This is a genomic window from Mesorhizobium sp. LSHC412B00, from assembly GCF_000503035.1.
Classification (GTDB): domain Bacteria; phylum Pseudomonadota; class Alphaproteobacteria; order Rhizobiales; family Rhizobiaceae; genus Mesorhizobium.
In genome coordinates this window covers 1-56,273 of record NZ_AYWB01000008.1, presented here as the reverse complement: position 1 = coordinate 56,273, position 56,273 = coordinate 1, and the positions used below count along the sequence as shown (strand labels likewise).

Annotated in this window: 52 protein-coding genes, 2 tRNA genes and 1 pseudogene (1 of these 55 running past the window's edge); 31 read left to right on the top strand and 24 right to left on the bottom strand. The window is 60.9% G+C overall.

Features of this window, described 5'->3' with window-relative positions; translation table 11 throughout:
- Positions 1–682: the 5' portion of a Crp/Fnr family transcriptional regulator gene (locus X757_RS148560; protein WP_023726584.1), read on the bottom strand. 5 nt of this gene lie to the left of the window's left edge; 682 of the gene's 687 nt are visible here — the first part of the coding sequence; the start codon lies at positions 680–682; its stop codon lies beyond the left edge, outside the window.
- 508 nt (positions 683–1,190) lie between these two features.
- Between X757_RS148560 and X757_RS1000000165765 the strand changes: the two genes are divergently transcribed.
- The 5 genes from X757_RS1000000165765 (at position 1,191) to X757_RS0134130 (ending at position 8,922) form a co-directional block, all read left to right on the top strand.
- Complete coding sequence (locus tag X757_RS1000000165765; protein ID WP_050593944.1) at positions 1,191–3,455, top strand: DNA/RNA non-specific endonuclease; 2,265 nt, start codon at positions 1,191–1,193, stop codon at positions 3,453–3,455.
- Between the two features lie 16 nt (positions 3,456–3,471).
- Positions 3,472–4,455 (top strand): trypsin-like peptidase domain-containing protein, encoded by a 984-nt coding sequence (locus X757_RS148565; RefSeq protein ID WP_023726582.1) that lies wholly within the window; start codon positions 3,472–3,474, stop codon positions 4,453–4,455.
- 304 nt (positions 4,456–4,759) lie between these two features.
- Positions 4,760–5,890 carry a hypothetical protein gene (locus X757_RS148570; RefSeq protein ID WP_155921533.1) on the top strand — a complete coding sequence of 377 codons (1,131 nt, stop codon included), beginning with the start codon at positions 4,760–4,762 and terminating at the stop codon, positions 5,888–5,890.
- Positions 5,887–8,538, top strand: coding sequence for a DNA/RNA non-specific endonuclease (locus X757_RS148575; protein ID WP_023726581.1), 2,652 nt, complete (start codon positions 5,887–5,889; stop codon positions 8,536–8,538). The genes X757_RS148570 and X757_RS148575 overlap by 4 nt, the downstream gene beginning before the upstream one ends.
- 111 nt (positions 8,539–8,649) lie before the next feature.
- Positions 8,650–8,922: a hypothetical protein gene (locus X757_RS0134130; RefSeq protein ID WP_023668982.1), complete on the top strand. Its 273-nt coding sequence runs from the start codon at positions 8,650–8,652 to the stop codon at positions 8,920–8,922.
- A 38-nt stretch (positions 8,923–8,960) separates the two neighbouring features.
- Here the strand turns inward: X757_RS0134130 and X757_RS148580 are convergent.
- Positions 8,961–9,035 (bottom strand) — tRNA-Val (locus X757_RS148580).
- Positions 9,036–9,162: 127 nt separating this feature from the next.
- On the bottom strand, positions 9,163–9,849 hold the full coding sequence (locus X757_RS148585; protein ID WP_023726580.1) for a phosphoglycolate phosphatase: 687 nt from the start codon (positions 9,847–9,849) through the stop codon (positions 9,163–9,165).
- A gap of 155 nt (positions 9,850–10,004) precedes the next feature.
- Here X757_RS148585 and rpiA point away from each other — a divergent pair, with 155 nt between their 5' ends.
- The 3 genes and pseudogenes from rpiA to gor all read left to right on the top strand — a co-directional run bounded on the left by rpiA (position 10,005) and on the right by gor (position 12,795).
- Positions 10,005–10,736 (top strand): ribose-5-phosphate isomerase RpiA, encoded by a 732-nt coding sequence (rpiA, locus tag X757_RS148590; protein WP_023726579.1) that lies wholly within the window; start codon positions 10,005–10,007, stop codon positions 10,734–10,736.
- Positions 10,723–11,340, top strand: a complete 618-nt coding sequence (locus tag X757_RS148595; RefSeq protein ID WP_023668979.1) for a DUF2059 domain-containing protein — start codon at positions 10,723–10,725, stop codon at positions 11,338–11,340. Before rpiA ends, X757_RS148595 begins: the two co-directional genes overlap by 14 nt.
- A 124-nt stretch (positions 11,341–11,464) precedes the next feature.
- A pseudogene (gor, locus tag X757_RS01000000164900) lies at positions 11,465–12,795 on the top strand (glutathione-disulfide reductase).
- Positions 12,796–12,869: 74 nt separating this feature from the next.
- Here the strand turns inward: gor and mgtE are convergent.
- Positions 12,870–14,213: a magnesium transporter gene (gene mgtE, locus X757_RS148600; protein ID WP_023726578.1), complete on the bottom strand. Its 1,344-nt coding sequence runs from the start codon at positions 14,211–14,213 to the stop codon at positions 12,870–12,872.
- A gap of 289 nt (positions 14,214–14,502) precedes the next feature.
- A complete protein-coding gene (locus X757_RS148605) occupies positions 14,503–16,389 on the bottom strand; it encodes an ABC transporter ATP-binding protein/permease (protein ID WP_023726577.1) in 1,887 nt (628 codons plus the stop codon).
- A 632-nt stretch (positions 16,390–17,021) separates the two neighbouring features.
- Between X757_RS148605 and X757_RS148610 the strand changes: the two genes are divergently transcribed.
- The gene (locus X757_RS148610; RefSeq protein WP_196813629.1) at positions 17,022–17,429 is read left to right on the top strand and encodes a hypothetical protein; all 408 of its coding nucleotides are present in this window, start codon (positions 17,022–17,024) and stop codon (positions 17,427–17,429) included.
- Between the two features lie 101 nt (positions 17,430–17,530).
- On the opposite strand, the gene X757_RS148615 is transcribed toward X757_RS148610, so the two are convergent.
- Entirely contained in the window at positions 17,531–18,211 is a 681-nt protein-coding gene (locus tag X757_RS148615) for a DsbA family oxidoreductase (RefSeq protein WP_023726576.1), read from the bottom strand.
- Positions 18,212–18,260: 49 nt separating this feature from the next.
- Entirely contained in the window at positions 18,261–20,081 is a 1,821-nt protein-coding gene (locus X757_RS148620; protein WP_023726575.1) for an extracellular solute-binding protein, read from the bottom strand.
- Between the two features lie 260 nt (positions 20,082–20,341).
- Here X757_RS148620 and X757_RS148625 point away from each other — a divergent pair, with 260 nt between their 5' ends.
- A complete protein-coding gene (locus X757_RS148625; RefSeq protein ID WP_023668972.1) occupies positions 20,342–20,965 on the top strand; it encodes an invasion associated locus B family protein in 624 nt (207 codons plus the stop codon).
- A gap of 217 nt (positions 20,966–21,182) precedes the next feature.
- Here the strand turns inward: X757_RS148625 and X757_RS1000000165760 are convergent, their stop codons facing one another.
- Positions 21,183–22,679, bottom strand: a complete 1,497-nt coding sequence (locus X757_RS1000000165760; RefSeq protein ID WP_023702254.1) for a glycosyltransferase — start codon at positions 22,677–22,679, stop codon at positions 21,183–21,185.
- 207 nt (positions 22,680–22,886) lie between these two features.
- On the opposite strand from X757_RS1000000165760, the gene X757_RS148630 reads away from it, so the two are divergent.
- Entirely contained in the window at positions 22,887–23,873 is a 987-nt protein-coding gene (locus X757_RS148630) for a glycosyltransferase family 2 protein (RefSeq protein ID WP_023702253.1), read from the top strand.
- A gap of 126 nt (positions 23,874–23,999) precedes the next feature.
- On the opposite strand, the gene hspQ is transcribed toward X757_RS148630, so the two are convergent.
- On the bottom strand, positions 24,000–24,323 hold the full coding sequence (gene hspQ, locus X757_RS148635; protein WP_023668971.1) for a heat shock protein HspQ: 324 nt from the start codon (positions 24,321–24,323) through the stop codon (positions 24,000–24,002).
- A 224-nt stretch (positions 24,324–24,547) separates the two neighbouring features.
- Between hspQ and X757_RS148640 the strand changes: the two genes are divergently transcribed.
- Positions 24,548–25,510 carry an AEC family transporter gene (locus X757_RS148640; protein WP_023726574.1) on the top strand — a complete coding sequence of 321 codons (963 nt, stop codon included), beginning with the start codon at positions 24,548–24,550 and terminating at the stop codon, positions 25,508–25,510.
- Here X757_RS148640 and X757_RS148645 read toward each other — a convergent pair.
- A complete protein-coding gene (locus tag X757_RS148645; RefSeq protein ID WP_023726573.1) occupies positions 25,487–26,698 on the bottom strand; it encodes a UbiH/UbiF family hydroxylase in 1,212 nt (403 codons plus the stop codon). The two genes, X757_RS148640 and X757_RS148645, sit on opposite strands and share 24 nt — an antisense overlap.
- Before the next feature lie 95 nt (positions 26,699–26,793).
- On the opposite strand from X757_RS148645, the gene X757_RS148650 reads away from it, so the two are divergent.
- The 8 genes from X757_RS148650 to X757_RS148685 all read left to right on the top strand — a co-directional run bounded on the left by X757_RS148650 (position 26,794) and on the right by X757_RS148685 (position 35,079).
- Positions 26,794–27,681: a DUF2182 domain-containing protein gene (locus X757_RS148650; protein WP_023726572.1), complete on the top strand. Its 888-nt coding sequence runs from the start codon at positions 26,794–26,796 to the stop codon at positions 27,679–27,681.
- A gap of 14 nt (positions 27,682–27,695) precedes the next feature.
- Positions 27,696–28,310 carry a DUF1326 domain-containing protein gene (locus X757_RS148655; RefSeq protein ID WP_023688484.1) on the top strand — a complete coding sequence of 205 codons (615 nt, stop codon included), beginning with the start codon at positions 27,696–27,698 and terminating at the stop codon, positions 28,308–28,310.
- Positions 28,307–29,137 (top strand): phosphatidylcholine synthase, encoded by an 831-nt coding sequence (pcsA, locus tag X757_RS148660; protein WP_023688483.1) that lies wholly within the window; start codon positions 28,307–28,309, stop codon positions 29,135–29,137. The genes X757_RS148655 and pcsA overlap by 4 nt, the downstream gene beginning before the upstream one ends.
- Before the next feature lie 17 nt (positions 29,138–29,154).
- Positions 29,155–30,132 (top strand): quinone oxidoreductase, encoded by a 978-nt coding sequence (locus X757_RS148665; protein ID WP_023726571.1) that lies wholly within the window; start codon positions 29,155–29,157, stop codon positions 30,130–30,132.
- Positions 30,133–30,342: 210 nt separating this feature from the next.
- Positions 30,343–31,920 carry an ABC transporter ATP-binding protein gene (locus X757_RS148670; RefSeq protein WP_023726570.1) on the top strand — a complete coding sequence of 526 codons (1,578 nt, stop codon included), beginning with the start codon at positions 30,343–30,345 and terminating at the stop codon, positions 31,918–31,920.
- Positions 31,917–33,041: an ABC transporter permease gene (locus X757_RS148675; RefSeq protein WP_031251352.1), complete on the top strand. Its 1,125-nt coding sequence runs from the start codon at positions 31,917–31,919 to the stop codon at positions 33,039–33,041. The genes X757_RS148670 and X757_RS148675 overlap by 4 nt, the downstream gene beginning before the upstream one ends.
- On the top strand, positions 33,041–33,961 hold the full coding sequence (locus tag X757_RS148680; RefSeq protein ID WP_023682526.1) for an ABC transporter permease: 921 nt from the start codon (positions 33,041–33,043) through the stop codon (positions 33,959–33,961). Before X757_RS148675 ends, X757_RS148680 begins: the two co-directional genes overlap by 1 nt.
- 50 nt (positions 33,962–34,011) lie before the next feature.
- Positions 34,012–35,079 (top strand): BMP family ABC transporter substrate-binding protein, encoded by a 1,068-nt coding sequence (locus tag X757_RS148685; RefSeq protein WP_023682527.1) that lies wholly within the window; start codon positions 34,012–34,014, stop codon positions 35,077–35,079.
- Between the two features lie 138 nt (positions 35,080–35,217).
- Here X757_RS148685 and rimO read toward each other — a convergent pair whose 3' ends face one another.
- From rimO to X757_RS148715, 6 genes are all read right to left on the bottom strand, one after another.
- The gene (gene rimO / locus X757_RS148690; RefSeq protein ID WP_023691314.1) at positions 35,218–36,531 is read right to left on the bottom strand and encodes a 30S ribosomal protein S12 methylthiotransferase RimO; all 1,314 of its coding nucleotides are present in this window, start codon (positions 36,529–36,531) and stop codon (positions 35,218–35,220) included.
- Between the two features lie 139 nt (positions 36,532–36,670).
- Positions 36,671–37,330, bottom strand: a complete 660-nt coding sequence (locus X757_RS148695; protein WP_023668959.1) for a TerC family protein — start codon at positions 37,328–37,330, stop codon at positions 36,671–36,673.
- Between the two features lie 262 nt (positions 37,331–37,592).
- A complete protein-coding gene (locus tag X757_RS148700; RefSeq protein ID WP_032894508.1) occupies positions 37,593–38,000 on the bottom strand; it encodes a DUF930 domain-containing protein in 408 nt (135 codons plus the stop codon).
- Between the two features lie 110 nt (positions 38,001–38,110).
- Positions 38,111–39,037, bottom strand: coding sequence for a glycosyltransferase family 2 protein (locus X757_RS148705; RefSeq protein WP_023726568.1), 927 nt, complete (start codon positions 39,035–39,037; stop codon positions 38,111–38,113).
- Positions 39,038–40,258: an FAD-dependent oxidoreductase gene (locus X757_RS148710; RefSeq protein WP_198024409.1), complete on the bottom strand. Its 1,221-nt coding sequence runs from the start codon at positions 40,256–40,258 to the stop codon at positions 39,038–39,040.
- Between the two features lie 43 nt (positions 40,259–40,301).
- On the bottom strand, positions 40,302–40,619 hold the full coding sequence (locus X757_RS148715; RefSeq protein WP_023726566.1) for an FdtA/QdtA family cupin domain-containing protein: 318 nt from the start codon (positions 40,617–40,619) through the stop codon (positions 40,302–40,304).
- Positions 40,620–41,122: 503 nt separating this feature from the next.
- Here X757_RS148715 and X757_RS148720 point away from each other — a divergent pair.
- On the top strand, positions 41,123–41,845 hold the full coding sequence (locus tag X757_RS148720; RefSeq protein ID WP_023726565.1) for a hypothetical protein: 723 nt from the start codon (positions 41,123–41,125) through the stop codon (positions 41,843–41,845).
- A gap of 347 nt (positions 41,846–42,192) precedes the next feature.
- On the opposite strand, the gene X757_RS148725 is transcribed toward X757_RS148720, so the two are convergent.
- Entirely contained in the window at positions 42,193–42,384 is a 192-nt protein-coding gene (locus X757_RS148725) for a DUF3606 domain-containing protein (protein ID WP_023668952.1), read from the bottom strand.
- A 186-nt stretch (positions 42,385–42,570) separates the two neighbouring features.
- Between X757_RS148725 and X757_RS1000000168540 the strand changes: the two genes are divergently transcribed.
- Entirely contained in the window at positions 42,571–42,732 is a 162-nt protein-coding gene (locus X757_RS1000000168540) for a hypothetical protein (protein WP_023691300.1), read from the top strand.
- A 147-nt stretch (positions 42,733–42,879) separates the two neighbouring features.
- On the opposite strand, the gene X757_RS148730 is transcribed toward X757_RS1000000168540, so the two are convergent.
- From X757_RS148730 to X757_RS148740, 3 genes are all read right to left on the bottom strand, one after another.
- Positions 42,880–42,969, bottom strand: a tRNA-Ser gene (locus tag X757_RS148730).
- Between the two features lie 73 nt (positions 42,970–43,042).
- Entirely contained in the window at positions 43,043–44,248 is a 1,206-nt protein-coding gene (locus X757_RS148735; protein ID WP_023726564.1) for a site-specific integrase, read from the bottom strand.
- Positions 44,245–44,790 (bottom strand): hypothetical protein, encoded by a 546-nt coding sequence (locus tag X757_RS148740; protein WP_023726563.1) that lies wholly within the window; start codon positions 44,788–44,790, stop codon positions 44,245–44,247. Before X757_RS148740 ends, X757_RS148735 begins: the two co-directional genes overlap by 4 nt.
- A gap of 105 nt (positions 44,791–44,895) precedes the next feature.
- Here X757_RS148740 and X757_RS01000000164895 point away from each other — a divergent pair, with 105 nt between their 5' ends.
- From X757_RS01000000164895 to X757_RS148755, 7 genes are all read left to right on the top strand, one after another.
- A complete protein-coding gene (locus X757_RS01000000164895; protein WP_032996233.1) occupies positions 44,896–45,105 on the top strand; it encodes a hypothetical protein in 210 nt (69 codons plus the stop codon).
- A 334-nt stretch (positions 45,106–45,439) separates the two neighbouring features.
- Positions 45,440–46,522 carry an AAA family ATPase gene (locus X757_RS0134105; RefSeq protein ID WP_023726562.1) on the top strand — a complete coding sequence of 361 codons (1,083 nt, stop codon included), beginning with the start codon at positions 45,440–45,442 and terminating at the stop codon, positions 46,520–46,522.
- A gap of 591 nt (positions 46,523–47,113) precedes the next feature.
- Positions 47,114–47,323, top strand: coding sequence for a hypothetical protein (locus X757_RS148745; RefSeq protein WP_023726561.1), 210 nt, complete (start codon positions 47,114–47,116; stop codon positions 47,321–47,323).
- Complete coding sequence (locus X757_RS1000000169415; protein WP_084629570.1) at positions 47,320–47,808, top strand: terminase small subunit; 489 nt, start codon at positions 47,320–47,322, stop codon at positions 47,806–47,808. The genes X757_RS148745 and X757_RS1000000169415 overlap by 4 nt, the downstream gene beginning before the upstream one ends.
- 437 nt (positions 47,809–48,245) lie before the next feature.
- Positions 48,246–49,376, top strand: a complete 1,131-nt coding sequence (locus X757_RS148750) for an AAA family ATPase (protein ID WP_023726559.1) — start codon at positions 48,246–48,248, stop codon at positions 49,374–49,376.
- A gap of 64 nt (positions 49,377–49,440) precedes the next feature.
- A complete protein-coding gene (locus X757_RS0134095) occupies positions 49,441–51,636 on the top strand; it encodes a S8 family peptidase (RefSeq protein WP_023726558.1) in 2,196 nt (731 codons plus the stop codon).
- Positions 51,637–52,038: 402 nt separating this feature from the next.
- Entirely contained in the window at positions 52,039–52,605 is a 567-nt protein-coding gene (locus X757_RS148755) for a recombinase family protein (protein ID WP_023726557.1), read from the top strand.
- Between the two features lie 51 nt (positions 52,606–52,656).
- On the opposite strand, the gene X757_RS1000000167995 is transcribed toward X757_RS148755, so the two are convergent.
- Positions 52,657–52,884, bottom strand: a complete 228-nt coding sequence (locus tag X757_RS1000000167995) for a helix-turn-helix transcriptional regulator (protein WP_156933440.1) — start codon at positions 52,882–52,884, stop codon at positions 52,657–52,659.
- A gap of 500 nt (positions 52,885–53,384) precedes the next feature.
- Between X757_RS1000000167995 and X757_RS1000000169715 the strand changes: the two genes are divergently transcribed.
- Complete coding sequence (locus tag X757_RS1000000169715; protein WP_373432839.1) at positions 53,385–53,981, top strand: cyclic nucleotide-binding domain-containing protein; 597 nt, start codon at positions 53,385–53,387, stop codon at positions 53,979–53,981.
- The gene (locus tag X757_RS1000000169710; RefSeq protein WP_245275077.1) at positions 53,926–54,207 is read left to right on the top strand and encodes a helix-turn-helix domain-containing protein; all 282 of its coding nucleotides are present in this window, start codon (positions 53,926–53,928) and stop codon (positions 54,205–54,207) included. The genes X757_RS1000000169715 and X757_RS1000000169710 overlap by 56 nt, the downstream gene beginning before the upstream one ends.
- Before the next feature lie 399 nt (positions 54,208–54,606).
- On the opposite strand, the gene X757_RS1000000168975 is transcribed toward X757_RS1000000169710, so the two are convergent.
- From X757_RS1000000168975 to X757_RS148780, 3 genes are all read right to left on the bottom strand, one after another.
- Positions 54,607–54,891 carry a PilZ domain-containing protein gene (locus X757_RS1000000168975; protein ID WP_023716427.1) on the bottom strand — a complete coding sequence of 95 codons (285 nt, stop codon included), beginning with the start codon at positions 54,889–54,891 and terminating at the stop codon, positions 54,607–54,609.
- A 361-nt stretch (positions 54,892–55,252) separates the two neighbouring features.
- Complete coding sequence (locus X757_RS148775; RefSeq protein ID WP_023709645.1) at positions 55,253–55,483, bottom strand: hypothetical protein; 231 nt, start codon at positions 55,481–55,483, stop codon at positions 55,253–55,255.
- Positions 55,484–55,853: 370 nt separating this feature from the next.
- On the bottom strand, positions 55,854–56,273 hold a 420-nt coding region (locus X757_RS148780; RefSeq protein ID WP_023726552.1), incomplete at its 5' end, for a zinc-binding dehydrogenase.

Sequence of the window (56,273 nt, the reverse complement as noted above, 5' to 3'; positions counted from 1 at the left end):
CGTCGTCCTGCGATTCGGCGATATGGCGCAGCGCCCCGGTGTCGGTGATGCGCAGGCCGCCGCGTTTGATGGCAATGAACGAGCGGTTGCGCCAGTCGTTGAGCGTCTTGTTGACGGACTCGCGCGTGGCGCCGAGGAACTCTCCGAGTTCCGATTGCGAGATCGGAATCCAGCCGGCGCTGTCGGCCATCACCTTGGCCAGGAAGACCAGGCGTTTGGCGAGCCTCGCCTCGATGCCGAAGAAGGCCTGGTCGCCGAGTTCGCCGCTGACCCAGCGCAGCCGGGCGCACAGAAGTTCGATCATCGCGCGTGCCAGCAGTGGATTTTTCTCAATGCGATCAAATAGTTGTGTCCTGCTGAGCGAAACCAGCTCGCAAGCGGTCAGGCAGATGGCGGTGGCGGTGCGTGGCCGCCCGTCAAGCGCGCCGATCTCGCCGACGAGGCTGCGCGACAGCTCGATATTGGCCACCAGCTTCTGCCCGCCAGGCGAATAGATCGAGATTTCCACCGTGCCGCTCATCACCCCGTAGATCCGGTCGGCGGCATCTTCCTGGACGAACAGATGCTGGCCGGCGGCGTAGCGCTCGACCTTGCAGCCGCTGAACAGGATATCGAACAGCTTTGGATCGATGCGTGCCAGGCGCGGCAGATCGTTTCTGTCGTTTGGGCCGCCAAAAGCCATGTTCCAAATTCCCAATTGCCGCAATCGGCGAAGTTTAAGGGCCGAAGTCTAAGGCAAGAGTGCACCGCGTCAAAGGCCGGCGTTCATCCCTTGCGATTACGCCTTGTAAAGGCTTGGCGCAGTGGTCGCGCCCAGTGCCTGGCTCGTGCCGGGCGGAAAGCCGCCTGCACGCGCGGCGAGAGGAGCCGCGCGTGCAGGCGCCAACTGATAAAAATGGATAGGTGATAAAATTTCTGTAAAACCGAGCGGCCGCAATGGCCCTTCCACCCGTTGCGATAGGTGGGCGCAAACAGCGTGAGCGTCTGTGACGGAGATCACATACAGCATCGCTGAAATAATGCGAGCGTCATACATCGCGCGAGCGACTGCGGCAAAGAGACATGCCGACGTTGCACTCCGGTCATCTTCGACGCGAGTTGATTTGTTTCCTTGCCTGCCAGTCAGAATTGCACCAGTCCAAAATGGGGCAATACATTTCTTTTCTTCGACAGAACCTTTGAGGGCGACTATGCCGGTCAGCAGAGAGCAGCGAATCCGTCAATATCTCGATCTCGTCACCGGGGGCGAGGGGACTGAATCAGTCCTCGGCAACGTGGAGACGATGGCAGGCGGCGCTCTGGAATCCCTTGCGCCTGCGGAAGCCGGCAAGACGGAGGCGGCGTTTGAATCGGCGCGCGCTGGCATGGAGAGCCTCGCGCGGGGCGCCGAAGTCGCGCCCGAGCAGCTTTCCGATCTGGAAGCCATAATCATCCCGGAGTTGCGGCCGGTCTATGACATCAAGGATGGCACCTTTACGACGCTGACTTTCGACGGCGCTCCGACACCTGGCCATTCGCTGTGGACGAAGCTTACCAGCGAGGCCGCATTGAAGCAGCGCATCGAAGCCGCCCTGCCGGCGATCGGGCGTATCGAACTGTTGTGGAACACCAATATCCCTTACGGCGGCACGGGCTTCGTCGTCGGCCGCAACCTGTTGATGACCAATCGTCATGTGGCGCAGATATTTGCGGACGGCCTTGGCGACTGCAATCTGCAATTCATCAACGGCCGCGCCGCCGGCATCGACTTCAAGCGCGATTCGGCGGCGGGAAACGTCTTCAAGATCCGCAATGTCCGGATGATCCATCCCTATTGGGACATGGCGATCCTCGAAGTCGAAGGCCTGCCCGACAACATCACGCCGCTGTCGCTCGCGGTCGCCGACGCGCGCGATATGCTGCGCCAGGAAGTCGTCGCCATCGGCTATCCCGCGTTCGACAATCGCAACGCGGTCGATGTCCAGAACGAGCTCATGCGCAATCGTTTCCAGGTCAAGCGCCTGCAACCGGGCATGCTGCAGGGCGGCTTCGATACGGAGAGTTTCGGCAAGATCGTCAGCGCGGCGACACATGATTGCTCGACCACTGGCGGCAACTCCGGTACCGCCATGATCAACCTCGCCACCGGCGAGGTCGTGGCGCTGCATTTCGCCGGCCGCTATCTCGAGCGTAACTACGCCGTGCCGACCGGCGCGCTGGCCAAGGACCAGCGTGTCGTCGACCTCGGCCTCAATTTCGCCGGCGCCGCCAGCGGCGGCCCAAACGATTGGGGCGCATGGTGGAACAAGGCGGACAGCGGGTCGCCGGCCGAGGGCGTAAACCTGGTTGAAGTCGGCGGCGTCCAGCAGATCCCGGGCGTCGCCACCCAGACGCCTCCATCCGGAGGCGTCGTCGTTTCGCCGGGCGGCAGCGTCACCTTCGAAGTGCCGTTGCGCATCACCGTCTCGCTCGGCGCAACGCCTGCCCATGAAGCGGTCACGGAATCGGTCGAGCTCGAAGCGGCCAAGTCGACCCCTCCAGGCGGCGCATTCGTTCCCAAAACGGTCGCGGACTATGCCGGCTATAAGGGCTACGACGAGAAATTTCTCTCTGGCGGCACTAAACTCGCGCCGGTCGTTGTGCCGATGCCTGAGGCCACCGACCTCACCGTGCTGGCGCCGCTCAAGGCCGGCGGCACGCAACTCGACTACCAGAATTTTTCGCTCAAGATGCACGCCAAGCGGCGGCTGGCGCTGTTCACCGCCTCCAACGTCACCGAGGAGAGCAATCTGCGCGAGCCGGAAAAGGGCCGCAACTATTCGCGCGGCGGCCTGTTCAGCGAGCGCTGGTTCCCGGATCTGCGGCTCGACGACAAGTATCAGATCCCCGACGTCTTCTACACCCAGGATCAGGGCGCCTTCGACAAGGGCCATATCGTCAGGCGCGATGACGTGGCCTGGGGCAGCACCTTCGAGTTGCTGCTCAGGGGCAATGTCTGTTCCTTCCATGTCACCAACTGCTCGCCCCAGGTCGAAGGCTACAACCGCTCCGAAAGGGGCGAGAAGAACTGGGGCGATCTTGAGAACCACGTCCTGTCGGAGGCGGCGAGCGAACGGCTGTGTGTCTTCGCTGGCCCGGTGCTCGCCGATGACGACCGAACCTTTGCCGGCAAAGGCCCCAAGGGAACAAGTCTTCGCGCGCCGGTGCCGCGCCGTTTCTGGAAGGTGATCGTGGCGCGCGTCACAGACGGGCTCGCCAGCTATGGCTTCGTCCTCGAACAGGATCTGTCGGACACGGAGCTGGAGTTTGCCGTCTCCGACGAATTCATCGGCGCCATGTACCCGCTAACCGAAATCTCCGAAATGACCGGCATCACCTTCGACAAATCGATTGTCGACGCCGACCAGTACGAAACGGTTCGTGGCGGCGAAATTGCAATGCGGGCGGGATCACGCAAGCGGAAGAAGAAGGCTTAGGGTCGGAGGGAATCCCATGACCGAATGGACGCAATCCGAACTGAACAGTCTCAACCGCATCCTCGCCAACCTCTACCCGATGATCGGCGACGGCGTGCGTGTTGCCAAAGGTGTCGGTCTTTCGACTGCCCAGATCGCCTTTGACAACAAGGCGATCAACAACTGGTTTGCGATTGTCCAGCGCGCAAAGCAGGAGACCAGGGCCGATGACCTCGTCGCCTTTGCACTCGATGAGAATCCCGGCGACCAAGCACTGCTGCAGGCAAAGCAGCACGCCCCGCCGCCGCCGGTCGAAGGCCCCGCGACCGCCAATTGGAGCGGCGCGACGGCGCCGGCCCAGCTCGAAAAAATCCTTGGCGACAAGAGCACGCTGGTGCCGATCAGCTATCTCGAACTCGGCCTTGTCAGGGCAAGATCGGTGGTGCGCATCAAGCGTGCGGATGGCAGCTCCGGCACCGGCTTCATGACCACCGGCGGGATACTGATCACCAACAACCATGTCTTGCCTGACGACGCTTCATTGGCGGGCACGGTGGTCCAGTTCAACTATCAGCGCACCGTTGCCGGGCTCGACGCGCCGCTCGACCAGTTCGACATCGACACCGCCGTGCCTCTTCGTACCTCCAACGACAATGATTGGTCAGCCGTCCGCATCAAGGGCGATGCCTCCAAATGGGGCGAGCTGGACATGAAGCCCATGGCCGTGAAGGTCGGCGATCACGTCAATATCATCCAGCATCCCGGCGGTGCGCAGAAACAGATTTCGTTCGTCGCCAATGTCGTGGCCTTCGTCGGCGGCGGCCGCGTCCAGTATCTGACCGACACACTGCCGGGTTCGTCGGGCTCGCCGGTCTTCGACACCGACTGGAACCTGATTGCGCTGCATCACAGCGGAGGCTGGCTCACCGAGCCCAACGCGCCTACCAAAAGCACATATTATCGCAACGAGGGCATTGCGATCGACACCATCATCCAGGACCTCGCGGCCAAGCCTGTGTAGATGGTGAGCTATGCAGACCGATGGCGCAGCTCGATGCGCGGCGATTTGGGACTACGGCATGTAAAATTTTTCGGATGTGACGGTTTATAACGCCAGACACCAAACACCAGGGAGTTCAGAGATCAGCGCCTATTTCGACCTCAGGCTTCAACTGGCTGATCTCTACCCATTGCCTCCCGATTGGTTGCAGGTAACCAAGGACGCTGGAATCGTCGCTGGCGCCATCAACCTCCAGGGGGCGGCGCTTACAGTCTGGTTCAACATCCTTGACTATGCGTTGACCAATAAACTGTCGCAGGCGCTTATGACTGCCGTCGTGGCGCAAAATCCGCAGTGCGCGGCCCGGTTCAAGGCCTATCTGGACGAACTCGCCGCGGGCCAGAAACCGACGGCCGAGTTGCCCGGCATGACGACCGACGATCGGGTCAACACCGCGCTCGCAGGCTTCAACGCCGTCAACCAGCAGTCCAAGGACATTCAGGCCACGCTTGCCGCCGACAACGGCCTCACCAATGTCACCAGCCAGATCGATGTCCTCAAGACCTACAAGGACCTGCATGACCATCTGCAGAGTTTTCAATACGGCATCGGCAGCTTCCAGAACCTGCTGGTCGCCGCCCGCGACATGGGGGCCGACCTGGAGCAGGTCCGCGTCATGCGCAATTTCCTCAAAATATTGAAGCTCTTCTGTGTCTCTATCGGAGAGTCGGTCATGGAACTGCCGGCGGGGCCGGCGCTTCACGATATCGAGCAGGCCTGGCTCGACGACCTCAAGGCGGCTGCGATCAAGTTGCAGGCTGCCATCGATAACAAGTCTCCGGACGCCTACGACGCGCTGTTTGACGTGCGCACCGTGCTGCGCGTCGTGCCGTCGCGGCTCAACCAGCAGATTTTCGTCACGGCAAAGAACCTGCCCTTCGGACTTTTGGCCACCGGTCTAGATACGATAGCCGGCAAACTTCCTGCAGAAGAGCCGTCCGTGCCCTTGATCAAGGCCGCGCATGACGCGATCATGGTGCTGTCCTCGACCATCTATGCGCGCGTCGTCGAGCACAAGCTATGGCAGGACATCGACAACAAGCTGGCCAGCCTTACCGACATGATCGAGCCGATAGAAGGGGGCGCTGCGGCGGACAAGTCGCTGCCGTTCCAGTTTTCGCCGCTGTGGCGAAACCTGGAAGTGAAGGTCAAGGTTCTTGCCGACCTCGACCCCACTGGAGCGTGGCGGGCGACGCTCGTCGACTACTCCACCGACGTCAACGACCAGCTATCGCGCGAGACCGTCGATACCGCCTTCATCCTTGCCTTCGAAGCCTATCGGGACGAGGCCCAGCAACGCTTCGTCCAGGTCGATCTGGCGCTGAAAACGGAATGCGCCTCGATCGTCCGCGTCAGCACGCCTTTGCACAAGATCATTGAGGACCTGGGGCCATGAGCGATGAACTTGCGACAGGCACGGAGACCGAAACTCCGGCCGATTTTATTTCGCTGAGCGACATCCGGATCGCACATCTCGAGCTGATGCGCATCGCCAGCAGCAATGAAGCCGTCGACCCATCGATGAGCCGCAGCGACAAGGCCGGCGCCGAGACGACGGAAGCCAGCATCGACAACACGGCCCCCGATGCGCAGGCCATCCGCGACTTCCTGGCCAAGGCACGGCGCGCCGGCAGCACCATCGCGCGGGAATCCGACCGGCGCGCGGCGCAGCGCATACTCGATTATTGGTCCGCCGAACTAGTCACGCGGCCGGGCATCACCTCAGCCGACGTCAGCCCGGTGCGGCTCGCGTCTTTCGCAGGTGGCGGTGGGCTCGAAACAACAGAGCCAATTGCCGTCGCGGTTGACTCCGAATCGGCATCGCGTGAAATCAACGATTCAGGAACGGTCGCCATCGCCGTCGCGACCAAAGACGGTGCCGAATCCGGCGACGGCTTCGCATCCGACGACGAACTGAGTTCGGACGAGCTGACCGAGCGCTTTCGCATTCGCGTGGCCGCCCAGGCGCGGCAATGGAAGAACACCGGCTATCCCGGCTATCTCCTGCGCGGCGAAGCGCTGAAGGAGGCGGCGGAGCTGCCGCAGGGGCCGGACATCGCCGAGTTCGTCGAGGCGAGCGCCAAGGCGGAGACCGACAGCCAGAAGCAGCGCGATCGCAGCAAGAATATATTGATCGCGCTGTTTGCCATCCTGGCCGCGATCCTTGGGGCAACCACCTATTTCGCCTACGTCCAGAGAAATGACGCTGTTGACGCGCGCAAGGATGCCGAGACGACGGCGAGTGAGGTCGCAAAGCTCAATGGAAAGCTTTCCACCGCCCTTGAAAAGACGGAAGACGCACGCCAGCGAGCCGAGGCTGCACTTGCCGTTGCCGAGAAGAAGGCGGAAGACGCCGCCAAGACGCTGGCCGAGCAGCAAGCCACGCAGGCCACTTTGCGATCCGCGATCTTGCTTGTGGTCGAACAGCTCAAACTCGGCAGCGTGTCCCTGGACAAGTTGGCGCCCGATTTGCGACAGGGGGTGCTGGTCGAGCTGGCCGGGCAGGTCAAAAGCGGCGAGGTCGCGCTCGACCAATTGCCGGCGCCGCTGCGCGCCGCGCTTGAACCGCTGCTTGGCAAAGACATAGACAAACAGCCTAACGTTCTTTCGGGATACAAGGTCGATTTCATAGGGGCCACGATCGGCTTGCCCAGGATAACCGACGACCTGGCCAACGACGCCGTGGCGCCGCCGCTTGATTACATCAACTACTCGCTGGTCATGTGCCGAACTCATCGCATGGCCATCTATTCGGCCGTCAACCTGGATCGGTCGCAGAGGTTGCCGCTGCAATTCACCGCCAGCAGACTGAAACCCGACAGCCGATTGTCGGTCGACTACCAGCCTCGTCCCAACTGGTACTTTCGCGCGGACCGGCCCTGGCTGGCGGCGCGATTTGCAAGTGCCAGCGACATCGCCTGGGGTCCGGAGTTCGCCGGCGATCCGGCAACGGCGGCGCTCAAGCTGGCGCAGTATGCCTCTTTCCTGCCAAACACGATGCCGCAGCCGCGTACTTTCTACGGCAGCCGATGGGTGCCGCTCGAAAACTGGGTTCGCTCGCAGCACAATCCGCTCGCCAATCGGGTGACCATCTTCAGTGGTCCTGTCTTCCGGCCCGCGGACCAGCCGGTCGACGGCGTGCCGGTCCCTTATGCCTATTGGAAGCTCGCGGTGTCCTCGGTGTCGGCGGCCGTGAAGGGAGAGGTGAGGGAGCCGGAATTTGAGGTCGATGCGTTCTTCATTCCAGCCGACGCTACGGGGGCGTTCAACGTCGAGCAGTATCGGCTCCCGGTTGCCGAGCTTGAAAGGCTCACGAGCCTCAATTTCGACCCTCTCATCGAATGGACGGATTCACTGAAGAACCGCGGCCCCAATGGAACCGCGGCCGACGAACTGGCGGCTCGCGTCAAGCTGCTCGACGGCGCAAATGATGCACTGCGCGGTGACCTGATTGCCGTCCTCGAAGACGCAGACCTTCCGGTGGTCGAACGGCAGAAGATCGTCGCGGCTCTCGTCGAGATGGCCGGCCTGCAAAGCATAAGCGGGCTGACACCGGCGGGGCGCCGCAACGTGCTTGAGACCCTGCTTGGGGTACCGCCTGAATTGTGGGAACGCCCGGACTGGCTGGCTGTGTTTGCCGGCGCGCGCCGGGCGGTTGCCGATCTCGCCCTTTCGGCAGCCGACGGCCAGACTGTTATCGGTGAGCAGGATCGCAACGCACTCAACACGCTGAAGGACCGGCTGCGTATCCAGCAGAGCCCACAGACGGTTTACGTCCAGTTCGCCGGCATGGCGCGCGAGGACGCCGGGGCGCTTTCCGCAAAAATGCGGGCCTTGGGCTGGGGCATTCCAAACCCTGGCGAAGAACGTGTCGCCGCTGCCGCCGGCAAGAACGAAGTTCGCTACAACCCCTACAACGACGCCGACCGTGGCGCCGCCGAACTGCTGGCCGCCGACCTCACGGTTGCCGCTGGCCGACTGGTGACAGCCCGTGCGGTGCCGATCATCAAGGCCAACACATTGGAGATATGGACCAGCATATAGAAACACTGAAGGCCCGAGCGGGGCGAAGACAAGGGCGCGTAAAAAAGCCGCGATGCGCCGCTCACTATCGTCGCGACAAATACGGGCTGTTCTCACTCCAGAGGTTTTTACATGCGCACGCGTCACGCCGTCATGCTTGCACTTTCCGCGTTTTGCATTCCAGCCGTCTCCATGCCGCTGCAGAAAGCCAACGCGCTGGAGCCTGAAAAATACACGGTCTACTGCGCCAACGATCACATCGAGGTTTCGTTCTGGGATCTCGAGCAGATGAAGGTGCGGAACGGATCCGATGTATGCCAGTTCCAGAGCTACACGAGCTACTCAAGCGCGTTGAACTTTGCGCAGAAGAATTTTGGTGGGGAAGGGGCGAGTTGCAGCTGCTAGGAGTGCTGGCTTGGAGTGTGCTGTTCCGGGAAAGAAAATGGTGGGCGATGCAGGGATTGAACCTGCGACCCCACCCGTGTGAAGGGTGTGCTCTCCCGCTGAGCTAATCGCCCGCTCGTTGCCCGAAGGCCAAGCGAGCCGCGATATAAGGGAGGCATGTGGTTGAAGTCAAGGCGATGCGCCTGCCTTCTACGCCCGAAATAGGCGAGGGCAGGCCCTGCCGCGCAATCGCCCCTCCGCTCAGCCGGCCGCCGCCGCCGCAATCAGCCGTTCCGCCAGGTCGAGCGTCAGCGCGTCGAAATGCGAAATCACCGCCGATGGCTCGAATTCCCTGACATGGCGGTCGGTGTAGCCGAAATCGACGGCGACGACCGGAATGCCGGCGGCCTTGGCGGTGTCGATGTCGATGTGCGAATCGCCGACCATCAGCGCATGATGCGGATCGCCGCCGGCGAGCCGGATGGTCTCGGTCAGATGGCGCGCATCGGGCTTGCGGAAGGCGAACGTGTCCTGGCCGGCGATCGCGGAGAAATGCTTGGTCAGGCCGAGCGCCTCGATCAGCGCTTTCGAATTCGCCTCATATTTGTTGGTGCAGATGGCGAGCAGATAGCCGGCCTTCTCGAAGCGGGCGATGGCTTCGACGACACCGGGGTAGGGGCGCGACTTGCCGGGGATGTTGAGTGTGTAGTGGTCGAGGAACACCTTCAGCAGCCTGTCGTGCTCCTCCACCGCCAGCGACTTCTGCTGCGCGGTATGCGCGCGCTCGATCATCACCCGTCCGCCCTGGCCGACAAAACGCCGGAAGCCGGCCTCGTCGACAGCGGCAAGCTCGCTGGCGGCAAGGCTGTGGTTGAGGCTGTCGAGCAGGTCCGGCGCCGTGTCGATCAGCGTCCCGTCGAGGTCGAACACGATGATCGGTTGGGTCATGGCCTGTCCTGTGGCTGATGCATTGCAGGCAGGCGATAGCGGCTGCGCTTCTTTCAGGCAAGCCGGTGCGAGCCAAAGTCTTTGACCCTGCGGGCAAAAGTGCTAGGAGCGCGCATCCAGAAAAATCAGAACCAAGCCAAACCCCTGGGGCGAGCATGGATGCGAGGCAGTTGAAGGTCGAGGCCGCGCGGGCTGCCCTTGCCCATGTCAGCGACGGCATGCGCATCGGCATCGGCACCGGGACGACGGCCGACGAATTCGTGCGGCTGCTGGCCGAAAAGATCGCCGCGGGCTTGACCGTCATCGGCGTGCCGACGTCGGAGCGCACTGCAGCCCTTTGCCGCGAACTCGGCGTGCCGCTGTCGACGCTTGAGGAAACGCCCGAGCTCGACCTCACCGTCGACGGCGCCGACGAGATCGACGCGGCGCTGACGCTGATCAAGGGTGGCGGCGGCGCGCTGCTGCGCGAGAAGATCGTCGCGGCGGCATCTCAGCGCATGATCGTCATTGCCGATCGCTCGAAGATGGTCGACACCCTTGGCCGGTTTCCCTTGCCGATCGAAGTCAACCGGTTCGGCCTGCGCGCGACCGAAATCGCGGTCGCGGCAGCGGCCAAAAGTCTCGGCCTTTCCGGCCCGGTTACATTGAGGATGACGGGGGGCCAGCCTTTTGTTACAGACGGCGGCCATTTTATCCTCGATGCATCTTTTGGCCGCATTCCGGATACAAGAGCGCTTTCGAATGCTCTCCATGCCATTCCTGGTGTGGTCGAGCATGGTCTTTTCATCGGGCTGGCGTCAGCGGCCATCATCGCCGGCGGCGACGGCATCCAAACCGTCCATGCCGCCCGAAAACCAGGGAGTTCTACCGATCATGATGTTGCATAACCGGGTTCGCAATCTTTGCGCCGTTCTGGCGGCTTCGGCCGTTTTCGCCTTCTCTTCCCCGGCGTTCTCGCAGGAGATCACGGAATCGCATCTGAAGGCGGCACGGGCGGCGGTCACGGCAATCCACGCGACCGACTCGTTCGACAACATCCTGCCGCAAGCGGCGGCCTCGCTCGAGCAGCAGCTCATCCAGAAGAACCCTGATATGCAGGAGCTGATCGGCAAGACCGTCAGCGAGAAGGCACTGGCGCTGGCCTCGCGCCGTGCCGATCTGGAGAAGGAAGCAGCGCTCGCCTATGCCAAGGTGTTCTCCGAGAAGGATCTCACCGACATCGCCGCCTTCTACAATTCCGATGCCGGCAAGAAGCTGCTCGACAACGGCCCCAACGTGACGCGCGAACTGGTCAAGGCCGCCGACATCTGGCAGAACGGCTTGGCGCGCGATCTCGCCCAGCAGGTCGGCGAAACGCTGGCAGCAGCCGCGAAGGCCGCTGCTCCGGCCGCGCCTGCACCGGATAACGCAACTGCCCCGGCCGATGGCGCTGCACCTGCCGACGGCGATGCGCCCGCAGACGGTGACCAGCCGGAAGCGCCCAAGAACTAAGACATCTGATTTCGCCACCGGCACCCTTGCCGCTGGACCAGAAACCCCGGTGGAAACCGGGCTTTTCTTTTGGCTTCATGCAGCCTACCTGTCTCAAACATTTCTTGGGGCAAGGAACAGCAGCATGGCCGGCTACGACTACGATCTCTTCGTCATCGGCGGCGGCTCCGGCGGGGTTCGGGCGGCGCGCGTAGCGGCAGCGCTCGGCAAACGTGTCGGCATCGCGGAGGAATACCGCTATGGCGGCACCTGCGTCATCCGTGGCTGCGTGCCGAAAAAACTCTATGTCTATGCCTCGCAATTTCCCGAGCATTTTGCCGACGCCGCCGGCTATGGCTGGACGGTGCCGGAGGCGAGCTTCGACTGGCCGACGCTGGTCGCCAACAAGGACCGCGAGATTGCCCGTCTGGAAGCGATCTACGAAAAGAACGTGAAAGGCGCCGGCGGCGAGACGTTCCACTCGCGCGCCATGCTGGTCGACCCGCATGTCGTGCATCTCCTGGGCGATGACCGCACCGTCACCGCCGATCAGATCCTGATCGCCACCGGCGGCCGGCCGGCGCCGCACCCGGCGCTGCCCGGTCACGAGCATTGCATCTTTTCCAATGAGGTTTTCGACCTCAAGCAACTGCCGAAGGCGATCATGATCGAGGGCGGAGGCTACATCGCCGTCGAATTCGCCAATATCTTCCATGGCTTGGGCGTCGACACCACGCTGGTCTATCGCGGCAAGGAGATACTGTCGCGCTTCGACATGGACCTGCGGCACATGCTGCACGAAACCATGGAAAAGAAGGGGATCAAGATCCTCTGCCACGCCGTGTCGGAATGGGTCCGCAAACGGCCGGACGGCAGGCTGGATGCGTTGGTCACCGGCGGCAAGGNCTGGAAGGCGTCGGTATCGAGCTCGGCATAACCGGCGCCATCGTTGTCGACCAGTATTCCCGCACCAACATCGACAACATCTGGGCGATCGGCGACGTCACCAACCGCGTGCAGTTGACGCCTGTGGCGATCCACGAGGCCATGTGCTTCATCGAGACCGCATTCAAGGGCAATCCGACCGCGCCCGACCACGACACCATTCCGACCGCCGTCTTCTCACAGCCGGAGATCGGCACCGTCGGGCTGTCCGAGGACGATGCCGTCAAGCGCTACTCCGATATCGAAATCTACCGCGCCACCTTCCGGCCGATGCGGCACACGCTGTCCGGTCGCGACGAGAGGATGCTGACGAAGCTGGTGGTGGACGGCGCTACGCGAAAAGTGCTCGGCGCGCATATTCTCGGACCGGACGCCGGCGAGATGGCGCAGTTGCTCGGCATTCCGCTGAAGGCCGGCGTCACCAAGGATGATTTCGACCGCACCATGGCCGTCCACCCGACGGCAGCGGAGGAACTGGTCACCATGTACAAGCCTACCTACCGCGTGAAGAACGGCGTGCGGGTCGATTGACGCCCGCGCGCTCGATCTTGAAGAACCCCCCATGGCAGCCGCTGTTGCCACCGAGATGGGAGGCCTGAAGCTTATTACAACAAAGTGCCGCGCAGGATGACCAGCGCCACCGAGAAATAGATCACCAGGCCGGTGACATCGACCAGCGTGGCGACGAACGGCGCCGAGGCGCTCGCCGGATCGAAGCCGATCCGTTTCAGCGCGAACGGCAGCATCGACCCCGACAGCGAGCCGAAGGTGACGATGCCGACAAGGGCTGCCCCCACGGTCGCCGCGATCAGCGGCCAATGCGGCCCATAATCGTAGAAGCCCATATACTGCCAGAGCGCGATGCGGCAGATGCCGACCACGCCAAGCATGGCGCCGAGTACCAGGCCGGTTGGCAATTCGCGCAACGCCACCCGCCACCAGTCACGAAGGCCGATCTCGCGCAGCGCCAGCGCGCGAATGACGAGCGAGGTCGCCTGCGAACCGGAATTGCCGCCCGAGCTCATGATCAGCGGAATGAACAGAGTGNACGTGTGCTCTTCCGATCTGTTGGCGGTCAGCATCTCCGAGATGAACAGCGCGCACAGCCAGCCGCCGCGCTTCTTGATCATCGCGAGAAAGCTCATCTTCATGTAGGGCTCGTCGAGCGCCTCCATGCCGCCGAAACGATGCGCGTCCTCGGTCGTCTCCTCGATCATGGTGTCTATGATGTCGTCGATGGTGACGATGCCGAGGATCTTGCCGTGGTCGACGACGGGAACCGCGAGCAGGTCGTATTTGGAGATCGTCTGCGCCAGTGTCTCGCGATCGGTCAGCGGCGTCACCGTCACCGGGGCGCGATCCGGCGCCACAGACAGGATCGGATCGTCCGGCTCGCCGGTGATCAGCCGGCGCAGGCCGGTCGAGCGCACCAGCACATGCGTGTCTGGATCGACGATGTAGATGGCGTAGACGGTCTCCCGCGTCCGCTCCACCTTGCGGATGTAGTCGAGCGTGCGCCCGACGGACCAGTCCGACGGCACGCTGACGAATTCGGTCGTCATGATCGAGGCGGCGCTGCCTTCGGGATAGCCGAGAATGGAAAGCAGCGTTGCCCGCAGCGGCGGGACCAACCCGCCGAGCAGCTCGGAGCGCGCCGGTTCGTCCAGTTCGCGCAGGATATCGGCGGCGCGGTCGACCGACATGGCGGTCAGGAGTTTGCACGCCTTGGCGCGCGGCAGCGCCTCGGCCAGATCGGAGGCGCCGTCGAGTTCAGGCTGGTCGAAGATCTCGACCAGCCGCTCGAACGGCATTTCGCAAAGCAGTTCTATCGCGGTATCGCGAGCTTCCCGGTTCAGGGCCTCGACGACATCGGCGACGTGATCATTGGCAAGGATACGCGCGATAGCGACGGCATCGTCGCCCGCTACGACGGGGGTAAATTCGTTCATGGCTCACTCCTTGCCGTCCGGCGGGACGTGAGCCGTTAGAGGTCACATCGAGGCGGACGGCGGTTGCGTTCGACTACTGTCGCCAGGCATGGCGCGGTGACCTTTCTGCTCGCGGGTTCGAGTTGGAATTCAGCGAGCGGGCGCAACATAGGAGCGCATCTTGGCGAGTCAATCGCGGGGGTGGCGGAAAACAGCCGGGAGCCGGCCCAATCGCGAGACTGTGATGATTATTGAAGGGGAGGGAGCGAGTGCCCCGCCGCCAGTGGCGGAACGCGCTTCGGCGTGGCTGCTATTTCTGCTTCAGCCGGCGTGAAAAACGCATCCATTTGTCCTCGACCGGCCGCGGCTGCGTAAGGATGGTGGTGAGCTCGCGCGGAAGGTTCGGAACAAGCGGCCTCTTGGTGGCGACGCCGTCGGCGATCGCGACCACGCTATGGTAGAATTCCTCGCCCGAGGCCGAGCGTGGCGCCACCGCCTCGTGCATGATGCTGATCACCGTGACATCGGGGCAATTGTCCTTGATCGCCTGATGGAAGGCAATCTTGCCATCGGGATCGAGCGCGCCGGTCGCTTCGTCGAGGAACAGCAGTCCCGGTTGCTGCAGCACGATGCGGGCCACAACCAGCTTCTGCTTCTGGCCGCCGGACAGCAGCTGGTCCCAGATCTTTCCCTCGCGGCTTTCATCGGCCATGTGTTCGATGAAATCGCCAAGGCCGGCCTTGTGCAGGGCTGCCGCGACCTGCGCATCGCCATAGTCGTCCTCGGAGCCGGGCAGGCACACCAGCTGCTTCAGCGACACCAGCTGCAGCTTGACCTCCTGGGCGGCATAGAAGCTCCTCACACCGTCAGGGAAGACGATGGTGCCGCGGCCATAAGGCCACAAGCCGTTGATCGCCTTGATCAGCGAAGTCTTGCCGCAGCCGGATTCGCCCTTGAGGAATGCCCACTCGCCGCGCCGAAAGCGCAGATTGGCTGCGCTCAGGAACGGCGTGGCGTCTTCACCCTGATGCGCCAGTTCAAGCTTCTGGATGGTCAGGCCGAAGACCGGGTTCTGGCTGGCATAGTGGAAATCGGAACGGCCGGTCTGGCTGTAGAATTCCTGCGGCTGTTGGACGTTTTCAATGGCGTGCGCCAATTCAATGACGCGCTGGCTGTTGGCCCGCAAGGTGGCGAGACTCGGCATGACATGGATGAACCAGGAACATTTGCTGATCAGCGCGTTGACCTGCTCGGAACCGGTTATGTAGCCCTTGAGGTCGACGCCGTTGTGGATGAACGGCACCAGACCAGGTCCGTAGGCGACAACTTTGGCCCCGACGAAATTATAGACCGATTCGAATCCCGCATAGAGGGTGTTGACGATGTTGAGCTTCGACCAGGTGGTATCGATATCCAGATAGAGCCGTCCATGTATCGTCTTTTGCACGTCTTCGCCTTGCGACGCCGACACATGGAAACTGCGGCGCAACAAGGTGATCAGCTCGCTGCGATAGGTGCCTTCGGCCTTCTGCATCCTGACATTGAGCCACTCCAGCATTCCGCCGAGTTTGATCGCGATCCAGGTATTGACGGGCACATAGATGGCAACCGCCAGCAGAGCGAGGACGGCGCTGCCATAGCTGCCGAGGGCATCCAGGCCTTTTACCTCCACGGAATTCGCCAGCAAAGCGCCGCCGACAAAATAAAGTGAGGTGAAGACGCCGAAGACACCTTGGGCAAGCCCGATGGCGCCGCCCGCCATGTCTTTGATCGATTCCTGCAAGCGCTGATCGATGTTGTCGGGCGCTGGCGCATCTGGCGAGCCATTCTGAGCGTGGTAGTGCGTATGGTTGGTATCGAGCAGCGCCGCATTGAAACGCGCGTTCAACCAGGCGCGCCATTTGCGATGCAATGTCGCCGATACAAATTTGCAGGCGCCTATGATTCCCATGTCCTTGAACACGACCAGCAGCACAAGCAGGCCGGCATTGGTAAGCACCGATTCAAGGGGCGTGGTATTCGCGGCGTCGTGAAAAAAAGCGATTGAGGCTGCCAGTTCGCCCGCCAACACGGTAAACGAGACGTCGGCCTTGCTCGACAGGGCTATGATGAGTGCGAGGACGACGGTGAGAGCCCAGGCCTCTCTCCACCGGTCCGAGAACCAGTAGGCCCGCATCAGTCCCCAGAAGGTCCGCATCGACGATACTGGCGTCAGGGGCGACGGCCCGGCGGGGGCGTCGCGGTTCCAAAGTGCCGATATTGAACGTCGCGGTCCGTCGACCCGAATCACAATCCCGCCCAAACCTTTTTTAGTTTTGTTACGGATAGTAACACCAATTGATCATTTTCTATGAATTTTATGCCGGCGAATGTGAAGCAGCCCACCCGCCGTTGCCATGAGGCAACAGTTGGTGCTGCGAGATCGCCGTCTCTGGGTCAAATTTGTCCTTTGTTTCAATGTGTTGCGAGAACGCTCAGATGTGCGAATATATTCCCTGAGGGAAGGCTCATACACGGCTTTGTGACCAAAAGGCCTGCCCGTCGGCCGGTTTTCCCACCGCGCGCTAACCGGATCGCCCGAAAAATTGCCGTCCGTGATCGCCCCAGGCCGCCCGAATCATTTCACCGGCCATCATGGTTGGGCACGCAAGATCGTCGCTCCTGCACGGCGACTGCTCATGAGTTGGCCCACGCTTTTTAGCTGCAGCTCAACACCGTTTGACAATCAAGCGCACTGGAATGAACCTTGCCGGGCACTGTCGGCACCGATGCATGTCCGGTCCCCAACAAGGAAGCTCCCCAATGCTTGCACGCGCAGCCGTTCCCGCAATGGTGACGCTCTTTGCCTGGCTGCCTCTTGCGCATGCCGTCAGCCAGACCATTCCGGCAAGCGCCGAAGGGCAAATCGAGTTCAATGCTCCGTCCGGCAACATCGGCTGCATCTACACGCCGAAGGGCGGCACCAGCACCTACGAACCACAGGATGGCGGTCCGGAACTGAGCTGTTCGCGCGTCGAGCCCAGCTACGTCACCGTGATCCTTGGGCCGAACGGCCCGGCGACATTGATCAAGAATCCGGGAGAGCAGGGCTGCTGCAGCGATGTCGCGAAGCTGGCCTATGGCAACAGCTGGAGCAAAGGGCCGTTTACCTGCCAGTCGTCAACCAAGGGACTGACCTGCACGGGCAGCAACGGGCATGGCTTCTTCCTCAGCAAAGCCAAGGTGACGGTGAAATAACCCGAGCATGATCCCGAAAAGTGGTTGCCGGTTTTCGGATCAGATCATGCTCAAATGAGGAGATAGAGCCCATCCCGATTTCCATCGGGATGGAACAGGCTCTAGCCGGCCTTTTCCAGTTCGCCCTTGGCCTTTGCGGCCGCGACCTGGCGGATGGCATCAGTCAGCGTGTCGGCGTCCTGCGCGCCCATGACGGCGTATTTGCCTTCGAGCAGGAAGCACGGCACGCCGGTGATCCCCATCCGCGATGCCGTGGCGATTTCTGTGCGCACCTCCTCGACGTCGGCATCGGTCGGCAGGAGCGTTTCGACCACGGCAGCGTCCATGCCGGCCTCGCGGGCGGCATCGATCAGCACGGCGTGGTCGCCAATATTGCCGCCTTTCTCGAAATACAGTTGGAACAGCCGGCGCACGAGCCGGTTCTGCACGGCTTCACCGGCGGCACCGGCCCAGCGGATGACACGATGCGCGTCCAGCGTGTTGGCGGCGACCTTGATGGCGTCGAAAGCGAAATTGATGCCTTCGGCTTCGCCGAGCGGCTCTACGCGGGCATGCATCTGACGGATGCGCTCGTCGCTGCCGAATTTGGCCAGCATGTATTCGCGCCGGTCCTTGCCCTCGGGCGGGATGGTCGGGTCGAGCTGGAACGGCCGCCAGCGCACATGAACCTCAACGTCGCCGGCAGCGGCAATCGCTTTATCCAGCCGCTTCTGGCCGACGAAGCACCAGGGGCAGACGACGTCGGAAACCACGTCGACGGTAATGGAATTGTCATCGCTCATCTTGATCTCCTGCAGCCGAACGTTTCAGCGAGACCGATCTCGGCCACGCTCAGTTCGGCTTGCGCCACCAGGTCGGCCATTGATAACCGAATATGGGCGTCTTTTTGGGATGGTCCAGGTAATTCCAGTAAGCGAGCCATTGCTGCGCGTTGTACTGCATCGGCACCATGTAATTGCCGGAGATCAGCAATCGGTCGAGCACGCGCACGGCGGCGACATAGTCTTCCTTGGTCCGTGCTCTCAGCATCGCGTCGATCGCCGCGTCGACCGCCGGATCGGCGACGCCGGCCAGATTGAATGAACCTTCTCTTTTGGCCTCTGAAGAACCCCAGCGAAGGTTCTGCTCCATACCGGGAGACAGCGAGTTGCTGAACCCGCTCGACCCGACAAGAACCTCAAAGTCGAAACGCTGCTTGCGCGACTGGATCTGGTCGGCCTCGAGGCTGCGGATGGTCACCGCGATGCCGATCTTTTCCAGCGAGCGCTGATAGATGGCGGCAAAGCGTTCCTCGTCCTGCGAGGCCGTCAGGATCTCGAAACCGAACGGGTTTCCCTTTGGGTCCAGCAGGACCCCGTCCTTGACGGTGTAGCCCTGGCTCTTCAGCAGGTCGAACGCCACCTTCAGCACCTTACGGTCCTGGCCGGTGCCGTCATTCACCGGCGGGCGCCAGCTGCCGTCCATGACATCGGCCGGCACGCGGCCGGGGTAGGGCGCCAGCAGCGCCTTTTCCCTGTCGCTGGCGGGATGGCCGAGCGCGGAAAGTTCGGAATTCTGCCAGTAGCTCATCGTGCGCGTGTACTTACCGCCGAACAGGTTCTTGTTGGCCCATTCGAAGTCGTAGAGCATGCCGAGCGCGCGTCGCACCTCCGGATTGGAAAACTTCTCCAGCCGCGTGTTGAACAGGAACCCGGTCACCACGGGCGGTATGCCGGTGTCGAAGGTCTCGGCGATCACCTCGCCGCGATGAAAGGCGGGAAAATCGATATCGCGCTCGCGCTTGACCGGATCGCCCTCATCGTAAATGGCGCAGATGCCTTTCTTGAACGCTTCCGTCTTGGCATTGGCGTTGAGGAAGTACTCGATGGTGATCTGGTCGTAATTGTCGAAGCCGCGCTTGGAAGGGATGTCCTTGCCCCAGTAATTCGGATTGCGCTTGAAGACGATGCGCTGTCCCGGCTGCACCTTGTCGATGGTGTAGGGACCGCTGCCGATCACCGGCTTCAGCGTCGTCTTGTCGAAGGTATCCTTGTTGAAGGCGTGCTTTGGGATGATCGGCGTCAGCGCGATGATCAAGGGGGTCTCGCGATTGGCCTTGTCGTTGAAGGTGAAGCGCACGCTGTGATCGCCGGTCTTTTCGAGCTTGGCGATCAGGCTCATGCGATCCCTGTAGGGCGGGCGGCCCTTGTCGGTGAAGACATCGTAGGTGAACAGCACGTCATCCGGCGTCACCGGCTCACCGTCCGACCACTTCGCATTTGGATTAAGGTGGAATTCGATCGATTTGCGCTCCAGGTCCATATCGGCGCTGTCTGCGAGCAGGCCATAGAGGGTGAAGGCCTCGTCGTAGTTGCGCATCATCAACGGCTCGAAGACGAGATTGCCGAAAATGAGGTCCTGCATGCCGCGCGCCGTGGTGCGCAGGCTCTTCAGGATGAACGGGTTCAGATTGTCGAAGCTGCCGACGACGCAGTAAGTGATGTTGCCGCCCTTGGGCGCATCGGGATTGACGTAGTCGAAATGCTGGTAGTCGGCTGGCAGCGCCGGCTCGCCCTGCATGGCGATGGCATGTTTCGGTTCCGACATCGCCACGCCGGGTGCAAAGGCGAAGAACGAGATTGCGGCGATCAGCCAAACAAGAATGCGGCCCATGACCGTCTCCTTACTGGGCGGCTTGATGATTCGGAGTGCACCCTAACATGGCGCCGCGGCGCTCCGGCCAGATACATCAATCCAAATCGCACGATCCAAATTGCGAGGCCAAGAATTGCAGGCGGCGGGCTGGATTCGGCTGCTCATGCAGTGTAACACGCGCTCCGAAGTCATTCTGTTGCCTCAATTCGGCAACAGGTAGCAGGACCACACGGCGCGAAGAAGCCGGTCCCGGGATCATTTGAGAGGAAATGCACGACATGACGAGCCTGAACAGCAACGCATACCGCCTTTCGGTCCTGGCCGCGGGCGTGGTCGGCTTTCTGGGCGCCGGACTTCCCACCGCTTCGGCACAGCAACAGATTCCGCAGGGTTGGTTCAAGGCCTGCACCAAGCAGGAAGATGTCGACATCTGCAATGTCCAGAACATCATCACTGCCGGCAACGGCCAGTTCGTCACCGGCGTCAGCCTGATCGAGTTGAAGGGCAAGGTAAACCGCAAGGTCTTCCAGGTCACGGTTCCCCCAGGTCGCCTGGTGCCCCCCGGCATCGCCCTGCAAATAGACGCCGGCAAGGCGACGAAGCTGGATTATGTCATTTGCTTCGCCGACCGTTGCGTTGCCGAAGTGCCGCTGACCGACGCGCTCGTCGCTTCCTTCAAGAAGGGACAGGCGATCACGCTGACCTCGATCAACTTCCAGAGTCAGCCAAATCCAATCAAGGTTGCCTTGACCGGCTTCAGCGGCGCCTTTGACGGCGCGCCGCTGCAGCAGTCGGACATCGAGGACCGGCAGAAAAAACTTCAGGATTTCGTCGTCAAGAACAACCAGGACTTCGCCAAGAAGCTCAAGGACGAGCAGGCCAAGGCCAAAGCCGCCAACTGAAATAGATCTGCGCTGTCCGGCCCTTTCGGCTATCGTTTCTCCCTAGAGCGGCTCACCGTTTCAAAAAAACGGCGAACCGCTCTATTTCTTTGTTTTTACGCAATTCCCTAGAGCATGATGCCGAAAAGTGTGAAGCGGTTTTCGGACGACATCATGCTCTATCTCTCTGGTTTCAGAAAGCGCTGTGCGCTTTCCCAGGAGAACCGCGTATACTTTCCTAGAAATGCTCTAGCCTGGAAATCCGTGTAATCGGCAGCCCCAGTATGCGGCTATCGTTCGGCGCTTGCTGAGGTTCGCTAACCCACCCGAGGATCGTGGGATTGTCGCCGTCGCGCGCCACCTTCAGAACGAAAGTTCCGTCGGCGACATTGGCGGCTTCAATGGGCAGCATTTGCCCGTTCAGATAAAAAAGCGGCTTGACGGACTTCATCAATATGTGCGCCAGCGTCTGGACCTGCACCAGATGTTCCCCCGCGGGCAATTGCAGTTCGGCCGACGCGACATCGCTCGACCATCGAAAGGGCACGCCGTCATAGACTTCCGCCGCATGGATCCCGGCAGCGCGCCCGGCATGTAATTCATCTGGCGTCCACAGCGAACCCTCGCCAGCGACTTTTTGCACTTCAAGCGAGGTACGCAGCCGTCGCTCGTGCACCAGTGCGGCGATCGTTTGCCGAAACACTCTGTCGAGTTGCGCGTCCGAACCGAATGCCCGCGCCAGCATCAGCGCGACGTGACGCCAGAGCAGCGTTGCGCGCGCGCGGCTGGTGTCCAGACGGTCGCCCAGCAAGGCCGCGACCCAATGACGCCGGAGCACCTGCAGCATGCCTCGATCGCGCAGCCGCGGACGCAATTTCCGTCTCCTCTGATGCCACGCGATTTGCAGAATATGCCGCGCCAGATCTTTCCGGCGTTCGCCTCGACTGCTCCATTCGAATGGAATTTCGATTATCCGCTCCTGCCGCGGTCCGCCGCGCGCAAGCCAGAGTGCCTCGCCGGCGACGAAATCCTCCGTAAAGCCACGCAGTTCCGGCCATTGCCCAATGTAGTGATGCACAAGTTCGATTTCTGGCGCGTAGCCGATGGCCAGCCCCAATTTGTGGTAGCGGGCAGCCAACAGCCATTCCGAAAAATGCCCGAAGTCAAACTCAAACCCCCCGGCTTCTCCGTAGGCCTTGCGGCGCGTTGCAAAGCACTGATCGAGGATCTTGCGCCACGAGCTCTCCGTCATGCCATGCTGGATATCGGCCTCGTACATCCGTGCTTCCGAACGCGCCAGTTTGTTGGGTGCGCTGGCATGGGTTCGACATGAGAACCCCGCCCATTCGGGGCGCTTTGCGAAGACGTCGAGGCATTGTTCGAGGACGGTTGGCGTCGGCCAGACATGACTTTCGGTGAAGAACAGGAGATCCCCCCGGGCATGCCGCGCAGCTTCCGCAACTTGTGCGATGTCATGTTTGGCAGACGTCTGGACGAGGCGGTCCTGCGGCGCAAGCAACTGGCGAATCTCATCCATATCCGCAGCATCGGCATCGTGGGAGGCAACCAGTATGAGTTCGAACGCTGAGCCCTGCAGGGTCTGGTCCTGCCGCCATTTACGGATCGCGATGGTCGCCTGGTCGCGATGGAACTCAAGCGGCATCAGAACGGAAATCAGCACATTCGAATCGGACGGATTCTGTTGCGAACTTTTCGGTAACAAAGAGCGGCGCATGAGATGCCTTCGTTTTCTGGAGGGTCTACGCATTCAAGGGCCGCATTCTGGACGCGTTGGGGTCTCCGCACCTTCACGGCCAAATCCCAAGTTTGCAACATAGCCGTCGTCCGTAGCAGAAAACTTGTAGCAGATGCAGCACTGGGCACTATTGAAATGGACTACGTGTTGTGTGACGTGTGGCAGCGCAATTGTTGAGGACACCTGATGGACGGCGAGCCGGAAGTCACAATCGCCAATCTGGTGAAAGAGATTTCGTCGCTGACGCAGCGAATCCAGATGCTGGAGGGTGACTATTACCTGCGGCGGCGCAAAAGCTGGCGATATAAATTCCAGCCGAAGGTCTTCGATTTTCATCAATACCAGCCGCGGAAATTGGATACCCCACTCAACTACAGCGTTCCAACACCCAACACCGGCGCGCTTCGGATTGCCATTGTCACGCCGTCCTATCGGCATGCGCATTTTCTGCCAGCTACGATCGACAGCGTTCTGTCTCAGAACTACCCCAATCTCGAATACATCGTTCAGGATGGCGGCTCGCAAGACGGGACACGCGAGATACTGGAGTCCTACGGACAACGGATTGCCTGGAACAGCGCCGCGGATGGCGGGCAGACAGACGCCATCAACAAAGGCTTTGCGATCGTCTCCGGCGACATCATGGCCTATCTCAACAGCGACGATGTCCTGTTGCCCGGAACGCTGCATTATGTTGCACGCGCCTTCGAGAAGTATCCCGAGGCCGATTTTGTCTATGGCAATCGAATCGTGATCGACGAAGCGGGTAGGGAGACCGCTCGCGTGGTCCTGCCGCCGCATGACAGCGAGGTCATCAAATGGGCCGACTACATCCCCCAGGAGACGATGTTCTGGCGCCGCAGCGTTTGGGAAAAGCTCGGTTCATTCGACACAAATTTTCAGTTTGCGATGGATTGGGACTTCATCCTGCGGGCGCAGGCGGCAGGTTTCCGTTTCAAACGGCTTCCACGCTTCCTCGGCTGCTTTCGCGTTTATCCCAGTCAAAAGACGTTCGCCATGCACGACGTTGGGCAAGAAGAGCAGGACCGCCTTCGCCTACGCAGTCACGGCTCCGTGTCCCAATGGGCGGAAATCAATGCAGCGATAGCCGGCTATATGAAGAAGCAGGTTCTCTATCATCGCCTCTACAAATTGGGCGTCATGCGAATTTAGGTCGATAAGTGGCTGCTCTGTCGGATCTCTTGCAAGCTTTCTGCAATTAAGACTGCCACGATGGATTGGACCGTGCTCTCAAATCAATGCGACGCGCGCCATGATGTGGCGGCTAATCGGGGCGTCTCAGTGTCTCGACTGGCGTTTCGGCTCATAGCGTCCGTCCGGCCGCTTGTCGAACATCTCGCCGATCTGCGGATGACGGACCGGCTCACCTGACTGGTCCTCGAGCAGGTTCTGCTCGGAGACATAGGCAATGTATTCGGTTTCCGAGTTTTCAGCGAGCAGATGGTAGAACGGCTGGTCCTTGCGCGGCCGCACGTCCGCCGGGATCGCCTCGTACCATTCGTCGGTGTTGGCGAATTGCGGATCGACATCGAAAATGATGCCGCGGAACGGAAACAGCCGATGACGAACCACCTGTCCGATCGAAAATTTGGCCGTTTTCATCATACTCACCACTAAGCCTCTAGAGCGCCCGGCGTCCCGTCGAATGTGCGAAGAGCGCTCTAAGACTTTGAATTTACACACACCGTGGCCAAAAATCGAGCCCGACTTAGGTCTGGGATCAGGCTTTATTTGGCGCAGATGGCGTGTCAGTTCAATGCCGAAGCGCTTGACGCCCGTTGAAGCTACGGGCTAGCCCGGTCCAGGGGTTTCGGGCCAGGGCAAAAATGTCTGACATTGTCGGTCTTGTTCTTCCGTTCTTCGGGCTGATTTTCATCGGCTTTCTGGTCGCACGCATCACCAGGCAGCCGCTGGAGGCGCTTGGCTGGATGAACACTTTCATCATCTATGTCGCGCTTCCGGCCCTATTCTTCCAACTGCTTGCGCGGACGCCGTTCGAACAGTTGACCGAATGGCGCTTCATCTTCGGCTCGGTGTTTTCCACCTACACGATCTTCTCGATCATGTTCGTATGGTCGGTGACGGCGTCGCGCGGCGAGATCGCCCAGTCGACGATCAAGGCGTTGGCCGCCGCCTACGGCAATATCGGCTATATGGGGCCGGGACTGGCGCTGCTCGCCTTCGGCGAACAGGCGGCGGTGCCCGTTGCGCTGATCTTCTGCTTCGAAAATATCATGCATTTCGCCATCGCGCCGATGATGATGGCGCTGTCGGGCGACGACAAGACATCGCCGTGGCGCCTCATCCTCGGCGTAGTCAGGAAAATCGTCCTGCACCCGTTCATCATCGCGACCGCGCTTGGCGTCGGCGCCGCCTATCTCGGCTTTCACCCACCGCAGCCGGTCGATCGCCTGCTCGAATATCTGTCTCGGGCGGCCGCCCCTTGCGCCCTGTTTGCCATGGGCGTGACGCTTGCGCTCCGGCCCCTCAACCGCGTGCCGCATGAGTTGGCGTCGATCGCGGCGCTGAAGCTGATCCTGCATCCATCGCTCTGCTACGTCGTGCTGAGCTGGATCGGGAACTTTTCCGAAATCTGGGTTTTTTCAGCCGTGCTTTTGGCGGCATTACCGACCGCAACCAACGTCTTCGTCATCGCCCAGCAATATGGCGTCTGGGTGCAACGCGCGTCGGCCAGCGTGCTGATCACCACCTGCCTCTCGGTGCTGACGGTGACCGGGCTGCTCTACATGATCCGCCACGGCATCTTACCGCCGGACCTGTTTCCCTGAACCGCCGGTAAGCGCCGCAAAGCCGCTGCCCGGCCTCAAGCCTTCGCGCATGAAAAAGGCGCGCAGCGGCGCGAAACTGCCGAGCACATTGAGGCCGGCGCTGCGTGCCATCTGCGCCGGCAACATGTCCGACAGCAACGACATGTTAAGCAGGTTGACCGCGCCCGAACGCGCCTGAATGTCGGGACGGCGCCTGGAATCATAGGCGGCCAAAGCCCTTGCGGCGCCAGGGTCGCCGCGATTTTCGCGTGCGATTCCAATCAGATCCTCGACGTCCCTGATGCCGAGGTTTAGACCTTGGGCCCCGATCGGCGGGAACACATGTGCAGCCTCGCCGACCAGCGCCACACGGTTTTGCGCGAAGCGCCCCGGTGATGCCGCTGAAAGCGGGTAAATTTGTCGGCCGGGCTCGACCGACACCCGGCCCAGCATCGACTGCATCTGCTGCTCGACACGCTCGGAAAGCGTCGCGTCATCGAGTGCGGCGAGGTCCTTCGCCGCCTCCGGTTTCACCACCCAGACGAGGCTGGAGCGGTTGCCGGGCAGCGGCACCTGGGTGAACGGCCCGGTCTCTGTGTGGAACTCGGTCGAGGTGAAGCCGTGTTCGCTGCGATGGCCAAAATTCAGCACCAGCGCCGCTTGGCGGTAGGATCGCACCGAGGCCACTATGCCTGCCGCCTCGCGCGCCGGCGACAGGCGCCCATCGGCAGCGACCGCAAGCGCGGCCGAGACTTCGCGACCATCAGTCAAGACGGCATGCGCCTGATCGGCGTCCAGACGCCAACTCTCGACCATCGACGTCAGCCATTCGATGCCGGGATGGGCCGCGACGGACTTGGCCAGCGTCGGGTTCAGCGCACTGTTGGGCAGGTTGAGCCCGAACTGCTCCTCGCCGATCTCCATGGCGCGAAAAGTCACCACCGGGCTGCGGATCAGCCGGCTGGTCGCATCAACGATGCGCATGACCTTCAGCGGCGCGGCCTTCGGCGCAAGTTCGGCCAGCACGCCCAGCCGATCGAGAACCTTGAGAGCAGGGTTCATCAGCGCCGTGGTCCGGCCATCGGGCCCGCCTGCTTCGGGTCCGACCAGGGTTACCGGAAAGCCCGCCTCGGCGAAACCGAGCGCCGCGATCAGTCCGGCAGGGCCGCTGCCGGCTACCAGTATCCGTGCTGTCTCGCGATGATCCAAATTGGACTTCCAGTTTGCGATGCAGGTGTCTACCCATGGATATAGGTCAGACCATGCGGCTTGATCAACGCGGCGATTAGGCTCATTCGGTTGTCATGACCGGCCAGCAGGACGATTTCAGCCATCTCGACCGCGCCGGCCGCGCCACGGCAAGCCTGGCCCGCAGCCCCCGCCTGACGGTCAACATCGCCATCGCCGGCGGCATTCTGCTCGCCTGGTTCATTCTCGGCGCCATGGCGATCCGCGGCGCCGAAGCCCGGCTCCCCGGCGTACCAGGCGATGTGGTCCTGCGATATCTGCCGCAACTGCCGCTGCCGGATGTCCTCGACCGCTTCTTCGGCATGTGCCTGACGCCCGCACCACTTGATGCCGGCGGCGCACCGGTTCTGGCGCTGATCGTGATGTGGTTTTTGATGGCCGTGGCGACGATGCTGCCGTCGGCGGCGCCGATGATCCGTACCTATTGTGAAATCGCCGACACCGCCCGCATCAAGGGCGAGCCGGTGGCCCATCCGCTGGTCCTGGTTGCCGGCTACCTCTCGACATGGCTTGTCGCCTCTATCGGCTTCGCGGTGCTGACGTTGCTCGTCCACGCATTTGCGTCCTCCGCTCGATTGCTCGATCCGGTGAGCGGCCTTGCCGCGGCGGCCGCGCTGCTGGTTGCCGGCCTCTACCAGTTCAGCAGCCTCAAGCAGGCCTGCCTGACAAAATGCCGGAACCCGTTCTCGACACTGTTTTCCAACTGGAGCGCGGAGCCGGGTGGCATCTTCCGGCTAGGGCTGAAGCAGGGCCTGTGGTGCCTCGGCTGCTGCTGGGCGCTGATGCTGGTGATGTTTGCCGTCGGCGCGATGAACGTGTTCTGGATGGCGCTGATCGGCCTGTTCACCTTGATCGAAAAACAGACCACCGGCAGCCTTCCAACCCGAGTGGCCGGTGCGATACTGCTTGTCTGGGCAATCGCCCTGCTAGTAGTCTCGGCATGACGGGGGATAATTCCATGGCAGAGCAAGGCTGGGCAATGAAAGGAGAGCTCGTGCTCTCCTGCAATTGCACGGTTTTTTGTCCTTGCGTGCTGTCGCTTGGCAGCCATCCGCCGACGGAGGGTTATTGTCAGACCTGGGCGGGCTTCCGCATCGACGCAGGCCATTTCGGCGAGGTCGACCTGTCCGGCCTCAATCTCGGTCTGGTCATGGAAATCCCCGGCTATATGAGCCGCGGCAACTGGACCGCAGGCCTGTTCATCGACAAGCGAGCCTCCGTCTATGCGGTGAAAGCGCTGACCAGGATCTTCACCGGGAAGGCCGGCGGAACCACCGCGCTGTTGTCGATCCTTGTCGGCAAGTTCCTCGGCGTCGAGCAGGTGCCGATCACCTACGAGACGCGTGACAAGACCCGTATTTTCCAGATACCGAAGATCATCGACGGGGCGGTCACACCGATTCCCGGCAAGGATCGCGAGAAGGATACCGTGATCGGCAACTCGGAATACTGGATCGCGCCGGAGATCATCGTGGCCAGGTCCGACAAGAGCAAGATGCGGGCTTTCGGCCGCAACTGGAACTTTGCCGGCCGCTCGGCCGAAATCTGCAAACTGGATTGGCGGGGCCCGTGAGCAAGAACACAACTGCCAGAAACGCCGCCAAAAAGATCACCGACCGGATTCCGAGGCCGAAGAAGAAGGTCACCTGGCCGCAGGCGCGGGCATTCTCGGTGCATCTGTTGACCGCGTCTGGCTCGTTCCTGGCCTTCCTGTCTCTGGTGGCGGCAAGCGAGCAACGCTGGACGGCGATGTTCTGGTGGCTGGGTCTGGCGCTGTTCGTCGACGGCATAGACGGGCCGATCGCGCGCAAGCTCGAGGTCAAGGAGATTTTGCCGACCTGGTCGGGCGAACTCCTCGACAACATCATCGACTATGTCACCTACGTGCTGATCCCGGCCTTCGCACTCTACCAGCGCGGCTTCATGGGCGAAGGGCTGTCGTTCCTGTCGGCGGCCATCATCGTGGTGTCCAGCGCCATCTATTATGCCGACACCGGAATGAAGACGAAGGAGAACTTCTTCAAAGGCTTTCCGGTGGTCTGGAACATGGTCGTGTTCACGCTGTTCGTCATCGAGCCCGGACAGTGGGTGTCCTTCGGCGTCGTCGTGGCGGCCGGCATCCTGACCTTCGTGCCGATCAACTTCATTCACCCCGTGCGGGTGGTGCGGCTGCGGCCAATCAATCTTGGCATGACGCTGCTCTGGTGCGCTTTCGGTGCGCTGGCGCTGGCGCAGGCGGCCCTTGCCGCCTTCTACGACCAGATCGGCGTTTTGGGCGAACAGGTCAGCGTCTTTACCAAGGTCGGCATCACCATCACCGGACTTTACCTCGCCTGCATCGGCGGTATCATGCAGTTCTTCCCCAAACTCGGCGCCAAGCCGGACCCTAAGAAAGCCTGACCGCAGGAAAGCCCACAATGTCCAAAGCAGTCCGTATCCACGCCCATGGCGGTCCGGAAGTCCTGACCTATGAAGACGCCGATCCGGGACAACCCAGCGCCGGGCAGATCCTGGTCAGGCACGCCGCGATCGGCCTCAATTTCATCGATGTCTATCACCGCATCGGCCTCTATCCGCCGCCCGGCGGCTTCCCGCTGATCCCCGGCGGCGAGGCGGCAGGTGTGGTTCTCGAGGTCGGCGCAGGCATCGACTGGCTGAAGCCGGGCGACCGCATCGCCTATGCCGTCAACGTCGGCGCCTATGCCGAACAGCGCGTCGTCGCCGCCGACCGCGTCGTCAAGGTGCCGGACCGCATCAGCGACGAACAGGCCGCCGGCATGATGCTTAAAGGCATGACGGCGGAGTATCTGTTGCGCCGGACCTTCAAGGTGAAGGCAGGCGACACCATCCTGTTCCATGCCGCCGCCGGCGGCGTCGGGCTGATCCTGGGACAATGGGCAAAACATCTCGGCGCCACCGTGATCGGCACGGCAAGCTCAACCGACAAGATCGAGCTCGCCAAGGCGCATGGCTTCGGCCATGTCATCAACTACAAGGAGCAGGATTTCGTCGCCGGGGTCGCCGCCATCACCGGCGGCAAGAAATGTGACGTCGTCTACGATTCGGTCGGCAACGACACATTCCCGGCCTCGCTCGACTGTCTGAAGCCGCTCGGCATGTTCGTCTCTTTCGGTCAGTCCTCTGGACCGATCCCGCCATTTTCGATGTCGCTGCTGGCGCAGAAGGGCTCGCTGTTCGCTACCAGGCCGACTTTGTTCGTCTACAACGCCAAGCGTGAAGACCTCGAAGTCTCCTCCGCGGCATTGTTCGACGTGGTGTTGAGCGGTGCGGTCGAGATCAAGATCAACCAGCGTTATGCGCTGAAGGACGCGGGCAAGGCGCAAGCCGATCTCGAAGGGCGCAAGACCACTGGCACGACCATACTGATCCCCTGATCTGCCTTGCTTTTCAGCGTTTTGCCGCGACGCCAGGCACTGTTTACCCGAAAAACCGGACGATCGGTTTGTTGTGCGAAGCAGGTCAATCTTTACCCCTTGAGTTTCCGCTGAAATTCTTGAAGCTCTTTCAAGGTGGGTGCTGCTTTCGCACGAGAGCGGCCAGCGCATACCATGCTGGCGGGAACACAGAACATGTCCGGGAACCGGATGGGAGGCACTGTGAGTGCAGATCATGATGGAGCGAACCTGCTTGAGGTTCGTGGCCTGACCAAGATATTCGGCACGTTGACGGCGTGCGATCATATCGACCTCAACATCGCCAAGGGCGAGATCCACGCGCTGCTTGGCGAAAACGGCGCCGGCAAGTCGACGCTGGTCAAGATGCTGTTCGGTTCGCTGGAGCCCAATTCCGGCGAGATATTCTGGAACGGCGAAGCGGTGCGGATCACCAGTCCGGGCATGGCGAAGAAGCTCGGCATCGGCATGGTGTTTCAGCACTTTTCGCTGTTCGAGGCGCTGACCGCGGCCGAGAATATCGCTCTGTCTCTGGATGACGGCTCACCGATCAGCTCGATCGCGGCCAAGGCGAGGGCGCTTTCCTTCAGCTATGGCCTGCCGCTCGATCCGGACTCGCTGGTCGGCGATCTCTCGGTCGGCGAACGCCAGCGCATCGAGATCATCCGCTGCCTGTTGCAGACGCCGCAGCTCATCATCCTCGACGAGCCGACCTCGGTGCTGACGCCGCAGGAAGCCGACAAGCTGTTCGAAACGCTTGAGCGCCTGCGCTCGGAGGGCAAATCCATCCTCTACATTTCGCACCGGCTGGAAGAGGTCAAACGCATCTGCGACCGCGCCACCGTGCTGCGTCACGGCAAGGTCGTCGGCCATTGCAATCCGCGCGAGGAAACGGCTTCGTCGCTGGCTCGCATGATGGTCGGCAACGAGGTGAAGGCCGTGGTGCGTGCGCCGGCCGAAGGCATCGAGACCGCGCAGCCGCTGCTCGAAATCCGCGCCCTCAGCCGCAAGCCGGCAACGCCGTTTTCGATTCCGCTGAAGAATATCAACCTCACTGTGCGCGCCGGCGAGGTGATCGGCATTGCCGGTGTCGCCGGCAACGGCCAGGGCGAGTTCTTCGAATCCGTCTCCGGCGAGGTGCTGCAGCAGGACGCCGCATCCGTGCGCATCCGCGGCAAGGATGCCGGCTCGCTCACGATCACAGGCCGGCGGCTGATGGGCGCTGCCTTCGTGCCGGAAGAACGCCTCGGCCATGGCGCCGCGCCACGCATGAAGCTTTCGGAAAATCTGCTTCTGTCGCGGCACGCCACCGACGGCAAGGTTTTTGTCGGCGCCGGCGGCGCGGTCAAAAGCGGTGCGGTCTATGCCGCCGCCCAGCGCATCATCGTGGCCATGGATGTGCGCAAGAGCGCGCCCGATCCGGAAGCCGCGGCCCTTTCGGGCGGCAATTTGCAGAAATTCATCGTCGGTCGCGAACTCGACCGCAGCCCTGCCGTCATGGTCGTCAACCAGCCGACCTGGGGCGTCGACGCCGGTGCCGCCGCCCACATCCGCCAGGCGCTGATCGAACTGGCGCGCAGCGGCTCGGCAGTTCTGGTCATCAGCCAGGACCTCGATGAGCTGTTCGAGATTTCGGACGCGATCGCGGTCATGCACAATGGCGAATTGTCCAAACCGCTGCCGATCGCCGAGGCAACTTTCGAAAAGGTCGGTCTGTTGATGGGCGGCGCCGAGCCTGGCCACGCCGAACATGGTCTGGAGACGGCATGATGCGCCTCGAACTCGTCAAACGCCCGCAGCGCTCTATGCTCTTTTCGGCGCTGTCGCCCTTCATCGCCTTCGCCCTAACGATCATCGCCGGCGCGGTTCTGTTCGCGCTGCTCGGCGTCAACCCGCTGAGCGCATTTGAGATCTATTTCATCGAGCCGATCAGCCAGGTCTGGCAGCTGCATGAGCTGGCGATCAAGGCCGCGCCGTTGATCCTGATCGCGGTCGGCCTGTCGGTCTGTTACAAGGCCAACATCTGGAACATCGGCGCTGAGGGACAGTTCATCCTCGGCGGCATTTTCGGCTCGGCCGTTCCGGTGCTGTTTCCCGGGTTCGAAGGCCCGCTGGTGCTGCCGCTGATGCTGTTGTTCGGCATGGTCGGCGGTGCCGCCTATGCAGCAATCCCGGCTCTCTTGAAGACGCGCTTCGGCACCAACGAAATCCTGACCAGCCTGATGCTGGTCTATGTCGCCCAGCTTTTCCTCGACTGGCTGGTGCGCGGCCCCTGGCGCGATCCACAGGGCCACGGTTTCCCGCAGACGATCCAGTTCAATGACTCGGCGGTCCTGCCCGAACTGATGCCGGATGCCGGCCGCGCCAATTGGGGTTTTGTCTTCGCGCTTGTTGCAGCCGTGCTGATCTGGGTGCTGATGAGCCGCCTGCTCAAGGGTTTTGAGGTCCGCGTGCTCGGCTCCAGCCCGAGGGCAGGGCGCTTCGCCGGTTTCGGCCTCAACCGCATGGTGTTCTTCGCCTTCCTGCTGTCAGGCGCGCTGGCTGGGCTTGCCGGCATTTCGGAAGTCTCCGGCGCCATCGGCCAGCTCCAGCCGGTGATCTCGCCCGGCTACGGCTTCACCGCCATTATTGTCGCGTTCCTCGGCCGGCTCAATCCGCTCGGCATTGTCGCCGCCGGCCTGGTGCTGGCGTTGACCTATCTCGGCGGCGAGGCGGTGCAGAGCGCGCTCGGCATTTCCGACAAAGTGGCACGCGTGTTCCAGGGCATGCTTTTGTTCTTCGTGCTCGGCTGCGACACGCTCATCCACTATCGCATCCGTCTGGTCGGCATGGCGCTGACGAAAAGCGCGGCGAAGCTTGAAGCCGCGCCGAAGTTGAAGGAAGCCCGCTGATGGACATCGCCGTCAACATCCTTTTGACCATCGCCACGGCGGCGACGCCGCTTTTAATAGCGGCCATCGGCGAACTGGTGGTCGAGCGCTCCGGCGTGCTCAACCTCGGCGTCGAAGGCATGATGATCATGGGCGCCGTCGGCGGCTTCGGAGCCGGCTATCTCACGGGATCGCCCTGGATGGGCCTGTTGGCGGCAATTGCCATGGGCGCGGTGTTCTCGCTGCTGTTTGCGGTGATGACGCTGTCGCTCGCCACCAATCAGGTGGCGACCGGCCTGTCGTTGACGCTGCTCGGCCTCGGCCTTTCCGGCATGATGGGGACCAGCTTCGTCGGCCAGCCCGGCGAGCGGCTGCCAAACCTCTACGTTCCGGTGCTCACCGACATTCCCGTGGTCGGCAGGCTGTTGTTCGGCCAGGACCCGATCTTCTACATCTCGATCGCGCTGACGGCGGCCGTCATGTGGTTCCTGTTCAAGACCCGCACCGGCCTCACTCTGCGCTCGATCGGCGACAGCCACACATCGGCGCATGCGCTCGGCATCAAGGTCATCCGCTACCGCTATCTCGCGGTCATCTTCGGCGGCGCCTGCGCCGGCCTTGCCGGCGGCCATCTGTCGCTGGTCTACACGCCGCAATGGGTGGAGAACATGAGCGCGGGCCGCGGCTGGATCGCGCTGGCGCTGGTCGTCTTCGCCTCCTGGCGGCCGTGGCGCGTGCTCGCCGGCGCCTACATCTTCGGCGCGGTGTGGATCGGCCAGCTTCATGCACAGGCATTTGGCATTCCGGTGCCTTCGCAGCTGCTTTCTTCTCTGCCCTATCTGGCAACCGTCGTGGTTCTCGTTCTAATCTCGCGCAACAAGCGTCTGACGATGATGAACACGCCGGCTTCCTTGGGGCAGCCATTCGTTCCGGATCGTTGACAACAAAAACAAACGGGAAGCTCCAAGGCTAAACTCAGAGAGGTAACACAATGAAAAAACTGCTTATTGCGTTGATGACCACGACCGCCGCCATGTCACTGGCGGCGTCCGCGCAGGCCGCCGACAAGTTGAAGGCATGCTGGGTCTACACCGGCCCGATCGGCGACTTCGGCTATTCCTACCAGCACGACCAGGGCCGCCTCGAGGTGGAAAAGGCGCTCGGCGACAAGGTCGAAACCGCCTATCTCGAGAACGTCTCGGAAGGTCCCGATGCCGACCGCGCTTTCGAGCGTCTGGCGCGCGAAGGCTGCAAGATCATCTTCGGCACCTCTTTCGGCTTCATGGACCCGGAAGTGAAGGTCGCCAAGAAGTTCCCCAAAGTGATGTTCGAGCACGCCACCGGCTACAAGACCGCTGACAATCTCGGCATCTACAATGCGCGCTTCTATGAAGGCCGCTATGTGCTCGGCCAGATCGCCGCCAAGGAATCGAAGGCAGGGGTCGCCGGCTATATCGTTTCCTTCCCGATCCCCGAAGTGGTGATGGGTATCAACTCCTTCATGCTCGGCGCGCAGTCGGTCAACCCGAACTTCAAGGCCAAGATCGTCTGGGTGAACTCCTGGTTCGATCCGGGCAAGGAAGCTGACGCGGCCAAGGCACTGTTCGATCAGGGCGCCGACATCATCGTTCAGCACACCGATTCCACCGCTGCCTTGCAGGTGGCGGAAGAGCGCAAGCTGCACGGCTTCGGCCAGTCCTCCGACATGATCAAGTTCGCGCCGAACGCGCAGCTGACCTCGCTGACGGACGAATGGGGGCCGTACTACATCAGCCGCGTTCAGGCAGCGCTCGACGGCACCTGGAAGCCGGACAATGTCTGGCTCGGCATCAAGGACGGCGCCGTCAAGCTTGCGCCCTTCACCAACATGCCGGACGATGTGAAGGCGATGGCCGAGGCAACCGCCAAGAAAATCGCAGATGGCTGGAACCCCTTCACCGGACCGGTCGCCAAGCAGGACGGCACGCCGTGGCTCAAGGACGGCGAAGTCGCCGACGACGGCACGCTGCTCGGCATGAACTTCTATGTGAAGGGCGTCGACGACAAGTTGCCGCAGTAAATATCGGAAACGCAAAGAGAAGGGGCGCCGCGCGGCGCCCTTTTTCATTTCGCGGGCTGCACGCTTCGACTGCGAAACCGCGCCGAGGGCTGTGCCAAAAATCCGAGGGCGCCGGGAGGCGCCCTTTTTGGTAATTTTCTAAACCGCCGAGCCGTAAAGGTCGTAGGCGTCGGCGCGGTCGATCTTGACCGTGACGATGTCGCCTTGGCGCAGCGGGCGGCGCGACTGGATATGCACCGAACCGTCGATCTCGGGCGCGTCGTATTTTGTCCGGCCCTTGGCAGACGTGCCATGCGCCTCGTCGATCAGCACCGGCAGGCGCTTGCCGACCTTCTTGGCCAGCTGCGTCGCCGAGATCTTCTGCTGGCGCTGCATGAAGCGATGCCAGCGCGCTTCCTTGATCTCCTGCGGCACCTGTTCGAGGCCGAGATCGTTGGAGCGGGCGCCGCGGACCGGCTCGTATTTAAAGCAGCCGGCGCGATCGATCCTGGCCTCGTCCAGCCAGTCGAGCAGCATCTCGAAATCCTCGTCGGTCTCGCCGGGGAAACCGACGATGAAGGTCGAGCGTATCGCCAGATCCGGGCACACCTCGCGCCAGCCGCGAATGCGCTCCAGCGTCTTTTCGCCATGGGCTGGACGGCGCATGTTCTTCAGCACCTGCGGCGAGGCGTGCTGGAAGGGGATGTCCAGATAGGGAAGGATTTTTCCATCCGCCATTAGCGGGATGACATCGGCGACATGCGGGTAGGGGTAGACATAGTGCATGCGTACCCAGATGCCGAGCTTGCCCAGCTCCTCCGAAAGGTCGAGGAATTTCGCCCGCACTTCGCGGTCGCCGAACATCGACGTCTGGTACTTGATGTCGATGCCGTAGGCGCTGGTGTCCTGCGAGATGACCAGCAGTTCCTTGACGCCGGCCTTGGCCAGCTTCTCGGCCTCGCGCAGCACATCGGCCGCCGGGCGCGAGACGAGGTCGCCGCGCAGTGCCGGAATGATGCAGAAGGTGCAGCGGTTGTTGCAGCCTTCGGAAATCTTGAGATAGGCGTAGTGGCGCGGCGTCAGCTTGACGCCTTGCGGCGGCAGAAGGTCGATATAGGGATCGTGGCTGGGCGGCGCCGCCTCATGCACCGCGGCCATCACGCTCTCATAGGCCTGCGGGCCGGTGATGGCGAGGACGTTGGGGTGCTTCTCTCGTATGACGTCCGGCTCGGCGCCGAGGCAGCCGGTGACGATCACCCGGCCGTTTTCCGAAAGCGCCGAACCAATGGCGTTGAGCGATTCGTCGCGGGCCGAATCGAGAAAGCCGCAGGTGTTGACGACGACAAGGTCCGCGCCGTCATGCTTGCGCGCGATCTCATAGCCTTCGGCGCGCAGGCGCGTGATGATGCGCTCGGAATCCACAAGCGCCTTCGGGCATCCAAGGCTGACGAAACTGACGCGAGGCGCAGACATGAGAAACATTCCGGGTTTTTCGGGATCGGCGGCCAGTACCACACTTATTGCGGCATTGGTATGGGCAGCGGCTGCGGCGAACGCGACCACTGCCTCCGGCAGATACCCGTAGTATACAGAAGCTGTAGGACCGGCAGAGTCAGCTCACCACAGGACTGACATGCGGCCAGACCTCGACAACGCCGCGATAGACCATATCGATCGCGACGTAGAGAATGATCAGCAGGCCGACATAAGCGATCCAGCGGTGGCGGTGCAGCAGCTTGGCAATGAAGCTCGCGGCCAAGCCCATCAAGGCGATCGACAGCACCAGGCCTATGACAAGCACCGGAAAATGATCGCGCGCCGCACCGGCGACCGCCAGCACATTGTCCAGCGACATCGAAACATCGGCGACGACGATCTGCAGGGCCGCCTGGCCGAGCGTCTTGCGCGGCGCCTTGCCACCTACCGTTCTGTCGCTGTTGAGGTCGGAATCGGAGAGCGCCTCGGTCGCCTCGAACTCGTCGGCATGCGACGTCCGCAGCTCGCGCCACATCTTCCAGCACACCCACAACAAAAGGATGCCGCCGGCCAGCAGCAGGCCGACAATGGCAAGAAGCTTGACGGTGACGGCGGCAAACAGGATGCGCAGCACAGTCGCCGCCAACACGCCGATCAGGATGGCTTTCTTGCGCTGCTCGACCGGCAGGCCGGCGGCGGCAAGGCCGATGACGATGGCATTGTCGCCGGCAAGCACCAGATCGATGGCGATGACCTGGAGGAGGGCCGTCATGCTTGCAGCGCTGAAAATGTCCATCGACCGGAGCCCCTTGCTGTATCGGCGTGTTCGTCGTCGGATATGCCGACGCCCTAACGTGTATGGTTCCCGCGCGTCAAGAGACTGCCGGCGCAATTCCAGGAAAAGTGCGTAGCGGTTTTCCGTCCGGAATCATGCAAAAACAAAGAGTTAGAGTGGGTCAGCTGCTCTGTAAAAAGCTGAACCGCTCTAACGGCCGACGCTGAAAGCCACGGGAATAGGGAAGGTCGTTCTGCCAGAGAGAATTCTGGTCGCAGCGAATTCAGTCGTAGAGATTGTACTTCGCCCAGTCGGCTTCCGGAATCTCGTCGCCGATGCGGTAACGGAACTGCAGGACCTCCATATGGTCAGGCGCCGTCTCGCATTTGAACTTCAGCCGGTACCACTGCCCCTTGCTGCGGAAGGCAGCGCCCGGGCTGCGGATGGCATCGGCCTTCATTTCCGGCGTCGCGAAGGCGTAGGCGACGACGCGGTCTGCCTTGTACTTGTGGTCGTCATGGCTGATGCGGTCGAGCACTTCGGCGTCGCATCTCTGCTCCAGCCGGGTCTCCGGGTCGAGTTTCAGCAGGCCGGCGCGCAGGGCGGCGTCCATCGCGTGGGCGGGTAAAGCCAGCGTCACCGAAGCCAGCGCCGCAAGGAATAGTTTTTTCATGGGCGGGAGAACGACCATATCTCACGTGAAAAATCAACCGGAGTGCCATTTTGGGGCAGCCGGATGTGCCCGGAAATCGCCGTTGGCTGGGCAGGCGCAGCCGTTTTGGCGCGCCCCCGGCGCCATTCTTATTTGTCCGGGCTGCCATGCACCGATTGCCTGTTTCGCCGTCTTTGCGCTTCTCGCGATCGCGGCCCCCACCGCCACGGCCGCAAGGCGATATAGACAGCGAGGAAGGCTCTTTGTGCCAGGCCGGCCTCGCTGTGCCAGACCTCCCTTATCCCCGCCGCCCGCAAGGCCCTTCGTTGGGTGCTGTTGCGGTCCCAGCGCCGGCTGATGCTGCCCGCCCGGTAGTATTTGTGGCAGAGCACTTGCGGCACGCGGACAAAGCCGCCGAGCAGCGACAGATGCAGAAGCCAGGTCCAGTCGGCGCTGAATTCGCCTTGGCTGTTGGGCTTGATCCCGCCGCTACGGTGGAACGCCCAGGCCCTGAATATCCCACGATTGGGAACCCACCATCCATGCGGCTGGCGCGCCATCGCCCGGCCACGCGCTAAACCGTCCTGCAAGCCCTCCAGCAGGTCGAACTTCCACGTGGCACTTTCGCCGCTGACTTCGATCACTTCGACGTCGCTGAACGACAGTACGGCCTCGGGATTGGCATCGAGCGCCCGCACCAGCGCCTCGATATAGGTTGGATCGATGACGTCGTCATGGAAGGCAAAGAACATCAATTCGCCGCTGGCATTGGCCATCAGATCGTTGGAGTTCTTCAGCCATCCCAGGTTTTTGTCCCGGCGCAGGATACGGACATCGTCGCGGCCGCCGGCGAAGGCTGAAACGATCTCGAATGTCGCGTCGGTCGAATTGTCCTCGCCGACCAGGATCTCGATATTGTCCCAGGTCTGCGCGGCGAGGCTGTCCAGCGTACGCGAAATGAATGCCGCCGAATTGTAGCATGGCACCAGCGCCGTGACCTTCGGCCGCCAGCCGGATCGAAGCTGGACTTGTTTCTGCGCTACCTGCTTCGCGCCGCCCTGTTCTGTCTCACCCATTCACTCGATCCCGCAGATTTGCCGCGCCAGCCTGTCGGCAAGCCACGGCGCCGTCGAATATTTACCTGTGTCGACCGAGATGTAGTTGCCCAGGCGGTTGACCCCGAATTGGTCGCGGCGATGGATTGTGGCTTTCGGGTCGCTGAGCGAACCACGCCCTTGCGCAAACACGAAGCCGCCGCGTACCTCAAGCTCCTCGGCATCGTCGAACATGCTGGAAACACTGGGCACCAACCGGGCGAGCGTGGCGCGAACGTCGCCGATGAACCGCTGTCGTGCGTCGGCATCGAGCGCTTGCGGCGTTTCGATCGACAATTCGCCACTCTCCGCAAGCAACCCGCTCGGGTACCAGGAGAGATAGAAGTTGCGCCCGTCATAGTTTTTTATGTCGCCGAACGGGCCAAGGGCGACGACCGCGCACGGCACATCGACAGGCTGCCTGGTGCGGCCGAACAGGCAAAGCCTGTAGCGGTGCGACCATCCGGGAACCGGCTCGATGCCGGCCGTGCGGTCGACAGCCAGCCGCCCCTCCCAAAGGCAATTGACGACGATGTCGAACGCCTCGCTTTTCTCGCCTGCGACCGCCACGCGCCATTTCCCGTCAATTCCGTCCACCGGCTTTGCCGACAGGACTTTGGCCGCCATTCGCAAGCTGATGTTGGGTTCACCCCGAAGCACGGCGCAAAGCCGGTCGGCAACCCATCGCGTGTTGATGGATCGCTCCGGCACCTGGAAGCCGCCGACGATCTGGTCCGAGTTGGTGACATCGGCCAATTCAGTTCTGGAAAGCCGTTTCGACCGCGCCGCCGATACGTCGGCAAGGTAGCTGGTGGCGTCAGCGTGGCTGCGCACCAATACATCCACACGTTCAAAGATCGCCCCCAGCGCCTCGGCAGCGACGATCGAGTTGCGATGGACCAGATAAAGGTCTTCCGAAAAGGTCGTGTGCGATTCCAGATTGCTTCCGATCAGCTCGGAAACAAGCCTGCCGAAACACAGTCCTCCCGAAAGCAGATGCCGGGCGGTCAGCAGCGAGGGATCGTTCCCGTAGAGATAGCCGAGATGAATCTTGCCCTCGTTCCAACGGCTGGCGCAGGCCATCGGCTCGCTCTCCTTGTCGAAGAGGGACACCGCGTAGCCTCTGCGGGCCATCATGAGAGCGAGGCTGGCGCCCATGATGCCGGCGCCGAGAATAGCCATTCTGCCGCGAGGCGCTGTCATGTCCTGGCGCGCATCGCGGCCTCTCCTTTCCCGATGAGTGTCATCAGGGGTTCGATACGTAGTTTTCAGGGTCGTATTCGGTATCGCAGAAAACCAGCAAAGACGGGTTCTCGCCTTCATAGGTCTGCAGCGCCCACACCGGGGCATCGACCAGCACCGCGCGGTTCGATGCGGTGAGCGTCAGCCGTTCGATCTGTTCCTGATAGCGAAATTCGATGCCGATCTCGCCCGACAGCTGCATCATCAATTGCCGGCCCGAGCCGTGTGCATGTCCGCCCCGCGACGTGCCGCGCGGCGCGGTGACGACGAACGCCCGCACGGCTTGGAAATTGTAACCGCTGAACTCGATAGCGGTCAGCATTCACCTGGGATCGCAATGTAACGAAGTGGGGATCTCGGTGACCTTGCCGCCAAAGAACGTTCGATGCTGCATAACGTAAGCCCGCCAGAAGCCGGTCGAAATTTACCTCAGACTAGCGCTTACATCAAAAGACAGAGAATACAACCACTTAGGCGGTGTTTTGGGACACAGCAGCGGATCGATGTCGAGCTCGGCCTCAGGCCGATACGGTGCCGACTACCGAAGGTCGCCGCGCCGTCACGACTTCTGAGTCGCGGCCGAAACCAAGGCTTAAGACCTTGGTCCGAGCGGTCTAGGACCTTTGAGTTCGGAAGGCCGGCCGGTCCCAACGAGGGTGATCTACTTCAGCAATTTCAAAGAGTTATGCTGGTTGGCGTTTCGCCGGCCGGCCGCTTCGTTCTCGCAATGAAAGCACAGCTATATCCAAGTTTACCCTTTGTGTTAGCGATTCCTCATGTTGCCCGCTATAGCGGTTAGTGGCGGTGGCAATCTCGGAGGTAGTTATGACATCCCGAAAGACCCTTTTTGCTGCATTTGCGGTGTTCTCGCTTCTGGTGTCGCCGGCCCTGGCTGCTGCTGGTGGCAACGGCCATGGTAACGGCCATGGCAATGGTAACGGCAATGGCAATGGCAATGGCAATAGCGGAGGAAACGGTAATGCTGGCGGCAATGGCGGAGGCGGCGGTTCGCTCGGCAAGTCGGCATCCGCCAAGGGCCAGGTCGCCAAGGCCGCTACCGGTTCAGTGTCCAAGGAAAAGAATATCCATGCCAAGCTGGGCCGATTGAACTCACTGCAGCGCAACGCCAACGCCTTTATGCACTCCAAGAGCAAGAACTTCGCTGGCGTGCAGGCTTTTGTGACACAGTCGGCAATAGCCAAGAACGCTCAATCGGCGCTCGATGCCGCTAATCAGGCGGTTGCCGACGCCAAAGCGGCGCTCGACGCGCTGAATGCGAAAGCGGCTGACCCGAATACCCCGCCCGAAGATGTCCCGACGCAGGCCGACCTCGATGCAGCACAGGCAGCGCTCGATGAGGCCACCCAGGATGCGGCCGCTGCTCAGACCGCCGCCACAGCTGCCGCTGCCAACGTCCCATCGATCGATGCAGCCCTTGCCCAAATGGCCAACAAGCCCGTTGACCCTGAGGTGACAGATTGGGCCAATAGCGTACTTGCCGACAAGATCGACCAAGTAGCCGCCAAGCTGGCGCCGGCCGCGCCTTAAGGCCCCATGCGGCGGCAGCGATCCAATCGACGATAAGCCGTCGGGTCCGCCCGGCGGCTGCACCTTTCTCGCCTATCTGCAGCGTTGGTCCCAATGCAGGTCCGAGATTCTGGTCATGGCTATTTTGCGAAATCTCCAGCCGGGCCGCCGTCCTCAAGGCTGAATTCATGCGTGCTTCGCGCATCTTCATCGACCACACGAAACCAATGCTCCTGAAGCGCTCTAGGCGACACCCTTTGGCCCGTGACCTTCTCTACCGCAGATAACGGATCATCGGCGCTCGTGGCCTGAGTTGAGACACACTCCTCTCCATGCCACTCTTCCACCTGGTACTCTGGCATGCCGGCCTACCTACCGCTCCCCAGAGCCTTCGCTTCCCGCTCCAGCGTCTCGCGTCGGTTGCCGTGCTTCGCGATCAATTCCTTGACCTGCTGCGGGGTGATGCCGGCCTTGGTGGCGAAATACTCGACTTCATAATCCTCATCGGCAGAGACGCGGTCCCGATCGCGGAAGTCCGTCTTCGTTTTGTCGTCGGCCATTTGCTTTGCTCCTGGTTGAATGATCAACCGCAACGTGCAGCCGCAGCCTTTTGTTGCAGCGGAGCCCGGATTTCCGAAACGGTCACATGGGAAAACGGCCCTCAGTCGCAGGAGGTGCTGGTGTTGCTGTAACTTTGAACGGAACGGTTCTTCTCCTTGACGGTTGTGACGTGAAGGAGATGCCTCATGTTTGAAAGCGTGATGTGGTTGATCGTCGTTGCTGGTGGGCCACTGTTGCTGGCCCTATTGATGGCATACGTTCTTATGACCCGACGCCACCGTGGTCCTGCAGAACGCATGGAAAGCGACCGCGCGACCAAACGGCTCTATCGCCAGGACGAACGTTGATCCTGAGGCTGGCGCAACGTTTGCGCTCACGCTGGCCCGCTGCCTCGCGGTGGCAGGCTTCTTCGTTTTAGGAAGTTAGGAATAACTTAGGAAAGATTTGGCCCTCTTTGAAAATACAGAGGCAATTCAGCACGGTAGCCAAATATCTGGCGGAGGGAGTGGGATTCGAACCCACGGTGGGCTTGCACCCACGCCGGTTTTCAAGACCGGTGCCTTAAACCGCTCGGCCATCCCTCCAATTAATTGCAATCATTGTGCTTTTTGGTGTTTCCCAACTGGTCAAATCAGCCGTTTGCAACGCACTTTGCAACTATTTGCCTTTTCGCTCGCTGCTTATAGCCGCCTGCAATGCCACGTCAACTTGCTCCGCTGCGTCGGCCTGCATTCCTGGCATGACATGCGAGTAAAGGTCCAGCGTGATGCCAATGTTTGAATGGCCCAAGCGCTCGCTTGCTATTTTTGGGTGAATGCCGGCCGACAGCATCTGCGTCGCGTGGGTATGCCGAAGGTCATGGAACCGGATGCGGGGCAGGGAGGTCTTGCCCAGAACGCGCACCCACTCATGCGTCAACGAGCGAGGCTGCAGCGGCTCCCCGTCGACTTGGGCGACAACAAAGCTGTTGGCGTCCGGACGAGTGCCCAGGCGGAACTGTTCTTCGGCCTGCTTCGCGCGGTGCGCCTTCAGTTCGGCGACAGTGCTGGCAGAGAGAGCCACGGTCCTGGCACGGCCGCTCTTCGGCTCTTTGTACCGCACGCCGTCAGCGGTCTGCTCAGCGCTCTCTTCGATCGACATCTGTCGGCGATTATCTGCAAGCTCTAGGTGGCGCCAACGAAGTGCAAGGATCTCACCGCGGCGAAGGCCGCACGTCACCGCCAGCAGGATTGGAATGAACATGCGCGTCGGCCGGAGCGTTTCCAGCAAAGTTGCGGTCTGGCCGACGTCGTAAGCGAGCATCTTCTGCCGTTCGACCTTCGGGGGTGTGGTCGCAAGAGCTGGATTGCGAGACAGCCTCTCCCATGTCACTGCTTGGCCCAGCGCCTTAACCAGCACCCGGCGGTAGTGGTGGACCGTACGAGGCGCCAACGGCGGAAGTGGCTCGCGCTCGCCGCCGCCTCTCTTTGCCCGGTGGTCCACACGCGGCGCGGTCAATGCTGTGGTAAAAGCCGCGTCGATCCGATCGGTTTTCAGCTTGGACAGGACCACGTTGCCGATCAGCGGTGCAAGCCCCTTCCGGCATATTTCGGTGTATCGCTCATGCGTCTTTGGTGCCACCGACGGCTTGATGAACCCCAGCCACTCGTCCAGAAATTCGGCAACCGTCTGTTTGGTCGACTCGACATAGAGCCCTTGATCTAGGACGGTGACGAGCCGCGAGCACTCCTTTTGCGCCTCGCGCTTGGTACCCTTGAAGCTGTGCCACTTCCTTTTCTTCTTGCCGGTCTTGGCATCAATCTCGCCGACGTCGAGGACAATAGCCCAATGGCCCGGACTGCGCTCGCGGATGTGGCCCTTCATTGATCGTCTTCCTTCCCGCGGTGCTTATTTGCCTCGTAAATATCCAAGTTCTGCCGGATGAGCTTCGCCCAAGAATCAGCCTTAGCCACTAAGAACCCTAGTTCTGCGGTGCCGAAGCTCTCATCGGCTTTCATCGCCATGGCCGGTGCCATCACCAAATTGAGTTGGACCTGCAGCGAGCCCAAGTGTTCCATCGTCTCGATCGAGAGCTTGAGCATCTGTCTGATAAAGCTATCAGTCCGCGCCTCATTTCCTTCATCGCCTTTTGAGAGTGCTTCAGCGGCAGCGATCATCTTCGTATTAAAATCGTCGTAAAGACTCATAAAGGCGCCGGCGATTCCATTCGCGTTCTCATCGAAGACTAGCCCGATCTGGACCAGGCGGCGAACCGCGTCCGATTTCGACCGGATGCGGTTGGCCCAAGCCCATTCATCGATCTGCTTCAGCTCCGCTGGAGAGATGAACATGTTGAACCGCTCACTTTTTGGATCGGCCCAAGGGGGTCTTGGCGGCGTGGGCTTCATGTCGTCGCGGTCCATCATGTCACCTTTCATACTTCCTACGTAGGTTACGCATAAATCAGTTGCGAGCAAGTTAATTCTGCCCTACCGTGTCATACGTAGGCTACTCATATCCATAGGTGATTGATGACGCTCGAAGACGCTTTGAACCGCCCGACGCTTTCCGTCCCAATTGCTGGCGCGGTTTTCTATGGGCTGAGCCGCAACGGTTCATACGAAGCCGCCAAGCGCGGCGACATTCCCACAATCAGGATAGGCAAGAAAATTATGGTGCCTGTCGCACCTATCGCAATCAAACTTGGGTTGCAGCCGACTGCGGGAAAGCCTTCCGCATGACCAAGCTCACCGGCGTGTATCACGAGCACGCCGCCGCGATTGCGCTACTCATGCTTGCCCCGCGCTCGGAACGCGACTCTGCAGCTGGCTTACATCGACATGGCTGCTCTTGACGACCGGAACCGGCCGCGGTCGAACCAAGCCGTGCGGTGGCTGATTGACCGACGCCAGGGCGCTGCGGTGCGGTTGCGCCGTTTCAAGCTGTCGACGTTTAACTGCGGATGGCGCGCGCGGCGTGAAGGCGGCGTTGTCCACGTACCGGCTCGTGCCGGCCCCGATGGGTTCATTAGGCCCTCCTCCTTGAGACTTGCCGAAAGGGCAACAGAGACACAGCATGGAAAAGGCAAATGCGCAGCGCATAGGAGTGCTCCGGCGACAGTTGCTCGAAGTCGAGTGCCATAGGGAGATCATACCCGCAGTCCTTCCAGTAGGCGTTGGCTTCATCTTTGGCCCCAGCACTGCAGGCAAGACAGGCATTGCAGTTCGGACCAGTGTAGCTGTTGCAGCTGGTCTCCAATGGGGCGGCCTGCAGGTAAAAAAAGGAGCCGTCCTGTACGTGACAGGGGAAGCGCGTCGAAGCGTCATCCAGCGCCTGTGCGCTACTATAGAATACCTCGGACTGGTAGCTGATCATGTGCCGATTGCGGTGATGGCCTGCCCCAAAAAGGGTCTTGTAGATGGCGAAACGCGCTTGGTCATTCGAACGGCAGCGGCAGAGCTCGTCAGAGCAACTGGGATGCAGATGTCGCTCATCATCTTCGACACACTGTCCACCTGCTTTGGCGATGCCAAGGAGGACGATGCGGCTGCGGCTAGTAAGGCCGTAACGAACATGGCCTGTCTGCACGAAGAGTTCGACTGCGCGGTCATGGGGGTTCACCATCCAGGCAAGAAAGGCAACCGGGAAATGCGTGGAAGCGGGGTGTTCTTCAACAACGTTGACTTCGTCCTGAGTGTCGACCGAAAGGGCGCTACGTCCATTCTCAGAGTCGAGAAATTCAAAGACGGTCCGGCCGGCGCGCGCTTCGCCTTCGACATCGCGTCCAGTAACCTAATTGTCGCTGATGGCGAGATCTCCGTGCAGGTGGTTCACCAGATCAACTCATGGACCAATGCCGAAAATGCGACCGTGGAAGAGGCGACAGAGAAGCAAACCTTCACTGACGTAGCTGTGGCGCTCAATTTGTTACGCGGAATCGTCGTTGCAGGCACCGCCAGTCTTAGGGCTTGGCAAAATGCTTGCTATGCGCACTGGTGTAACAAGCGAACGGATCCAGCTCGCAGGAAAGCCTTCAGCACTGCCAAGAAAAAACTTCAGGAAGCTGGTGACGTCACCATTGACGGCGACATTGTGAGCGTGAGCGTGAGCAAAAACGGTGCTCACAACGCTGCTCACACATCCGAGCCAACACTGTGAGCGTGAGCGTGAGCAATACCCCCATAGGGGTGTGCACTCACGCACTCACAAGCTGAGCGAAGCTCTTATTCAGAGCCAAATATGGATCGAACTACACAGGAACGGCAATGGGTGGGGGTGTCGCGGTTGGAAGGCCGAACGGCCTTCCTCGGGGTGCAGGGGGTGAAGCCCCCGCTAAGCGTCGTACGGCCGCCGCTCACCTCACAAGCTAGCGCCCGCATTGGACTGTAGTACATGGGCGCAAAGTCCGCAGGCCCTTCTGCGATCCTTCTGCCGGAATGAAGGGCTCTTCGATCTCTGCCATGGTCCGCAGAAGACTTCAGAAGGCGCCGCAGGCCAGCTATTCAATCCATTAGGCTGTGGGCCACCGGCCTCTTTCGGCATCTTTGACATACTCTTCATGTTGGCGCGCGATTGGTTCGGCCTACAACTTCTTTCCCGCTGAATCATTGGGTACGTGTCGACGCCAATCAGCAACTGTTGCCGCGCGGTGACTTCACCATCCTACTCATGGCCGCGGCTCTCTCCATGCCCGTTCAGAATTTATGGGGCAGAATATGTGTACGTGGTTCATTTGGAGATCGGGAACCCATGAGCAACCAGGGAAGCAAAGTCAAATCCGCCAAACTTTGCATCTCCCAAAAGGGGGAACGCACCTGGAAGGCCGTCGCGCACGGTCGCAAATGGTCATTGGCTACTCCGCTGCGCGTGGAAGTGGGTTATCTGATTGAGCGGGAGGAGGTCTCGGAATACCATCTTTCGCTCAGCGAAATGGCTGATTTGCCTGAGGCAATGCAATGAGAGCACCACTTAGAAATCCGCGTCACGAAGCGTTCGTGCGAGGGTATGTGGAAGGCCTGCCCGCCTACAAGGCATACCTCGAAGCGGGCTACAAATGTACCGTCCGAGCAGCTGCTGTAGAGTCTTCAAAACTCCTGACAAAGCCTGAGATCCAAAATCGGCGGCGTCATCTGCTTGAAGGTCTCGCGGAAAGTCTCATGGTCAGCAAGGAATCACTCTGCGCAGAGCTCGAACAAGCCCGTGCCTTGGCCCATGAGCATGGCCAGTCGGCGGCGGCCACGGCCGCCAGCATAGCCAAAGCGCGTCTGCTCGGGATCGAGGCTCCGAAGGAGCTCAACGTCAATCTCACTGCGACGGTCAACCAGATGACAGACTCGGAGCTTCATTTCGAGATCGCTGCCATGATCAGTGAAGTGAGGGCAGCGAAGGGGGTGCGCCCGCTGCCCGCGCAAGATAGCGAAGATTGCAACGAGACGGAGCACTGATGGAGAAGTGTGCCGGCGGCGATAAGCGGGCAATGCCGGACCCATCCCAAGGCTCTCCGAATTTCGGGGGGTCGAGCACTTCGTGGCCAAGGCGTCTTGACGTGGCCGCTTTGCGCCGCAACACCGCCATCACGGCCCCATAGCCGTGCTCCGAAAGCGGCCGGTGGTAAATTTGGATGAGCAAGGGCCCTAGAGTCCTCCAACGCGGGGAACACACTGCTGGCGTAAGTGAATTTACAGCGGCAGACTTCTAGGCGGGGCGCTTGCGCATTCCGCCTCGGATACTCACTGGCCCAAGAAGCAGCACTGAGACACGGCGGGCCACAAACTCGACGACCCCGAGCTGCAGTCGCAAAAACCCTATGGACTAGTTAGACCACATATGCGTATAACTAGTCCACGCAAAAGCTGCCGGATTTTGGGGTGTATGAGCAAAGATGGACTTGCCTACAAAGTTGTCAGAAAATATCGTCCATCTTGCGCGACTTGGCCTGCAGGGTCGGCCGCAAGACATACAAGTCTATATTCGCCAGTCCATCCGCCGCTTTCGCCAGCACGATCCCAAGCTCGCAAGCGCGCTGTCGGAACTCCTTGCATTGGCACCGACGTCGCTGTCGCCCTTGCGGGACGTGGGCGGGGCAATCGTTCCAGTCGACGCGGATTCGCGGCTGGCACTGGCGAAGAGCGAATATCCAGTCGTGCTGACCAGCGCCCCGATTCTGAATGCCAATCTCGCGCTGCGTCTTGAGCAGGTGATCGAGGAACGAAACCATCTCCCCGCGTTGGAACACCAAGGATTGGGTCCGACGCGTTCGCTTCTCTTCGTCGGACCACCGGGGGTTGGCAAGACGATGAGCGCGAGGTGGGTGGCAATGCGTTTGGACCGGCCGCTGATCACGCTCGATCTCGCCGCGGTCATGAGCAGCTACCTCGGTAAAACCGGATCTAACATTCGTTCGGTCTTGGACTATGCCAAGAGCGTACCTTCAGTTCTGCTGCTCGATGAGTTTGATTCAATCGCCAAGAAGCGGGACGACGAGGGCGACGTCGGCGAACTGAAGCGCCTTGTGACTGTGCTGCTCCAAGAAGTCGATGACTGGCCGGCAACGAGTCTGCTGATCGCGGCGACCAATCATCGCGAGTTGCTCGATCCGGCGGTATGGCGGCGCTTCGACGACGTTCTTGAATTCGATCCGCCTTCTGCAGGCGAACGGGCCGCCGTGCTGCACAGTCTTTTCGGCGAAGAAATCGGGCTACTTGAACCTTGGATGCCTTTGTTGATCAATCTCTGGGACGGCCAATCGTTCAGCGACCTGACCAGGATGGTCCAGTGGATTCGTCGGCGGGCTACCATCACCAACACGAACTTGCTTGACGTCCTGCTCGACCGCGTCGGTCATGATCTGCGAGCCGGCTCGGCCCAGGACAGGAAGCGGGCGGCCAGCCTGCTTGCCGAGGCTGATTACAGCGATCGTAGGATCAGCGAACTGGTCGGGATTTCTCGCGATACGATCCGCAAGAGCCGAGTGAAGGATTCCGACTCGAAGGGGACTGTGAACAATGGCTAGTCCACGATATCTGATAGGGCAAGGGGAGCAACTGTCCGAAGAGATCGCTCGTCCGCCGCGCGGTATGGGCGACAAGGCCCATCCCTACTCTTTTGCTGAGGCGCGCCGCCGCCTCGCACCGCAGTGGAAGAAGACTGGGGCAGCGATCGAGGCCTTACCCGAGCTAGCGCTGCCTTGGGGCCAGGCTGCGCTGGAGGTAACGCTTCACCCAAGCTACCTCGCCAAGTCCTACTATCCGGCAAACCTGATCCGGGATCTCGGCCTCCGGCACTTAGGCAGTCGGGCGATTCATATAACTCCGAACAAGGTGGTGGCCGCCCGGGCGGAGGAGAGCGGTAAGGCACAACCCGCACCGGTCCTGTTTCTTGCGGGATCCGCCGCCGCGCTCGTCGAATTCAGCCAAGCGGCAGAATCGTGGTCGCCTGGCGACGACCGGATCGAAGATGATTTCCGTCGGATCGAAAGCGTCACCACGCCTGGAAAAAGTCGCCTGAAGAGCCTCACCGACCGCTTTGCCAAGCGCGACGCCATCCCGCTGGAGGTGGTGCTCCACAATCCCGATCATGCAAGCAACAGCGACGTCGTCGGTGCCTTTGCCGAGTTTATGCGGTCACTCGACATCTGGTATGACTTGGATCGGCGGCGCCAAGTCGGAGGCCTCGCGTTCCTACCGATCATCGCACCGCGCGAGCAACTGGACGACGTGCTCGATTTCGCGTTCTTACGCGTTTTGCGGGAGGCTCCGCGGATCGTCCCTTTCGATCCAGTCACCCGCTCGATCGGTAGCGCGTTTCCCATTACTCTCAGCGGTGAGGATGCGGTTGCCCCCGACCTGTCAGTCGCCATTTTCGATGGTGGGCTCCCCGATGGACATGGACTCGAAAAATGGGTGACATTGCACGACGCGCCGGGCGTCGGCGCGCCAACTGCCGCTGGGCAACGCCATGGTCTCGCGGTGACATCAGCCTTCCTGTTCGGACCGATCGAGCAGGGCGCGGCCCTCGCCCAGCCCTATGCAAATGTAGATCACTGGCGGGTGTTCGGCGAAAGCGACGGTGATTTCGAGGCGTTCGATTTGCTCGATCGCATCGAGGACGTACTAACTTCACGTCGCTATGATTTCATCAACATCAGCTTGGGCCCAAGCTACGCCATCGACGATGACGACGTGAGCCCGTGGACGGCAAGGCTCGACCAGCTACTCGCAACTGGCGAGACAGTTGCAACCATTGCCTGCGGCAACAACGGTGAAGACGATCGCGCCGGTGGCCTGCATCGGATCCAACCGCCGTCCGACGGAGTGAATATGCTTGGCGTCGGCGCGAGCGACGGGTTTGGAGCGGGCTGGAAGCGCGCGGGCTACAGTGCATGCGGCCCGGGACGCAGCCCAGGCTATGTGAAGCCGGATTTCGTGACGTTCGGCGGGTCGCATGGCGCGCCGTTTTTAGCGCTGAGTACGGTTAGCCCCCACAAGGCGGCCGGCACCATGGGCACGAGCTTCGCAGCACCGCTCGCGATGCGATCTGGGGCGGGCGTGCGCGCGCAATTTGCCGAGGCGCTTTGGGCGCCGGCGGTCAAGGCGCTGTTGGTGCATCACGCAACGGGCGACGAGTCGCTTAGAACTGAGATCGGCTGGGGCTTGGTTTCGCACCGCCTGGGCGACCTCGTCTTGTGTGAAGATCATGAGGCGCATATCGTCTATCAGCGACAGATGCCGACGACCGGCGCGGTGCGGCTCTATCTGCCAATTCCCGACGGATTAATTGGCAATGTCGAGATCAAGGCCACTTTCAGCTTTTACTGTGAAGTCGATCCCGAAGATGCGATCAACTATACGCGGGGTGGTCTCGACATCCAGTTTCGACCTGACACCACGCGGATTCCGCCGCCTTATTACAGCGGAAGCAAGCTAATTACGCCAACCGTGCCAGCGTCAGATTCCTTCTTTTCCGCCAAGAATTTCTATGCGACCGAGCATATGCAGCGCGATGATGCGCAGAAATGGGAAACGACTCTAACCCGCGCGAAGACGAAGCGCGCGTCCTCTCTTGCTCAGCCGGCCTTCGACGTGAGCTATATCACCCGCGAACATGGCCATAGCGGCCGGCGCCCAACAAACATGAAGTTCGCGCTGGCACTCACGATCCGCAACCGATCGGCCCTAGATCTCTACGACCGCGTCATCGTTAGTTCGGGGAATCGCCTCCAGCCCATGAGGCCCCGCGCCGGCGTTCAGGTGCCGGTCCGGCTGCCAAAATAGGATTGACGCCGGCAAACCGCGCAGAAGGGTTCGTCGCAAGTCAATTTACTCGGAAACGTAAAGCTGCCAACTGCAGCGACGCTTTGCGAACTACTGTTATCGCGGCGCAGCATCTTGAAAGCCGACGGGCAGGAATCGGCCCCAAAGAAGTCATGGCACAGCCTCAAATGCCGTCGTTCAGTGCAATCCTACGATGATCCTGAAACCCGCCGCTCGTTTTATCGGTGCGGCGGCGTAGGCGGGACGCCCTGCGCTATCCTACGATCCATTGACATGCTGTCCACATGGGCAGGGTCTACCGGACGCCCTGCAACAAGCCCTAGCGCCGTCCAATAAGGTTCCTATTGACTTTTGGACGGCTCTGACTCAAAAGCTTAGAGGCTATTGGACATGGAGAGTTGGATGCAGGTCGGCTACGCACGAACTTCAACAGAAGAGCAGGTCGCGGGACTGGAGGCCCAGATACGTGATCTCAAAGCCGCCGGTTGCGAGGAAGTCTTTTCGGAGCAGGTCTCAGCCCTGGGGGATCGGCAGGAGCTTGATCGTACGCTCAAGTTTCTGCGCAAGGGCGATACGTTGGTGATCACCAAGATCGATCGCCTGGCGCGTAATACTCGGACCCTGGGTGATATTGTCGATGGCCTGCATGGACGTGGTGTAGGTCTGAAGGTCTTACAGTTCGGCAGGGAGACGCTGGACACGACCGGAGCGTACGGTCGGCTGATGCTGAACATGTTCGCCGCTTTCGCGGAGTTCGAGCGGGGCCTGATGAAAGAGCGACAGAAGGAAGGCATCGCGAAGGCGAAGGCAGACAAGAAATACAAAGGGCGGAAGCCGACGGCTCGAGCAAAGGCCGGTGAAGCAGTCGTCTTGTTTCAGCAACAGAAGTCCGTGTCAGAGATCGCCGCGTCCCTCGGCATCGGTCGGGGGTCAGTCTACCGAGCGCTTACGGCAGCTGGCCTCAGGTAGCCCACGGTCTGCAAGCGTGTCGCGGAACTTCCGGGGCCTACTCCTAATCCGTCAGCGATCGACGGCCTCGATATGGCGCAAGACTTCATATGGATGGAACCCTACTACCTTCGCCAGATCGAGAAACGCGACGATCGCGCTTTCTATGTTGGCGATGAAAGGCTGATGTCGATCAAGAGCTTTGGCGACAGCTGCCTGCGTCAATCCTGCCTGCTTTCGCTTCTCGGTCAGCAGCTCAGCAAGTCGCCGATGACGGTCCGAATGCAGGGTTTTGGCCATCTCTCATTTGGCGATTGCTATCGACCCTTTTGGCAATGAGCATGCGTGGCTCTCTGGTGACCCGTCGCATTGGGCCCGTTGGCAGCAATTGAACGGCCGCAGGCTCGAATGTTCCTTGCATAATAACATATGTTAATCGGGCGGATAGCAGGCTGTGATCCGGAGTGCGGGGCTTCGAGCGCTATGGCCCCTCAAAAAAACAGCCACTTAGGTGGGAACTTATATCAAATGTTACAGTTAGGAAGGGGTCTCTGAGCGGTTGGGAAGGATCCTAGCAGCATGATGTCTGAAGCCGAGCGTCGCCTTGTCCAAAGACTTATCGAGGAGACCGACATCACGGAGCCGCAAGCCTTGGAGTTGATAGCGCTGCTAGGGGCGAATTGGTCCTCCCTGATGCGGGAAGCCAAAGGCATCAAGCACAATCTAACGTCGCCAGCCCTACCGCAATCGAGAACGTAAGCGCCAACAGCAAATTGGTTGGCTACCCGAACGGGGTCTTGATGGCACACGCTCCTACTTCAAACATCTTGATCCGCAAGCTCCAGGCCATCTCGGAACTCGCACAATCAGATATTGGCATTCTGGGGAACATCTCGATTCAGGAGAAGAAATATAAGGCCAATGAAGACATTTTGCGCGAGGGCGACAAGCCGACCCTTTCCTTCGTCGTTCTTGACGGCTTGATAGGGTCGACCAAACTAACCGGGGAGGGCAAGCGTCAGATCTCCTCCTTTTTTGTTCCGGGCGACATTCCCGACCTGCATGGTTTGCATTTGTCGGTCATGGATTGCACTTTCACCCCTCTNCTTTTTTGTTCCGGGCGACATTCCCGACCTGCATGGTTTGCATTTGTCGGTCATGGATTGCACTTTCACCCCTCTGATGCCCTCTCGAGTGGGCTTCATGCGGCACGACGATCTTCGCGCCATTTGCGAACAGCACTCTTCGATAACGAGAGTGTTTTGGCGCTCCACTGTGATCGACGCGGCGATCTATCGAGAGTGGGTCACCAACGTCGGAAGGCGCGACGCCTACTCTCGTATGGCTCACATTCTTTGCGAACTTATTGTCCGCCTTCGCTCGGTAGGTCGCATTGAAGATCACGTGGCCTATCTCCCCATAACGCAGGCTGCACTTGGCGACGCAGTTGGCCTCTCCACCGTGCACGTGAACCGAGTGCTCCAGGACCTTCGACGCGACGGTCTGATATCTACCCTTGGCTCGCGTTTTCATGCGCCCGACTGGGCAGGGCTCGTTCGCGCCGCAGATTTTGACTCTACCTATCTGCATCATAGGGCTGCGCAGACGGGTTCCGGTTTCTGAGAATGCTGGGTCGCTCATGATGCATTGAGCCAACCCCTCGCGATCCTTGAAACTGAATCTGCTGTAGAACCCGCACTCCATCAGGAATGTCGATCACTGCTTGAGAACTGGACCGCAGACTTACCTAGCGACGGCATGGCTCCCCAAACCTACGACCTGAGGAAGGAACCCGCCGAAAGCTGGACGGTGTTTGACGTCTTCACTGGGTGCCCCCGCAGCGCGTGGGCATCTGGCTAACGATCTGGACGAGGAATATTCCCGTGATCTTCAGGCTTCTGACCGTGTCGACCTGAAGCGAAGGTTCCCCGGGGGTAACCTCTAAAGTACGACTGCCATGGAACACGTGCGGAGCGCCGGGCAGTGTCCAAACTCCCGAATCGGTGCATCCCGGGGACAAGCTTAGCCATAGTGGAGACGCGGCTTTGGCAACGTTCCTATAAATTGAACCCCAATTCGGTCGTTCCTGCGCCACCGCAGGACTGCTTGGTAGGCAACGCCGTCCGTCGGCACGTAAAGCACGAACCGCTCGGGGACACGCGATTCCACCGGGACTTTGAGCTCAGCTCCGCCACTGTTTTGGTTCCGAATGGTGCAACTGATCTCGGAGTTTGTGATTCCGCTGATGATTGAGGCGCCTTTCAGCACCCGCTGCCTTCGTTCGCGGCGATGCTCTTCATCAACCATGTGACCTCCATCGGTCACCCCCCACCCTATGCTACGCCCACGGGCGAACAGCTGTCCATCTAGGTCGTCGCTCGGTGGTGTCTCACTTTGGAAATTTGACGGAGACGGACGGCATAGATGCCCGTCGCGCTGGTGAATTCCCACCGCCAACGCGAACAGACCCGAATGGTCTCGTCGTATAGCGTTGTTAATCCGGCAGTAGCATCTCCTCTTCNAGCCTCGGCCGCCAGCCGCCACTTGGGGCCACGATTGGACCACTTTAGGAGCTCCTCGGCGGCGGCATCAACCCGGTTCACACCAAGGCTAAGCCCCGGGCGCTCGGTCTTCACATAAACCGGAGGGTTGAACCAACGGTGGGGCATCACGCCTCTCGAACGTCAAAGGCGATGAACAGTCCCCAAACGGAGGCTGATTTGATGATCATTTCGACTAACTGGCAGTCAGTTTCGAGAACATCGCGGCCGCGCTCACGGACCGCTACAATGGTCGCTTTAACGGAAATAATGTCGCCGGGTTGAGAGCCCAACAGGACCTCGCGGACCAGCTCCTTGGCCGTTTGCTGCGTAGGCCGAACAGGTGCTTGAATGTCCATCCCATCCTCCCAGAGAGATAGAACCTCATCAGCTATTCTGTGGGTCACTTTCCGAAAAAAAGGCAAGAGTCGGAAACGTACAAAGCANCTTGAATGTCCATCCCATCCTCCCAGAGAGATAGAACCTCATCAGCTATTCTGTGGGTCACTTTCCGAAAAAAAGGCAAGAGTCGGAAACGTACAAAGCAGGTTCCCGCAAACACCGCCCTACGATGGCTAAATCCCTCGAAGGCGCTGATTTGCACCTCACCGTGTCAGCTGCCGACGCGGCCATAAGGAGAGAGGACCCGCCTCCCCAAATTCTCACGGACGAACGCGGATAACCGTCTTTCCTGTACGTCGGTCCGTTGAGTTGAAGGTGCCGATGGCATCATCCAAGCTCGAAACCTTGCCNGATAACCGTCTTTCCTGTACGTCGGTCCGTTGAGTTGAAGGTGCCGATGGCATCATCCAAGCTCGAAACCTTGCCAATGTTCGTCCGCAGTCGTCCATCGCGGATCCGCTGCACTATCTCAGAAAGCTGGGGGCGATCAGCCTCGACGACGAAGTCAACGGTCAGGCCATCGGCAGGTCGAATGTCCGTTGGTCCAACGACTGTGACAAGGATACCTCCGGCCCGGACGAGCGTTGCGGATCGCTTCTGGAAATCGCCGCCGATGACATCGAACACCAGATCGACGCCGCCTACATCTTCAAGCGTGTCTTTTGCGAGGTCGAGGAATTCACTTGCACCGAAGTCGAGCGCTTTCTGGCGGTCGGCGGCCCGCCCGGTGCCGATCACATAGGCTCC

What these genes read in the sequence shown, in the direction of transcription:
- X757_RS1000000165765 (WP_050593944.1), top strand. Translation starts at nt 1,191, where the DNA reads ATGCCGGTCAGCAGAGAGCAGCGAATCCGTCAATATCTCGATCTCGTC.
- X757_RS148565 (WP_023726582.1), top strand. Translation starts at nt 3,472, where the DNA reads ATGACCGAATGGACGCAATCCGAACTGAACAGTCTCAACCGCATCCTC.
- X757_RS148570 (WP_155921533.1), top strand. Translation starts at nt 4,760, where the DNA reads ATGACTGCCGTCGTGGCGCAAAATCCGCAGTGCGCGGCCCGGTTCAAG.
- X757_RS148575 (WP_023726581.1), top strand. Translation starts at nt 5,887, where the DNA reads ATGAGCGATGAACTTGCGACAGGCACGGAGACCGAAACTCCGGCCGAT.
- X757_RS0134130 (WP_023668982.1), top strand. Translation starts at nt 8,650, where the DNA reads ATGCGCACGCGTCACGCCGTCATGCTTGCACTTTCCGCGTTTTGCATT.
- X757_RS148585 (WP_023726580.1), bottom strand. Translation starts at nt 9,849, where the DNA reads ATGACCCAACCGATCATCGTGTTCGACCTCGACGGGACGCTGATCGAC.
- rpiA (WP_023726579.1), top strand. Translation starts at nt 10,005, where the DNA reads ATGGATGCGAGGCAGTTGAAGGTCGAGGCCGCGCGGGCTGCCCTTGCC.
- X757_RS148595 (WP_023668979.1), top strand. Translation starts at nt 10,723, where the DNA reads ATGATGTTGCATAACCGGGTTCGCAATCTTTGCGCCGTTCTGGCGGCT.
- X757_RS148605 (WP_023726577.1), bottom strand. Translation starts at nt 16,389, where the DNA reads ATGCGGACCTTCTGGGGACTGATGCGGGCCTACTGGTTCTCGGACCGG.
- X757_RS148610 (WP_196813629.1), top strand. Translation starts at nt 17,022, where the DNA reads ATGGTGACGCTCTTTGCCTGGCTGCCTCTTGCGCATGCCGTCAGCCAG.
- X757_RS148615 (WP_023726576.1), bottom strand. Translation starts at nt 18,211, where the DNA reads ATGAGCGATGACAATTCCATTACCGTCGACGTGGTTTCCGACGTCGTC.
- X757_RS148620 (WP_023726575.1), bottom strand. Translation starts at nt 20,081, where the DNA reads ATGGGCCGCATTCTTGTTTGGCTGATCGCCGCAATCTCGTTCTTCGCC.
- X757_RS148625 (WP_023668972.1), top strand. Translation starts at nt 20,342, where the DNA reads ATGACGAGCCTGAACAGCAACGCATACCGCCTTTCGGTCCTGGCCGCG.
- X757_RS1000000165760 (WP_023702254.1), bottom strand. Translation starts at nt 22,679, where the DNA reads ATGCGCCGCTCTTTGTTACCGAAAAGTTCGCAACAGAATCCGTCCGAT.
- X757_RS148630 (WP_023702253.1), top strand. Translation starts at nt 22,887, where the DNA reads ATGGACGGCGAGCCGGAAGTCACAATCGCCAATCTGGTGAAAGAGATT.
- hspQ (WP_023668971.1), bottom strand. Translation starts at nt 24,323, where the DNA reads ATGAAAACGGCCAAATTTTCGATCGGACAGGTGGTTCGTCATCGGCTG.
- X757_RS148640 (WP_023726574.1), top strand. Translation starts at nt 24,548, where the DNA reads ATGTCTGACATTGTCGGTCTTGTTCTTCCGTTCTTCGGGCTGATTTTC.
- X757_RS148650 (WP_023726572.1), top strand. Translation starts at nt 26,794, where the DNA reads ATGACCGGCCAGCAGGACGATTTCAGCCATCTCGACCGCGCCGGCCGC.
- X757_RS148655 (WP_023688484.1), top strand. Translation starts at nt 27,696, where the DNA reads ATGGCAGAGCAAGGCTGGGCAATGAAAGGAGAGCTCGTGCTCTCCTGC.
- X757_RS148665 (WP_023726571.1), top strand. Translation starts at nt 29,155, where the DNA reads ATGTCCAAAGCAGTCCGTATCCACGCCCATGGCGGTCCGGAAGTCCTG.
- X757_RS148670 (WP_023726570.1), top strand. Translation starts at nt 30,343, where the DNA reads ATGGGAGGCACTGTGAGTGCAGATCATGATGGAGCGAACCTGCTTGAG.
- X757_RS148675 (WP_031251352.1), top strand. Translation starts at nt 31,917, where the DNA reads ATGATGCGCCTCGAACTCGTCAAACGCCCGCAGCGCTCTATGCTCTTT.
- X757_RS148680 (WP_023682526.1), top strand. Translation starts at nt 33,041, where the DNA reads ATGGACATCGCCGTCAACATCCTTTTGACCATCGCCACGGCGGCGACG.
- X757_RS148685 (WP_023682527.1), top strand. Translation starts at nt 34,012, where the DNA reads ATGAAAAAACTGCTTATTGCGTTGATGACCACGACCGCCGCCATGTCA.
- rimO (WP_023691314.1), bottom strand. Translation starts at nt 36,531, where the DNA reads ATGTCTGCGCCTCGCGTCAGTTTCGTCAGCCTTGGATGCCCGAAGGCG.
- X757_RS148695 (WP_023668959.1), bottom strand. Translation starts at nt 37,330, where the DNA reads ATGGACATTTTCAGCGCTGCAAGCATGACGGCCCTCCTCCAGGTCATC.
- X757_RS148700 (WP_032894508.1), bottom strand. Translation starts at nt 38,000, where the DNA reads ATGGTCGTTCTCCCGCCCATGAAAAAACTATTCCTTGCGGCGCTGGCT.
- X757_RS148705 (WP_023726568.1), bottom strand. Translation starts at nt 39,037, where the DNA reads ATGGGTGAGACAGAACAGGGCGGCGCGAAGCAGGTAGCGCAGAAACAA.
- X757_RS148710 (WP_198024409.1), bottom strand. Translation starts at nt 40,258, where the DNA reads ATGACAGCGCCTCGCGGCAGAATGGCTATTCTCGGCGCCGGCATCATG.
- X757_RS148715 (WP_023726566.1), bottom strand. Translation starts at nt 40,619, where the DNA reads ATGCTGACCGCTATCGAGTTCAGCGGTTACAATTTCCAAGCCGTGCGG.
- X757_RS148720 (WP_023726565.1), top strand. Translation starts at nt 41,123, where the DNA reads ATGACATCCCGAAAGACCCTTTTTGCTGCATTTGCGGTGTTCTCGCTT.
- X757_RS148725 (WP_023668952.1), bottom strand. Translation starts at nt 42,384, where the DNA reads ATGGCCGACGACAAAACGAAGACGGACTTCCGCGATCGGGACCGCGTC.
- X757_RS1000000168540 (WP_023691300.1), top strand. Translation starts at nt 42,571, where the DNA reads ATGTTTGAAAGCGTGATGTGGTTGATCGTCGTTGCTGGTGGGCCACTG.
- X757_RS148735 (WP_023726564.1), bottom strand. Translation starts at nt 44,248, where the DNA reads ATGAAGGGCCACATCCGCGAGCGCAGTCCGGGCCATTGGGCTATTGTC.
- X757_RS148740 (WP_023726563.1), bottom strand. Translation starts at nt 44,790, where the DNA reads ATGATGGACCGCGACGACATGAAGCCCACGCCGCCAAGACCCCCTTGG.
- X757_RS01000000164895 (WP_032996233.1), top strand. Translation starts at nt 44,896, where the DNA reads ATGACGCTCGAAGACGCTTTGAACCGCCCGACGCTTTCCGTCCCAATT.
- X757_RS0134105 (WP_023726562.1), top strand. Translation starts at nt 45,440, where the DNA reads ATGGAAAAGGCAAATGCGCAGCGCATAGGAGTGCTCCGGCGACAGTTG.
- X757_RS148745 (WP_023726561.1), top strand. Translation starts at nt 47,114, where the DNA reads ATGAGCAACCAGGGAAGCAAAGTCAAATCCGCCAAACTTTGCATCTCC.
- X757_RS1000000169415 (WP_084629570.1), top strand. Translation starts at nt 47,320, where the DNA reads ATGAGAGCACCACTTAGAAATCCGCGTCACGAAGCGTTCGTGCGAGGG.
- X757_RS148750 (WP_023726559.1), top strand. Translation starts at nt 48,246, where the DNA reads ATGGACTTGCCTACAAAGTTGTCAGAAAATATCGTCCATCTTGCGCGA.
- X757_RS0134095 (WP_023726558.1), top strand. Translation starts at nt 49,441, where the DNA reads ATGGGCGACAAGGCCCATCCCTACTCTTTTGCTGAGGCGCGCCGCCGC.
- X757_RS148755 (WP_023726557.1), top strand. Translation starts at nt 52,039, where the DNA reads ATGCAGGTCGGCTACGCACGAACTTCAACAGAAGAGCAGGTCGCGGGA.
- X757_RS1000000167995 (WP_156933440.1), bottom strand. Translation starts at nt 52,884, where the DNA reads ATGGCCAAAACCCTGCATTCGGACCGTCATCGGCGACTTGCTGAGCTG.
- X757_RS1000000169710 (WP_245275077.1), top strand. Translation starts at nt 53,926, where the DNA reads ATGGCTCACATTCTTTGCGAACTTATTGTCCGCCTTCGCTCGGTAGGT.
- X757_RS1000000168975 (WP_023716427.1), bottom strand. Translation starts at nt 54,891, where the DNA reads ATGGTTGATGAAGAGCATCGCCGCGAACGAAGGCAGCGGGTGCTGAAA.
- X757_RS148775 (WP_023709645.1), bottom strand. Translation starts at nt 55,483, where the DNA reads ATGGACATTCAAGCACCTGTTCGGCCTACGCAGCAAACGGCCAAGGAG.